Genomic DNA, 57,671 nt, shown 5'->3' with positions numbered 1-57,671 from the left:
AGCCGGCCTCCGTGCCGAAATCGACCTTGCCGCAAGTTCCCTTCCCGCCTGTGGCAGCGACCATTTCAACGGCGGGATCATCCGGTTTCGCATCAAAGCCCGGATAAGCATTGGTGTTCGTGATCACAATCGAACACTGGCCGAATTGCGAGCGATACTTCTCTTCAAGCTTGCCGGCCGCGGCTGCAATGCGTGCAAGGATATCCTCCGGCTTTTCACCGGCCAGATGCCGGATCTCGAATTCCATGACCGCCTTGTCGGGCACAATGTTGAGCGCCGTGCCGCCGGAAAACAGTCCGGCGTGCACCGTGGAAAAGGGAATACCATAGGCGGCGTCCTGCGCCCCGTGTTGCTCAAGATCGGCCTGAACCTGCTGCAGGATCGTCAGAAAATCGCCGGCCGGATGAAGCGCGTTGAGGAATTTCGGGGCCGAGGCGGAATGTCCGGCCATACCCTTGAATGTGACACGGTAGGAGGTCTTGCCCTTGTGGCCGATGACAGGCTGCATGCGGGTGGGCTCACCGACAATGCAGATCGCAGGTTTGCCGATGGTCGCATCGAGCTCATCGATCATATTGGCGATACCGATGCAACCAAGCTCCTCATCATAGGAAAAGGCGAGCTTCAGCGGTTGGTGCAAAATCATTCCTGAAGCCTTGTCGGCAGCCGCGAGCGCGGCGGCAGCAAAGCCTTTCATGTCGCAGCTTCCACGCCCGTAAAGCCGCCCGTCTCGCTCCGTCACCGCGAATGGGGCGAAGCGCCACGGCTGGCCGTCCACCGGTACCACGTCGAGATGCGCCGACAGCATCACACCGCCGGCGCTCTCCGGATGCGAGGTCGCGAAGACGCCCGCTCGTGTTCCAGACGGGTCTGACAGCCTGTGGCAGCAAAAGCCGATACCTGTCAGGTGATCGATGATGTAGTCTGCAATATCCGTGTAGTTTGCCGCGGTACAGACGGACGGAAACCCGATCAGTTTTTCGAGATGGTTGAGCGTGGTTGAGGTCATTTCTTTTCGCGTGCCGGAGCCGAAAACGGAATCGAGAACTGTTGCTTGCCGCTGAGAGTCACGACCGCACCTTCTTCGACAACGACGTTCGGCTCAGCGATGGTATGGCCAATGATGCAACCATCCATGATGATCGGCGCGCCCAGATAAAGCGCTGCACAATTCCATCGTCCCGACAGCAGATAGTGGGCATCCGTTTCGATGCACTGAACAACACAGTCGCCGTCGACAATGATGCGATGCTGATCGGAAGCGACCAGCGGCGTTCCGGCATTGACGGTTATGGCGCCTGTCGGCGTATTGAGCGGCGCTATGACATCAAGCGCAATGTCGGCGACCAGCGCTGCAAGGCTTTCATGCGGCGCAATGGCATTGTGCAGCACCTCGACGCAGGCCTCGCCGCGAACGCGTCGCGCGGAGCCCAGATCCGGCCTTTCGCTGACAAACGCGCTGTTGCGTGCAGCAAGGCCGCAGCCTGGCCCAAGCGCAATCATTCCGACATCACGGTCAGCGTTTTCATCAAGCACAGTTTTGAGCGCGTCGGCCGCTGTCGCGCCGGCGTTCATCTCGGCAAGAACGGCTTGATTGAGCGGCAGACCGGACACAGAAAAGGCGTTTGGCAGACGGTGGCCGGTGACAAGCCCAACCTTCGCATCCGCTGCCAGAAACTGTATAAGCGGCGCAGGACGGTCCGGACCGCTTGAGATGACGGCGGCGCATGGCGCGTCGGCGATTTCGGTCGACGGCAATGGGCCTGTCTTCTCGCCTTCGGTAAAAAGCGTCGACGTGCCGCCGCGCTGGGTTTCGGCCCGCAGCAACCGGCCGTCAGCAGTGATCGCGGCGAAGACCGCAAACCCGCCGATCGAACCGGTTCCGACCCGTTCAGCCGCCCGCAATGCCCGAAAGACCGCCAGCCCCGCTTGCGGGCCCATTGCGCCAATGCCGATAGTCATGCCGCACCGATCTTTCCGGCTTCGACACCCTCGCGCAAATGGCAGGCGACCTTCTGGCCGGTTGCAACGCGCTTCAACGGCGGGACCTTCTGGCGGCAAATATCCTCGGCAATGGGGCAGCGCGTATGGAAGTGACAGCCTGACGGTGGGTTCACCGGGCTTGGCACGTCGCCATTGAGCACGATCCGCTCGCGTTTTCGGGCGGAGGGATCGGCAACGGGTACGGCCGAGAGAAGCGCCTGCGTATAGGGATGTTGCGGGCTGGCGAACAAGGTCTTGCGTGGGCCGATTTCGACGATCCGCCCGAGATACATCACCGCAACCCGGTGGCTGATATGCTCGACCACGCTCATATCGTGCGAGATGAACAACAGCGACAGGCCCATTTCCTTCTGCAGCGAAATCAGAAGATTGATCACCGATGCCTGAATCGAGACATCAAGCGCGGAAACAGGTTCATCGGCAACAATCACTTCCGGTTCGACAATCAAGGCCCTGGCGATGGAAAGGCGCTGACGCTGGCCGCCGGAGAATTCGTGGGCGAACCGGGTCATCTGATCGGGGCGCAGCCCGACTTTCTCGAAAGTTTCGGCAACCTTCATGGTCAGCGCCCGGCCGGAAGCGAGCCCGTGGATTTTCAGCGGCTCGCCGACAATTGCCCCAGCCGTCATACGCGGGTTGAGCGACCCATAGGGATCCTGAAAGATCGTCTGGACCTGCCGGCGCACCGGCTTCATCAGCCTGCGCGAAAGACCGGCGATATTCTTGCCATGGACCATGATCGCGCCTTCGGAGGGCTCATGCAGCTTCATGATCATCTTGCCGACAGTGGATTTGCCGCAGCCGCTTTCGCCAACGAGACCAAGCGTTTCGCCCGGCGCGATATCGAAGGAAACGCCGTTGACCGCATTGACAAACCCCTTGCCGCGCACCGGAAAGCGTTTGGCCAGACTATCGACGGTGAGTACGGATTGCATGCTCATGGTTGGGTCTCCAGCGCATCTGAATGCCAGCAGGCGGCGAAATGATCCGGTGCCTTGGCTTCGAAGACCGGCATCTCGGCCCGGCATTTGGCAGTGGCGAAATGGCAGCGGTCGGAAAAGCGACAGCCAGGCGGCAGGTCTGTCAGTGGCGGCACCACGCCCGGTATTTCCTGCAACTCGGTATCCCCCACCTCGCCGGCCTCGCCAAGCTTTGGAAGTGCGCCCAAAAGGCCGATCGTATAGGGATGGCGCTGCCGACGGAAGAGGTCTTCGACGCGCGCCTCTTCGATCTTCTGACCGGCATACATGACGATTACCCGGTCCGCCATTTCCGCGACCACGCCCATATCATGGGTGATCAGCACGATAGCCGTGCCGGTATTGTCACGCAGTTCCTTCATCAGATCGAGAATCTGCGCCTGAATGGTGACGTCGAGCGCGGTCGTCGGTTCATCGGCGATCAGAACCTTCGGATTACAGGACATGGCAATGGCGATCATGATGCGCTGCAGCATGCCGCCGGAAAACTGGTGCGGAAATTCCTTCAACCTCTGTTCCGGCGCCGGGATACTGACGCGTTTCATCATACTGATGGCATGTTCGCGCGCTTGAGACGAATTCATGCCGAGATGCTGCTTGATGCCCTCCGTCATCTGACGGCCGATGCTGAGCACCGGATTGAGTGAGGTCATCGGCTCCTGAAAGATCATCGAGAGATCTGCACCGCGCAGATCCTGCAACTGCCTGTCGGATAACGTGGTGAGGTCCTTGCCGTCAAAGAGGACACGACCTCCGGCAATCCGGCCCGGCGGGCTCGGAATTAGCCCCATGATCGACAGCGATGTTACGCTCTTGCCCGACCCGCTTTCGCCGACGATGGCGAGTATTTCTCCGGCTTTCAGCTCGAATGAAACCCCATCGACCGCGCGCGCAGTGCCCGCCTTGGTCTTGAACTCGGTCTGCAGGTTTTCAACGGCGAGTACGGTTTCGATCTGACGTGCATGGGCCACTTTATCTTGCATAACTGCCATATCGCTCTCCCGCATCATTTCTGCCTCGGATCGAGCGCTTCGCGCACACCGTCGCCAAGCAGGTTGAAAGCCAGAACCACGACCATGATCGCAACACCGGGGAAGATCATGATCCACGGTGCCTGATTGAAATAATCACGCCCTGCCGAAAGCATCGCCCCCCATTCCGGCGATGGCGGCTGTGCGCCGAGGCCGAGAAAGCTCAAGCCCGCTGCCGCCAGCACAGCTGAGGAAACACCGAGCGTTGCCACCACGATCAACGGCGGAATGATGTTGGGCAGAAGATGGCGGAATATGAGCCGCAAATGTCCGGCGCCGGCCACATAGGCGGCATCGAAATAGGCGCGGTTACGCTCCACCAGTGTCACCGAATAGGCAACGCGGGCGTAAAACGGAATGGCCGCAATACCGACGGCGATCATGGCATTGGTGAGGCTCGGCCCCAATACGGCAACGGCGGCGAGTGCGATCAGCGTTTCGGTGAAGGAGAAGACGACATCGACGAGCCGCATCAGAACCCGTTCTGTCCAGCCGCCTGCATAGCCGGCGACAAGCCCTGTCAGCGTGCCGAGCGTCAGTGAAATGCCGACCGCGATCAGCCCGACCTGAATGGTCAGCCGTGCGCCATAGACAACCCGGCTGAACATGTCGCGGCCGAACTCGTCCGTGCCGAACCAGTAATCGGCATTGGGCGGCATCAGGCCCATGCCGGCGCCCATCTGGTCGGCCGGATAGGGCGCGATCCACGGGGCGAAGATTGCCACAAGGATAAGGGCGAGCACCAGAAACAGACCAACCTTTGCCCCTCTGTTGGCCGTTGCCGCCCTGAGGACGGCGAGAAGGTTGGAGAGGAAGAGCACGAGCGGGGACGGCGGATCGGGGATCGCAGTGCTATAGGCACCAGCTGCCGAGGCCACGGCGAGAGCTTTCTTCATGCGTTTGTTCATCGCGGTCTCCTTCAGTAGCGGATACGTGGATCGAGCCACGCATAAATCACATCCATGATCAGCGAGACCAGCACCACGACACAGGCAAACATCAGGATAAAACCCTGAATCAGTGGGTAGTCGCGCTGAAAGATGGCCTGAATGGCCATGCGGCCGACCCCGTTCCAGCCGAAGACATTTTCGACCACGATCGCCCCGCCCATCATGTAGGTAAACTGCAGGCCGATCATGGTCACGATCGGCACCAGCCCGGCCCGCAATGCATGGCCGTAGAGCACCATGGCCTTCGGCAGCCCCTTGGCGCGGGCGGTGCGGATGAACTCCTGATCAAAGACATCGATCATCGAGGAACGGGTCAAACGCGCAATGATGGCGGCGTTGGTGATGCCGAGCGTCAAAGCTGGAAGAATGAGGTTTTCAAAACCGTTTCCGGCAACCGGAAACCACTGAAGGCGCACGGCGAAGAAGAACAGCAGGATCAGGCCGAGCCAGAAATGCGGCATGGAAACGCCGAGAATGGCAGAGGTCATCAGCGTCGTATCGAGCCAGCTGCCGCGCTTGTAGGCGGCGATGAAGCCGAAGGTCAGGCCAATCGTGCAGGCAATCAGAAGGGCGGCGCCTGTCAGTGCCAGCGTGTTGGGCAGGCGTTCCAGCAGCAGTGGCAGAACGGGCTGTTCACCGCGGATCGTATAGCCGAGGTCACCATGAAAGACGCGCACCATGTAATGGAAATACTGAACGATCAGAGGATCGCTGAGGCCCAGGCGCTGGCGGACCGCTTCCAGCTGTTCGGGCGTGGTGCCCTGCGACTGCGCATACATGATCTGCACCGGATCCCCCGGCACCAGATGGATCAGCATCGAGACAGCGATGGTCGTGACCCAGATCGTCAGCAGCGCGGCGAGGCATCGCTGGAGCAGGTAGCGGCTCATGACGGTTCTCCGGTAATATGACAGGGTGCGGACGGGGTGGCCCCCGTCCGCGCTTCAATCAGGGCTGCATGGCGGCAAATTCAGCCCGGTTGAAAGGCCCGATCTTGAAGCCGGGGGTGCTGGCTGAAACAGCATAGAGCCATGACCAGCCCGGCGTGTAGATCGGCACCTGACCTGCCTGTTCCAGCAGGATCTTGAAGGCCTGATGGACAACATCGGCGCGGGCTTCGGGATCGACGGTCGAACGCATTTTCTCCAGAAGCGCATCAAGCTCGGGCGTGTGGAAGCCGTGATAGGCGCCCGGCGAATGCCACAGCAGGTAGAGAAGGTCCGGGTCAAACCAGGTCCAGCCCATCAGATCCATGTAACCGGGACCTTCGGTCTTTTCGTTCTCCTGCGTGTCGCGGGCATTGAGCGTGCCGATATCCATCACCTCGATATTGGCCTTGATATTGACCTGGGCGAGCTGGTTCTGCAGCATCTGCAACATGCGTTCGCGGCTGTCACCGGTCCATGTGGCAAGCGTTACCTCCATCGGATTGTCGGGGCCGTAGCCAAGCTCTGCCAGAAGTTCCTTGGCCTTGCCCGGATCGTAAGGCTGCTCATACTGCTTGCAGAATTCGGGATCATTGCCGAAGACACCGCGCGAGATCGGGCAATGCTGGCGTTCGACGAGATCGCCGTAAACGACCTGGATCGCCATGTCCTTGTTGATGGCGTAGGAGACGGCCTGACGGGCGCGCACATCATTGAAGGGCGGACGGTTGACCGCAAACTGGATGAACATGTTCTGGCCAGTACCGGTGGCGACATGCACATCGACCTCGTCATCATCCTGCAGCGCCTTCACCTCCTGGATCGGCGGCGCAATCACGTTCAGCTCGCCGGTGCGAAGGCCGGCAACGCGGGTCTGCGCTTCGGGAATGGTGCGGATCACCAGCCGGTCCGCGAGGGGAGCGCCGGGATTGTCGACCGGGCGGCCACGATTGATATAATCGGGGTTCTTGTCGAGAACGATCTCCGAACCCTTGGTCCAGCTTTCGAATTTCCATGGTCCTGTTCCGATTGCGGAGGAAACGCCGAAACCGTCGCTATCGGCATTGCTGTCACACAGCATCGAAGTGAACTGATCAGCCATGAAGGGGATGAAGGCGCCGAAGGGTTCGGAGAACTTGAAGCTCACTGTCAGGTCATCGATTTTATCGACAGAGGTGATCGGGCCCCAGCTGGCCTTGGTCAGGCTGGGGTTTTCATCGCCGAGTGCACGGTTGACCGTCCATAAGACGTCGTCAGCATTAAACGGCGTGCCATCATGACAGACGATGTTATCGGCCAGGTGGAAGGTGACATCCTTGCCGTCATCGGTCACATCCCAGCTGGTGGCAAGGTTGGGAACGGGCTCGCCCTTGTCGTTGAACTCAAGGAGCGAGTCGTAGATCTGATACCAGACCTGGCGGGAAAGGGTTGAAGTTGCGCGGTGCGGATCAAGGGAATCGATATCGCCATCACGCGCCCAGACAATATCCTTTGCGGCGGCGGGCGCTGCAATTCCGAGTAATAATATACCGGCCATGGCCAGTGTCTTGCTGCCAGACATCTTCTGTCTCCTGTTCGAGCTGTTCCACGTTTATTTTTGAATGCAAGCTTGATTGTGCGCCGCCACACTCGATAAGGCTGATACGTAAATTTTAGTTTGTCAACGCTTTAAAAAAAATGTTTTAATGCGGGCAGCAACCCAGAAGCATGAGCCAGATATGTCAGACAATGAAATGAACCCGCTCCACCCGCGCGCTTTTGAACGCAGGATCAAGGCCGCCTATGAAAGCATGCCGGGCAGCGAACGGGTGCTGGCAGACCGGGTGCTGGAATATCCGGGTGACGTGATTGTCTGTTCCGCGACCGAGCTTGCGGAGCTGGCGGGATCGTCGAAGGCGGCGGTGACGCGCTTCGTCAAACGTCTGGGCTACAATGATTTTCGCGACATGCAGAAGGAAATCCGCCACGCCCAGTCGACCGGCGACCCGATTTTCCTGACCTCGGGTCGAAAGAAGGACGAGGCTGAGAAGACCGGCCTGCTCGCGGCCCATTTCGAGCAGGATATCGACTGCATGCGCCAAACCCTTGCCAATATCGATGAGGAAACGGCGCTCGCCGTGGCTGAAAAAATCGTATCAGCCAAGCGGATCGTCTGCCTTGGTTTCCGCAACAGTCATTTTTTCGCCGCCTATGCCCGGCGCCTGATGATCAACACCCGGCCGCAGGTTTCCGTTCTTCCAAGCGCTGGCCAGATGCTCATGGAAGATATGTCGGATCTGGGAGAAGACGATCTTGTCTTTGCGATCGGCCTGCGCCGTCGCGCACGGGCGCTGGGAGAAACCATGGCGCTCTTGCAAAGGCAGAACGTGCCGATCGCCTACCTCACCGATCGACGCGCGGTATCAACCACCAAATATGCGACCTGGACATTGGCCTGTCATGTACGGGGCACCTCGCTTTTCGACAGCTACGCTTCGGTAATCAGCCTGATCAATTTCATCTGCACGCAGGCCAATGAAATTGGCGGCAAGCCGGCGCGGCAGCGCCTGGTTCGTATCGAGGAAATGATGGACCTGCTTGGCGAGCTCGACAGCAGCAACTGACACCGGACAAGAACAGAAACTGAATGCAGGAGGGTGTGTCATTGCGCATCGACAAAATAGACGTTTTTCATGTGGCCATGCCCTTGATCGCGCCGTGGAAAACATCGTTCAGCCAGGAAACGGCAATCGACAGTGTATTGGTGCGCATTCAAAGCGGCGATCTTGTCGGCTGGGGCGAAGCCGCCCCTTATGCCGCACCGGAATTCTGTGCTGAATGGGCAAGCGGGCTGTTTTATCTCATCTGCGACATCTTCAAGCCACTCCTCGAGGGTCAGGATATCGAGGATGCCGAAACGCTTCAACGCATGCTCTCGCGGTTCAAGGGTAACCAGTTTGCCAAGGCCGCAATCGACACTGCCTTCTGGGACCTTCTCGCCAAGAGCCGCAACATGCCGCTTTGGCAGATGATCGGCGGCAAGAGTGCAACGGTGAAAGTGGGCGCGGATATTCCCGTACAGGACAGCATGGAAAAGCTTCTGTCCGATGTGCAGAAATCGGTGGATGCCGGATTTTCCCGCATCAAGATGAAGTTCCGGCCGGATAGCGGCGCCGGAATGGTCCGTAGCGTGCGCGAGGCTTTTCCGGAGGCGGTGCTGCATATCGACTGCAACAGCGGTTTTTCCCGCGATGACCTGCCGCTTTTCCGCGAACTCGATACGCTTGACCTGGCGATGATCGAACAGCCGCTTTCGAGCGACGATCTTCTCGACCACGCATGGCTGCAGGCGCAACTTGAAACGCCGATCTGCCTTGATGAAAGCATCACTTCGCTCCACCGCGCCCGCCAGGCAATCGACTGCGGTGCGGCACGCTGGATCAACATCAAGCACGGTCGCGTGGGCGGTCTGACCAATGCTCTTGCAATTTACGCACTTTGTATTGGACGCGACGTCCCCTGTTGGATCGGCGGCATGCTGGAGTCCTGCGTCGGCCAGGGTGTCTCCATGGCACTGGCGACACTGCCGAGCCTAGCCTATGCCGCCGACATCTTTCCGGAAGGCCGGCTCTACGCAAAGGATATGGCCGAGCCCCCGATCCACTTGAGCGGCCCCGGAGAAGCAAAAGCACCGGACCGCCCCGGCCACGGTTTTGCGCCCAACCCGGAAAGGCTTGCGGCATGCCTGATCAAGGTCAGTGAAAGACCCTGACGACATCCGTTGAGGTCTGAACCGCTTTGGGTTTGGAAGAGTATCCTATACGTAAGAAGTCGGGTCTTTAACACGCAAGATGACGCCTGCAAAACTGTGCCTTGCTCAAGCTGCGATGGGTAAGCCGGAATCCAATGTGGCCGACTTTTGCTCTGCCCCGTGGCTGGTTTTCACGCCGTCGTTGACAGTACCGCCTCTCCTCATCACGCCGTATTGGCTTAAATCTGGCTCAGCAGTTGATGCAAGCTCTTCTGGTACCGGCTATCGCTTTGCGGACACTGGCGGTTCAGCCCATCGACACGTCTGGCAACCTGCTCCTTGATTTCAGTGGATGGTGGTTTGCGCAACAGCGCCTGGAGCAGAAGGAGTGAGTTTCGTTGCAAGTCTACGTCATTTGCTGAGGCTTGCGAGGCGCCAGGCTGATCCGGTTCAGTGCCAGACGTGTTGAATAGCTGGTCCAGCACCGCATCACACAATGGCTTGGCATCGTCCGGCGGGCAGGTCTTCGCGATGTAACGCAGCAGTTCGATGCTCAATTTGACGTCTGCCGTCGCGCAACGCGCCTGAAGCAAGGCCGGCAGAGCGGCCCTCGCCGTTCTGACCCGCTGCAATGCGATCTCGTGCGAGGCCGCTTCATTCCGCTCCGCTGCCGGATTGAGGATATTGTCGAAAATGCCCACGAGCCGGTATTGGTTCAAAAGTGCCGCAGCCGGATCGGGGCCCGGGTCGCGTTGCAGCAGATTGATGGCCGCGGCTTGCAGAGACACTGACGACTGGCCGCTCACTTGATGGGATCTGAGGCCTTCCGCGAAAGCGGTATAGAGCTGCTCTGCAAACTTTGCGGCAGCGGCTGGTGGGAACAGATCCAGCTTTGCCGACAGGCAGGACAAGAGCTCACTGGTACCAGGATTGGCATAACGATGCGTTTTGGCGACCGACTTGGCTGCCGTGATCATCATGCTGAAGATTTCTTTTCTTGCCTTGGGGGCAAACGCTTCAAGGTCAACGGCTTCCAGCACTCTGGCTAGCTGCATTTCATGCGGCCATGACCCTCGAGCCGCACCGATGTCCTGCCGTCCGAGCGCTGAAATTGTCTGCTTCAGCTGCCCAACCTCTTTGTCGCGGCAATATTGCTGAATATTCCGCATGTCTTCGTGCAGTTCCCGTACCCCGTCTTCACGAAGGAGGCTCCGCGCAACAACGGCGACAGGCCGGCTGGCGGGACGTCCTGCTGGTTCGCCGCCGCCCGTTACAGGCGTGTTTTCATGCGGGAAACCGGCCTCATCCCCCAGAAATGAGCGGATCTGCTCCAACACCTGCGCCCGCAGCGGGGCCGTGGGCGGCAGTGCCTCGTCAATTCGCCTCTGCAAAATCGTGACCGCCTGACGCCGGCTTTCCGGTCGATACTGATTTACAGCGTCGCACAGCGCGGCGAGACTGTCGCGCTGCATCCGGGTCAGCGAAGCCCCGCCGGCAGGCTGCGGAAAATGCACCTGAAGGAAGGCACCAGCCAGGTCTTCAAAGGTCTGTTGTTGTTCTCCCCCCGCAGGCAGACTGCCGATCGCCTCGGTAAAGCGCGTCAACGCCTGTATGCGGCTGGCTCGAATGGCATCAGGCAATTGCTCTATCATGATTTCGCGGACGAGATCCGCATTCTCCGGGCAGCGCCTGGTCGCAGGATTGCGGATGAGGAAGTTGAAATCACGGCGGGTTCCCTCCAGCCTGCCCGGCTCGGACAGGCTGTCCGTTTCCGCCTTTCGGAGCGCAGCAAACTGCTGCAAATCAAGGCTGTCCCGGCAGCCTGGATTACGCTCGATAAACTGCGCAACACTCTCGAGCAACGCGCGCCGCGCCGGCTGTGGCTGTTCTGAAATCGCCTGCAAGGTCCAGAATAGCAGGCCCTTTGTCCTCGGGTCAAAATTACCTAGGCTCGAGACATAGGGCAATTGACTGTCCCTTATCGTCGTTTGAAGAATATTGACCATCTGTCGCAGCAAATGAGTCCGGTGTTCGGCATTGGCCACATTGTCCAGCCGGATTCTGCCGAGCAACGCCACGCGCTCTGTGTCGGACATCGTGTCGGCGCCGCCGTCGGCATTGACGTTCTGACGTATCTGGTCAATCAGACGTTTCAGTTTTGCCGTATCGCCCTGGATCCCGGCATGATCGATCATCTGCCGCATTTCGGACAGAATATAATAATCATCGCGGTGATGCCCCATGGGGTTCACCTTATGGCCGATGCTATAACGCGGTTGTTTGGTGGCCGATGGCCCTTCGTGCTCACCCGAACCGGGCCGGTGCCCTGAGGCCCTTGCAGCCTGGCGGGCCGCCATTGACGTTCCGGCTACGCCTCCGTCTGCAAGAAGATTTGAAAGGGTCGGCGCCGCTGGCATTGTCTGCCTTCGCTGTGCGGTGGCGGCATTGCGCAGTGAAGGCGCCTCCTCAGGCCGGGTCGGGGCCGGCTGCCGGCCGGCGTGTGAAGTCTGCGGGGCGGGGCTATCCATTTGATTGACCATAAGGAGCTTCTCGTCACTTTCTCAGGAAGCTGTCATGACAACACGGCGAAAGATTATAGAGGAATCGCTTTCTCCTAAAGGGCTGCCTCGAAAATGCGATGTTGTTATCTATCGTTAGTGTTGCGCGCAGCAGCCGAGCGCGGCCAAATCATCAGAACCATTTCAGATCCGGCCACTTACGATCGCCTCAAGTTCAGCGATTTCGGCTTCAAAGCTGCTATCCTCGTCCGGCTCGACGATCGCCATTTCGAAGGTGCCGGTAGCGCCGGCAGCCGATGGGGCGGGCAGTTCCTGCCAGTCGGAGGGACTGCTCATTTTCATGCCGCAGACTTCCTGAAGCTCTATATGCAGATCGCTGTTTTCGCCGAATTTGAAGGAAAGCCTGTCGGTGATCCTGCCGTTTGCATTGATAAAGCCGTGCTGCTTCAGCTTGTCCTCGTTGCGCGGATCAAGGAGAATTGCAAGGCAGGTACCGGGCTCACGCGTCATTTTCAGCATATTCAAATCCTGGCTGCAGGTTCCATCGCCATGTTCGAAACCCCGTCGCCGCAAGGATCCGGAAAATCGCTCGCTCAGCACAAGATGCAGAAAGAGACTGGTGCGGGGCTTTCGATAGAACTTCGCCCGACATGTAGCGATACTGTCCTGCGTTCCGACCAGCCCCATGGCGCGCAGACGCTGTTCGTTCTTCGGATCCAGAAGCTGTTTCAGGATGACGCCGCTTCCCCTCTTTCCTGCGATCATAAGTCCTGCCTTGGTCAATCTGCGGTCCTGCAGAAAGCCAAGGGTTGTGAGGCGCTGAGTGTTGTCTTTGTCCATCAGCATGGTCAGAACCTGATTGGCACCCTCATTGTCGGCGATGCGGATGAGCGCCGGTACGGCCCTGCCATCCTCATCCAGCAGGCCAAGATCGGTGAGAGGCGGTCTGTTCCCCGGGTCCAGAAGTGTGGTCAAAGCCTGATTACCGCCGCCGGTGTTGGCGATGCGGATCAACGTCGGCACAGCCTTGCCATCCTCATCCAGCAGGCCAAGTGCTGCGAGACGCTCATCGTTTTCCGGGTCCAGAAGCGTGGTCAGAACCTGATTGACGCCACCGGCGCCGGCAATGCGGATAAATTCCGGTACAGCCTTGCCTCCTTTATCCAGCAGCCCAAGTGCTGTGAGACGTCTGCGATACCTTTCAGCCAGCAGCGTGGTCAGAACCTGATTGCCGCCGCCGGTGCTGGCGATGCGGATCAGCGCCGGCGCCACGCCGCCCTTCTGATCCAGCAGGCCAAGATCGGTGAGGATCTTGTCGTTCTTAGGCTCCAGAAGCGTCGCCAGAACCTGGTTTGCGCCTTGGTGTCTGGCGATGCGGGCCAACGCCGGCGCGGTATGCCCCTCCTGATCCAGCAGGCCACGCTCGGTGAGACGGTGCCCGTTTTCCGGGTCCAGAAGCGTCTTCAGAAGCTGATTGGCGCCATCAACGTTGGTGATACGGAGAAGTGCAGGCGTGGCACGGCCTTCCTGGTCCAGCAAGCCAAGATCGGTCAGGCGCTTATCGTTCTTGGGGTTCAGAAGCGTGGTCAGAACCTGATTGGCGCCAATATTGCTGGCGAGGCTGACCAGTGCCGGCACAGCCTTCCCGTCCTCATCCAGCAGGCCAAGTGCTTTGAGGCGAGGCACATTCTTCTGGCTCAGAAGTGTGGTCAAGACCCGATTGGCGCCATCGGTGCTGACGATGCGGATCAGGTTCGGCAGAGCCTTACCGTCCTTATCCAACAGGCCAAGTGCTTTGAGGCGGGCATCGTTCTTAGGCTCCAGAAGCGTCGTCAGAAGCTTTCTGGCGCCATGGACGCAGGCGATGCGGATCAGATCCGGCATGGCATGGCCGTCCTGACCGGTGAGGCCCAGGCGGACAAGCCGGGCATCCATCGCCGCGATCGCGTCTTCTTCCATTCCCTTGCCTGCAAGCATCTGCAGTGTCAGGCAGGCCCCTGATCTTTTGCAGATGGCGCTCATGGCCATGGTCAGGCCCAGTGAGCTATCCTCCTGCGGCCGCAACAGGCCAAGAGAGACGAGACGCGGCGTGCCAGCTCCGGGCTCCAGCGCCCCGGCAAGTCTCTTGAGCTGATTGCGGATGATCTCCCTGCTTTTTGCTGTCTGCCTGTCAAAAAAATCGGCAGGCACGCTAAAGGGCAGGTCCGCAAGGCGCTTCATCGCCAGCGCCGGATCATCTACCATCTGCCAGGCCGTCCGTGCCCGCTTGGCGGCCCGCGCGTCTCCGTCGCTGGAAGGCAGGCAGGCGCGGCGGCTGCCTGCCTGCGTGTCCGGCCCTGCGTCCGGCAGCGGCAACAGGCCAATGGCGCTGAAGCCGGCATCGTGATCCGCATTGCGTGACGGCCCCGCTTCAACGGTCACCCAGTCCGGATCGGTGGCGAACCCGTCACCATATCCGCCAGCCGCCGCCCAGACGCCATCGGGCTGATCCGGCGGCAGCCGCCAGTCGCCCCCCTCTGTCCCGTCGGGAAGCCCGGTGATGGCCCGGCCCAGCGCCTCGGCGAGATCACCGCTGCCATCCGGCGGGGTCGGCACATGCTGAACATCCATGGCCTCATCGCCGGTTTCGCCGCCGAAGCGCTGCCAGCCGGTATCAAAACCGTCTGCGGGCTGCGGTCCGGCAAGGGAGGGAGCCGGTCCGGCAAGCGCCTGCGGCCGGGCGGGCATTGGAAAAGCCATCTGCGGTGGACATGCCGGCGTCTGCGGCCGGGCGCGCTTTTGCGCCCCTGCAGGCGATGGCCCGGGGGCAAAGATCATCGCGGGCGGCGGCATGATCGCGGCCGTCTCGCGGGTGATAACCGGGGTATTCAGTGAGCGTGATGACGCCCGCGAGGCCATGCTTGCCCGGTCATCCTCATCATGTCCGGCAAACAGTGATGAGATGGAAACGGCGCCCGGAGACGCGGCTTTCGACACGACAGAGGCTGCCCGCGACGCTGATCGCGTCACCCGCCGTGAAACACCGTCCCGGCTGAGCGTATCAGAGGTTGGCGAGACCGCGTGACGGGCCGCGGATGACTGTGGCAGGCGTGGCATGGCAGGATCCCCCAATGGACGAAGTGATAGCCACTTGTTTCACTGCCATTCCTTATGAGCATATTACTTTTACAGATACCGCCTCCGCAGCTACCCTGTCACCTGAACCCCCTGATCTGGAACCTTTAAGTAAGCCTGAAAGCGCATTGCACATCCGAGGAGTGCAGGCTGCTGTAGAAGATTTCCTGCTACGTTATCGGTCAATTGATGTATTTTTTGGCTATTAAAATCAACGAACCAAGATTCGGGGGAAGCCGATGCTCCATTCTTGTGGAACCATAGGCCACTTGCCTCATTGCGCCGCAGGAAATGATAGCCGACGTTATTCGCTAGCAATGCGACAAGATATGTACCGTCAGTGAATCGTGGGGGCACAGGCATCGGGGATCCGCCAAAACGGACTATCTCGATATGTATATTCTGCGCTGCGCCGTCATTCACAACGCCCGCCGCAAAATTTCCTGTCGCAACAGGTTGTCCTGCAAATTTCCCCGGCCTGGCATTACAGCCATACCCGCGAGGAGATAGACATTTCATCGCATACGCATAGCAATTATGGTTGCTATTCCATAGTCCGTCCATATTTTCAACCGTGCCTTGCGATGTACCACTCTGAACGCCGATGGCAGCGTCGGAGGGTCTGCTCGGGCGCCGCCATAGAGTTTCGGTTTGCTCGCGTGTTTCGCCGGAAACGGTGCGGTTATCTCGCCACGGTGGATTGGCAGGGACGGGCATATCCGACCGGTTCGATCGTCCGGGGGTGGCCTGAGCATTGGCATGGTGCACGGATAGAAGAGAACTCAGAGTTTGGTTTCTCTCCGGCGTTCTGAAGCCAACGACCCGGGTAGGTTGCCGCGGAGAGGCGTTGCAGTGCGAAGGAGAAGCCGGGGGCGGAGTGCAGCCAAGTGGGCTCCGTCTGTCTGCTTCCGGAGGAAGCGATCTTGATGAATTCACCATATTGGTTGGCCCCGATGCAATCGACTGTCCATTGAGGGTGTGTATCACCCTAGCGCATTTTCTCAGCGCTTGGAATCGTTACGGATTCCCAAATCAGTTTGTTCCTGATTCAACATACAGGCTGGGACAGGAGGCCAGCCTGTACGGTCAGAGCGCTTTCCAAAGACCTTCGCGATCGACTGCTCAATGCGGTTGAGGATGGCATGACATGCCGTGCAGCGGCTACGCGGTTTGGCGTTGCGCCATCGACCGCGATTTGCGTTCTCATCACATCGAAGCTCACGACCTTTCCCTTCGTTGCCTGATCTCTGATCGAGGTCGTATGATTTGAGTGGAAGGGAGTTTCTCCGTGGAGAGTACAATGGAGGTTCTCACGATGCGCTGTGGACGGCCTAATGCCCATCGCCATTGGCCTGACGAGATCACGTCTGAGAGCTTGCGGCCGGGCGCGACAGTGAATGCGGTTGCTGAGCGTCATGGATTTCTAAGTCTGCGCGCTTTACGCAAGGGCCTGCAGCAATGTCTGATTGTCTGCTGCTGCCCCACAAGACAGGAATCCATCTAAAAAGGAGTTACCTTCGACACCAATCGCAGAAGTCAAGAAGCCATCTTTCTCGGTGTCTTTTGGCTGCGCTGAATTGTCCTAAATTTCGTAGATATTTGCTCAGCGAAAAAAGAAGGTGTTCACGCGCGTTTATTCTTGCCAAAGACAATGCCGACCCTGAAACCGCCTTCAGGTCGATTTCCAAGGTCGAGGTCGCCATGAAGGCGACCGACCGCCATGGCGACGATGGTGAGCCCAAGACCCGTTCCCGCTATGCTGTTGTTGCTTCCGCGAAAGAACCGGCGCGTGAGGAGCAGAAGCTCACTGTCAGCGACGCCACAGCCATCGTCCTCAATCGCAAAGCCGTCCTGCGTCTTCACCCAGCGGACCACGCGACCTGGCGGTGTGTGCTGGCAGGCGTTTTCCTGAAGATTTCTGAGGATCAACTCCAGCGTCGCCGGGTCGGCAGCCAGGACAAGCCCATCCAGTGCCGGATCGATGGTCGTCTCGGCGTTGCAGCGCATGGGCAGCTGCGTGAGCATCTCGCGAATGGCGCTGCCGACAGCGATTTTTGCCAGAGGTTCGGCGCCGCGCCCCGCTTCGAGGCGAGCAAGAGCGAGAAGCTGGCGTACGAGCCGGCTGGTCCGGTCGACCGAGAGCAGGATCTGGCCAAGCGCCCGGGCCCTGATGCTCTCATCTTCGGTGGCGAGCGCGATCTGGGCCTGGGTCCTGAGGCCCGCAAGCGGTGTCTTCAGCTCGTGCGCCGCAAAAGAAGTCAACTCTCTTTCGTGGCGGCGGGAGGCGTCCACCCGTCCGAAAAGGCTGTTGAGCGCGGCGATCAGCGGTCGGACCTCGCCGGGCGCATTATCGACGGACACGGAGCGCATGTCCTCTCCATCGCGCAACTCGATTTCGCGGGCAAGGATTCTGAGCGGGGCAAGACCCCGGCCGACGCCGAACCAGATCAGCGCGGCAAAGAGTGGCATGATCAGCGCCGCGGGAACGAGAAGGCCGGCGACGAGATCGCGGACCAGCCGGTTCCTGAGGCCGATCCGGTCGCCGACGACTACCCGGACACCTTTCTCCGCGTCGACGATGGTGTAGACCCGCCAGGCCTCGCCGTTGACCTGCCTTTCGCCATAGCCTTCGGTGTCAAGGGCGAGGCTCGCATCCGGTGCGCCGCTCGAGCGGGCGACCAGACGGCCGTCGAGCGACCAGATCTGACAGGAGAGCTGCTTTTCATAGTCGACCGTCTTGACCCCGGCAGCAGCGTCGGCTGCCGTGACATTGCCACCGGCGACCAGCGAATGCACCATGCGCGCCGCTTCCCTGAGCCGCGTATCGAGCACATGTTCAATTTCGGAGCGGCTCCAAAGCGAAATCCAGATGAAGGCGGTTAGCCAGATCACGCCTGTGGCGACGACAAGCAAAACGAAGAGACGGCGACGCAGTGAGCGCATCATGAAACCTTCATGCGATAGCCAAGGCCGCGGACAGTTTCGATCGTCTCGCGGCCGATCTTGGCGCGCAGGTTGTGGATGTGAACCTCGACGGCATTGCTTTCGACATCCTCCTGCCAGCCATAAAGCCGATCCTCAAGTTCGCCGCGCGAACGGATCACCCCCGGCCGTTCCATCAGCGCGAGCAACACGGCGAACTCGCGTCGCGAAAGCGGGAATTCCCCGGTCTCGGTGCTGGCGATCATCGTCGCGGGGTCAAGCCTGATGCCTGCGGCGGCGAGAAGCGTATCGCTGCGACCATTCCGCCGCCGCGTCACAGCGCGGATCCGGGCCGCCAGCTCATCAAGATCGAACGGCTTGCCGATATAGTCATCAGCGCCAATATCGAGGCCGCGGATCCGGTCGGCCGTCTCGTCCAGCGCGGTCAGCATCACCACCGGCGTCGCGTTGCCATGCCGGCGCAGTTCGGACAGCAGCGCGAGGCCGGAGCCGTCGGGCAACATCAGATCCAGTACGATGGCGTCGAAATCCGCTGCCCGGACCGCCAGACGCGCGTCGGCCAGGTTGGCAACGGCATCAACCGTGCTGCCGGAAAGGCCGAGGCCGATCTTGAGGCCATCGGCAAGAACCGGGTCATCTTCAATAACAAGCAGACGCATCTTTTCCTCGGGCTTCTGACGGATGTCCGGGTTGTTTTCCGCCGAGCTTAAGACTGCCTTAAGCTCGAGGAAGATTTTGCGGGCATCAAGACCGAATGAAGGTTTCACCGAACCATGTCCGCATTTTTCCGGTTCTCTTATATCTGGATACTGGTTTTTCTGACAGTTCCGGCGATTGCCGCACGGGCTGAAATGCCGCTGCCGGCTGATGATGTGTTCCATCTTTCCGCCGCGCGCGACGGAAAAGATGGGCTCGCGCTCGGCTGGACAATTGCGCCGGGGACTTATCTTTATCGCGACGCGATGACGGCGCGCCTTGACGGCAGTGCCATCGCCCTGGCACTGCCGCCCGGTAAGGAAAGGGACGATCCGAATTTCGGCCGGGTGGCGATCTATCAGAACCACGTTTCGGCCGTTGCAGCCGGTCTTCCCGCCGATGGCACGCTCTCCATTTCCTATCGGGGATGTGCCGAAAAAGGGATCTGCTATCCGCCCGTTGAAAAGACGGTCGATCTGGCGACGCTCGATGTTACCGGAACGTCTTCTGTTGGGACGTCATCGGACACCTTCACTGATTGGGCGCCGGAACCGGTAAAGGCCGTGCCCGGGGTCGCAACGGTGGCGGAAACCCAGGTGGATGGTTCTGCGGAGACCTATCTTGCCAGCCATATCGTGCTGATGCTGGCCGGTTTCCTTGGCTTCGGCCTGCTGATGGCCTTCACTCCGTGCATCTTTCCGATGTTACCGATCCTCTCTGCAATGCTTGCCGGCGCGCGCGGACCGCTTTCCACCGGTCGCAGTTTCGCGTTGTCGCTCTCCTATGGTCTCGCCATCGCGACCGCCTATGGTTTCATCGGCCTCGTCGCTGGCTGGTCCGGCTCCAACCTTCAGGCCGTGCTGCAGTCGCCGATGGCGCTCGGCATTTCTTCCCTGGTGTTCGTGGCTCTGGCCCTGTCGATGTTCGGGCTCTTCGAACTCAGGATGCCGGATGCGTTGTCACGCCGTTTCCATGGTCGGGGCAGGACGAGCGGATCGTTCACAGGCGCGGCCATTCTCGGTTTCGGCTCCGCGCTCATCGTCGGTCCCTGTGTCACGCCGCCGCTCGCAGCCGCTATGCTCTACGCGGTCAGCACCGGCGCGGCGGTGCGTGGCGGGGCAGCGCTCTTCGCCCTCGGGTTCGGGATGGCGCTGCCACTCATTGCATTCGGAACCTTCGGTGCTCGGGCGCTGCCGCGCTCGGGCCCCTGGCTCGAACGGGTGCGCCGCGGCTTTGGCGTCGTCTTCCTTGCCGTTGCCATTCTGCTGCTCGCACGTCTCGTTCCCGCGGCGACGGGCCTCGCGCTGTGGGGGCTCTTTGCCCTTGGTTTGTCCGTGTTTCTCGGTGGTTTCGATCGCCTCGATGGAGAGAGCGGTTTCGGAAAACGCGCCGGCAAAGCTGCTGGCCTCTTCTCGGCACTGGTGGCTGTGGTGATGATCGTCGGTGCCTCGGCCGGTGGCACAGATCCGCTGCGGCCGCTCGCACCTCTGGCGGGGCGCGTGGCCGTTGAAACACCCAGCGAGCGCGATGAGGTCCGGGTAAGCGACAGCGTTGCGTTCGACCACGCCCTGCGCGGGCTCGACGGCAAAATCGCGCTCGTCTCCTTTTCCGCCGACTGGTGCACGGTGTGCAAATCCAACGAACGGCTGATGGCTACACCCGAATATCAGGGGCGCCTTGCCCGCCTGCCGGTCATCGCCGTCGACGTGACGCGGCAGGATGCCGGCAGCCGCCAGCTGATGTCGCGCTTTGCCGTGATCGGCCCGCCGACACTGTTCCTGATCGATGCCGACGGGCAGGAAATCCCCGGCAGCCGCGTTACAGGCGCGCTGTCGGCAAACGCGTTTTCGCAGCGACTGGCCGAAGCCGGCGTCTGAACAATAACCGATAGGGAGATTGCAATGGATCGACGAGATTTTCTGGGCCTGACGTTGACTGCGGCGATGGCGCTGATCTCGACGGGTGTCGCCCAAGCGCAGAATGTCGACATAAAGGCCGTGCTGCATGATCCCGATGCGCCGGAAACCGGCAATCCCGATGGCGATGTCACCATCGTCGCCTTCCTCGATTACAATTGCCCCTATTGCAAGAAATCGGCGCCCGATCTTGCCCGCATCGTCAAAGATGATGGCCGGGTTCGCCTCGTCTTCAAGGACTGGCCAGTTTTAACCGACGCTTCGGTCTATGGCGCGCAACTGGCTCTTGGTGCCAAATATCAGGGCAAGTATCTAGATGCTCACAACGCGCTGATGGCGATCCCCGGTCATGGCGTCAGTGCGGATCAGATGCTGGCTGCGGTGCGTGCCACCGCGATCGATATGGACCGGCTCCAGGATGACATCAAGCAGCACAAGAGCGATATCGCAGCGCTACTTGGGCGCACGATGGGGCAAGCCGATGCCCTCGGCATCGTATCGACCCCGACCTATCTGATCGGCCCATTCAGAACTTCGACACTCGATTATCAGGGCTTCACAGCCGCGCTTGCCGAGGCACGCAAGCGTCAGGCTGCCGGCGACCGGGTGGAGTAATGTGATGGACCTTTACGCCTGTGTCTCCGACGGGATGAGAGTTGTGGTGCTGACCGCAAAGGATGTGCGCATGAAACCATAATCCAAACCTTCCGGACGGCTAAAAGTGTGTTCCGCTGATAATTGCCGGAAGGCAATTTTCCGCTTGCTTCATCGTGCTTTCGTGAAGTCAAATATTGGCAATAAAAATATTTTAAATCAGTAGGTTAATCTATTTCTTCTTGATGTGGGTCAACCAAAATTCCTTGCACTTTGTCTATTAAATATCCTGCGGCCGCCGCAGGAAGGTCTGCTCTGCTGCCGCGCTCCGCTTCCTCGCGAAAAAAGGACAACTCTTATGAAAGCTTCGACATCAACCGGAGACGGGCAAGCGGTCGCGCCGTCGGTTTGGCAGCTTCTCGGTGCTGCCATACTGGCAAACCGCCTTGTCATCGGATGGGTCTACTGGGGCGGTTTCTCGCGCCGGTTCATCTATGATCTGAAGAAGATCGACCCGGATTCTCCCGGCTATCTCGCCAACAAGCTCGTTCATGCCGCGCCCGGCGTGCCATTTGGCGTCGGTGATATTCTTCACTGGCTGCTCGATCATGGACTTTTGCTGCATATCTCGGTGATCGGCTTCAGTCTGGTGGAGTTGATGGTCGGTGTTGGGCTGATGCTGGGGCTTGCGACCCGTTTCGTCTCGCTTGTCGGCATGGGACTTTCGGTTGTGCTAATGATCATCTTCGGCTGGATGGGAACCACCTGCCTCGACGAGTGGACGATGGCGGCATGTTCCTTCGCCATGACCGCCGTCATACTGGTAACCGGGAGCGGACCTTATTCGCTCGACAATCTGATCGTGAAATCCGGCCGGACGGCACGAACGCCATGGCTGGCCTGGCTGACCAGCGGGCCGCTGCCGCTATCACGCAGCCGCGTGATCACCATCAGCAGTGTCCTGGGGCTCGTCGCTTTCGCTTTCACAGTCTTTTTTTACGGCTTCTTTTTTAATGCGATCTACAGCCCGCTCGGCAAGCGCTACAACAATCTCGTACCACATGTTTCGATGTCGCAGGGCCTGATCTCGGGCAACACGGTCTCGGCGCGGCTCTACACCGATGCGGGCCCGGATACGCAGGGCGCCTATATCGTTCGTGCCACGCTTTCGGCCAAGGATGGGGCGAGCGCACCGGTCTTTGACCTCGATGCTGCCGATCTCGACAACAAGAACATCGTCAGCATCTCCGACAACCGCTTCGCGCCCTGGTCCAGCTGCGCGCAGATCGCCTATGGCATCCGATGCCAGCTCGGCAGCCAGGCGACGCTCAGTTTTGCGCTGCCTGATGGGGCTACTGCAAGCGACAGCCTGATACTGACGCTGATCGATGTCGAGGGAAAGAAGTTTACCACAAACGTTGCAATGCAGTGAGTTCTTACGCGCTTACGAGGTCCGCCCGGCAACCGGCGGCCCTCAATTTCCTGTTTTCTGGTCTGTTTGCAGAAACCCACGGCGGGAAGGGGGACTCTTACCGAATTGGGCGACTCGAATTGTAAATGCCGAATAGTCGTGTGACCGATTAAAACGAACGCGCAATTTGATGGTATCAATCGGCGGGATTTGCTGAAGCACGACGAGCAAGCGAAATGGCCTTCATCGTAGGAAAGTGGTGAGATGACCAGATCGCGGGATATTGGATCTGGAATTCCTGAAATTGGCGTGACGTGTCGTTCCGCCCTCCGCTGCAAGCGGTTCCGTCTACCCACCGGCCAGGCGATAGCCAATGCCTGGCTCGGTGAAGATCCAGTGCGGGTCGGCGGCATCGTCACCCAGCTTGGCGCGTAGCTGCCGGATATAGACGCGCAGATATTGCGTATCATCCGTGTGAGCCACGCCCCAGATGGCTTTCAGGATCATATCCTGTGTGACGAGCCGGCCGCGATGGGTCGCAAGCAGCCAGAGCAGCTCGAACTCTTTACGTGTAAGATTGAGATCTTCATCCGCAAGTGTCGCCCGACGCTCGGCCCGATCGATTGAAAGTGCACCGAGTGTGATCGTCGCACTGGCCGCATCCTCGGCATGATCGCGCAACAATCCGCGCAGCCGGGCAAGGAGCTCGGCTGTCGAAAATGGTTTCGTTACATAGTCCTGCGCGCCGGCATCGAGCGCTGCGATCTTTCCGTCTTCGTCGGAACGGACCGAGAGAACGAGAACCGGCACCCGTGTCCATTCGCGTATCGTTTTCAGCACGGTGATGCCATCCGCGTCCGGCAGGCCCAGATCAAGAATGATGGCCGCCGGGTTTTCCCGGGCGGCGGCAGCCACTCCGTCATGAGCGGTTGCTGCGGTGAACACCAGGTGCCCTTCCGCCTCAAGGGCCACGCTCAGAAAACGGCGGATTGCAGCTTCGTCATCGATAATCAGAACGCGCGCGCTCATTCTGGGATCCCCGTTCTCGCAATTGGCAGCCTGAAGGAAATGCATGCCCCACCTTGCGGAACGGCACTGGCGCTGATCGTGCCGCCATGGGCTTCTACAATTCCACGGCAGATAGCAAGGCCCAGGCCCGCACCGGCAGGTTTCCCGTCGCCCTGCGTGGCGCGCCAGAACATGTCGAAAACCCGATTTTCCTCGCCAGCAGGAAAGCCCGCCCCCTTGTCCTGAATTGCGACCTCGATCATGCCATCAGTCAATTGTGCGGCCACTTCAATCGGAGCGCCAACGCCGGAATATTTGGCGGCATTGTCGAGAATATTCACGAAAACCTGCTCCATCAAAATAGGGTCGACATCGACGGGCGGAAAATCGTCAGGAATATCAATTTTGAGCGGATGATCCCGTAATGGCCCGCGAAGCCGCTGCCGGGCGGCCCCGACAAGTTCGCGCAGATCTGACGGGCTCGTGCGCGGCTTCAGTGCGCCATGCCCGAGGCGTGTCATGTCAAGGAGGTTTTGAATATAGCGATCGAGCCGCTCGCCCTCGTCACGGATCGTCGTGATCAGTATGGCGCGCAAATTATCCGTGAGGATCTGGTTCTCAAGGCTTTCCGCAGCGCCGAGAATTGATACGAGGGGTGTTCGAAGATCATGGCTTACCGAAGAGAGTAACGCTGTGCGTAGCCGCTCGGTCTCTGACGTGAGGCGGCTTTGGGCCAGATCATCCGAAAGACGGATCCGCTCAAGAGCGAGCGCCACCTGATCAGCAAGAGCGTCGGCGAGTTTGCGCTCTTCTGTTGCGATTGTTTCTCCGACGTTATTGCGGATGCCAAGCACGCCGATGCTTTTTCCGGATGCCCTGAGAGGCAGAAACAGCCAGTCCGTTGCTGGAAGCGTTGCTGACCCCCGTCCCGCAGCCTCGCTGTGATCGAAGGCAAAGCGCGCCGCAGTCAGCTCGCGGGCGGCAAGCGTCGGCCGCATCGGCTCGGCTCCGGCGATGTCCAGTGGCCCTGTGCGCCCATTTTCAGGAGGCACGAGCACCATTGCCTCTCCTCCGATCACTGTCGAGACGTGATGGACGGCGACTTCAATGACCTCGTCGAAGGAGGCGGCGGCTGTTGCCTGGCGTGAAAAGTCATAAAGTTTGGCCGTCCGTTCGGCTGCAGCCTTTTGGGCAATGACCCGTTCGCGCAATCTGGCCGCCAGATTGCCTGTGAGGATTGATGACACGAGCAAAAGCACCAGCGTCAGAAGCTGCGTCCGGTCGAAAATCCGGAAGGTGTAAAGCGGATCGGTGAAGAAGAAATTGAAACAGAGAAAGGAGAGACCGGCAGCAAGGATCGCCGGCTTTCGTCCCATGCGCGCAGCGATTGCGACCGTCGCCGTCATGAATAGCAGCGACAGGCTGCCTGTCGGGAAGAACGGCTGAAGACCGGCTGCCAGTCCGGTTGTCGTGACGACCGTTGCCAGCACAATTCCGGGCCGGAAAACGCTCAACGGCTCCCCAGGCGGCTTCACGCCAGATGCGTGCTGCACGGTTTCGTCGCCTTCAGACATCAGCGTCAGTTCAAAAGCATCTGCTTCGTTCAGTAACCCCTGATAAAGCCGTTCGTGCATTGTGGGCTGAAAACGGTGCCAAAACGGACGCTTTTCTGGCGGGCGCGGCAATAGAATGCGCCGAACGTTTTCACGTCGCGCCAGTGCAATCACCTCAGCGGCTGGATCTTGATCGACTTCGAGGAGCGAGACGCGGGCACCGAGTTGCTCAGCCAATCTGAGTGCATTGGCACCCGCGCCATGCCGGTGCGGTCCATCAAGAGAAGAAACCCCGATTGCCAGCCACTCCGCCCGGGCCCGATCGGCAGAGCGTTTGCCGGCGCGCACAGCATCTCGGCCTGCCATGTCTTCCGGCAGAACAACCAGGATGCGCTCCTGCGCTGGCCAGGGGCCATCGATGGCATGGCTCGCCATGTGATCCTGAAGCTGTCGATCGATGCGATCTGCAGCAGTGCGCAAAGCCAGTTCTCGAAGCGCCGTCAGATTGCCTTTGGCGAAGAAGTTCGCGACCGCACGGGCGGCCTGATCCTCGATATAGACCTTGCCTGCACGCAGGCGCGCGATCAGTTCATCCGGGGGCAGGTCAATCAAGGCGATCTCATCTGCCTCGGACAAAACTTTGTCTGGAACCGTTTCGCGCACTCTGACACCGGTTATGCGCGCCACCATGTCGTTTAGCGTCTCGACATGCTGAACATTGAGTGTCGTATAGACGTCGATCCCGGCATCGAGTATGTCCTCGACATCCTGCCAGCGCTTCTCATGCCGGCTTCCGGAAAGATTGGAATGGGCAAGTTCGTCGATCAGTGCCAGATCCGGCGCGTAGGCGATCACGCCATCGACGTCCAGCTCGTGCAGAATGCGGCCGTTATGGAAAAACGGTCGCCGCGGAAGCACATGCAGATCCCGCAGCATCATTTCCGTTTCAGTGCGGCCATGTGTCTCGACGAGGCCGACAACAACGCGAAGGTCAGATGCCGCCAATCGCGCCGCAGCGTCCAGCATCGCGTAAGTCTTGCCGACGCCAGGGGCCGCGCCGAGGAAGATCTTCAGTCGCCCGCGTCCTTCCCGGCGCGCGATGTTCAGCAGCGCTTCAGGGCTCGGCCGCCTTGCATCCACCATGCTTTGGTCCTCAGTTTTTTTGAACTGGCGCGTCCACAGCCACCTTGTCAAGCGCCAGATTGAGCGCAAGCACATTCACCCGTGCCGTGCCGTATAGACCGAAAAGCGGCCGTGCTATCGATCCGTCAATCAAGCTGTCGACCTCTGACTGCCGAAGTCCGCGGGCGGTGGCAACGCGTGCGGCCTGGTTCCGTGCATTTTCGACAGAAATGTCGGGATCAAGCCCTGAGGCGGATGAGGTGACGGCATCGATCGGGGCGTTAGCATTGTTGGCCTCACGGTATGCGGCGCGGCGCTTTGCCACCTCAGCAACGAGTGTTGCTGAACTTGGGCCGAGATTGGACGCGCCAGCCGCCGCCGCATCATAATCAACGGCGGATGGTCGTGGATGAAAATAGCGGGGGCCTGAAAAGGACTGGCCGATCAAAGCCGAGCCGACGACATGGCCGTCAGCGACCAGAAGGCTTCCCTGGGCGCCGTTTCTGTTGATGAAACCGGCAAGACCGGTCATCGCAAGTGGATAGCCAAGCCCTGTCAGAACCGTCATGATGAGGGTAAAGCCAAGGGCCGGGCGGATCAGAGTGAACATGTTGTTTTCCTTTCAGGCCAGGCCGAGCGCGCTCACAGCCAGATCAATGAGCTTGATGCCGACAAAGGGAGCAATGAGGCCGCCAAGACCGAAGATCATCAAATTTCTGCTCAGCAGGGCCGCAGCACTTTCCGGTCGATAGCGAACGCCACGAAGCGCAAGCGGGATGAGCGCAACGATGACCAAAGCATTGAAGATGACGGCTGATAAAATTGCACTCTCGGGACTTGAAAGATGCATGATGTTCAAGACCGCAAGCCCCGGAAATGCGGCTGCGAAAATGGCCGGCAGAATGGCAAAATACTTTGCCACATCGTTGGCGATTGAAAATGTCGTCAAAGCGCCACGAGAGATCAAAAGGCCCTTTCCGACCATTACGATTTCAATCAGTTTTGTCGGATCGCTGTCGAGATCAATCAGGTTGGCTGCCTCTTTGGCGGCAGACGTGCCGGAGTTCATCGCGACGCCGACATCAGCCTGAGCCAATGCAGGGGCGTCATTCGAGCCGTCACCGCACATCGCCACGAGGCGCCCGCCCGCCTGCTCCTTGCGGATGAAATCCAGCTTCATTTCGGGCGTCGCCTCAGCAAGAAAGTCATCGACACCTGCCTCAGCGGCAATTGCTGCCGCGGTCAGCGGGTTGTCACCCGTGATCATCACCGTGCGAATGCCAATACGGCGCAGCTCGGCAAAGCGTTCGCGAACGCCAGGCTTGATGATATCCTTCAGATGCACAGCACCCAGAATACGCCTGTCCTCGGCCACGATAAGAGGTGTACCGCCCGAGCGGGCAATGTCTTCAACAGCGGCTCTGAGCGTTTTATCCATTTCGATGCCGGTGAAGCGCTCCACCGCGTCGATCGCACCTTTGCGCAGCTGCCGTCCGTCGATGTCAACGCCGGAGAGCCGTGTGCTGGCAGAGAAGGCAACCGGAACACCGCCGGTGGCAGCCTCACGGTCCAGTCCGGGAATTTCCAGTTCTGCGAGGGTTATGATCGACTTTCCTTCCGGTGTGTCATCAGCAAGCGAGGATAGGAATGCGGATTCGATCAGCGTATGTTTCGAGACACCGGGGGAGGCGATGAATTCATCCGCCATCCGGTTGCCGAATGTGATCGTGCCGGTCTTGTCGAGCAGCAATGTGTCGACATCGCCGGCCGCTTCGACAGCGCGACCCGACTTTGCGATGACATTGGCGCGCACAAGACGATCCATGCCGGCGATGCCGATGGCGGACAGCAACCCGCCGATCGTGGTCGGGATCAGCGTCACGAACAAGGCGCCAAGGGTGATGACCGGAATGATCAGGCCATAATAGCGGGCGAATGGCTCAAGTGTGACCACAACCACGAGGAAAATCAGGGTCAAGCCGGCAAGCAGGATGTTGAGCGCGATCTCATTTGGCGTCTTTTGCCGCTCTGCACCCTCAACCATGGCAATCATCCGGTCGAGGAAACTCTTTCCCGGTTCAGCGATAATGCGGATGACCAGGCTATCGGAAATGATGCGGGTCCCGCCGGTCACGCCCGAGCGGTCACCACCTGATTCACGGATAACGGCTGCACTCTCGCCGGTGATTGCGCTTTCGTCGACCGAGGCTGTGCCGGCGATCACTTCCGCATCGGTTGGAATGATGTCGCCCGCTTCCACCAGAACCAGTTGGCCGGCTTTCAAGCCATCGGAAGCAACCAGACGCGGACTGGGGTCATCGATATCGGCCAAAAGTTTCACCATGGTCTTTGCTTTGGTGGCGCGCAGACTGTCGGCCCGTGCTTTGCCGCGACCTTCGGCCAGGGCTTCGGCAAAATTCGAGAACAATACGCAAACCCATAGCCAGAAGGTGATCTGAAGATTGATGCTGGCGCCGCTCGCTCCAGATAGGAGATCGCGCAGCGAAAGCAGCGTTGTCATGGCGGCGACAAGAGCGGTCACCAGGATGACCGGATTGCCAGCCAGAGCCCTGGGCGAGAGCTTCCGTATGGATGCAATTGCCGCTGATCGGTAGATCTCGGAGGACCCGGTTTCGAAAGAATTCATGATGTTTCCCCGCAATTTTTAAAAGGTCTGGCCAAGGGTGACAGACACCTGTTCGGCGATTGGGCCGAGTGACAGAACCGGGAAGAAGGTGAGCGCGCCGAGGATCAGGATGGTGCAGATGAGCAGAAGGATGAACAGCGGGCCATGGGTCGGGAAACTGGCGGCCGATGTCGGGATCCTGCGCTTGACGGCGAGCGACCCGGCTATCGCCAGCATCGGGACGATGATGGCGTAGCGGCCAACAAGCATCAATATGCCGAGGGCCGTTGTCTGCCATGTGGTTGCTGCCCCAAATCCGGCGAATGCCGAACCGTTGTTGCCGACGGCGGATGAATAGGCATAGAGGATTTCGGAAAGGCCATGCGGGCCCGGCGCGTGTACCGAAGCCAGTGCAGCCGGCACCACCGCTGAAACAGCGCCGCCGATGAGAATGCCCAGAGGCATTGACAGAAAGGCGATGATTGCGAGGGTTACTTCCTTTGCCTCGATCTTGCGCCCGAGATATTCAGGCGTCCGTCCGACCATGAGCCCGGCAAGAAAGACGGTGAGGACGACATAGAGAAGCATGCCGTAAAGCCCGGCCCCGACACCGCCGAAGATCACTTCACCGATCTGCATGTTGATGAGCATGACGAGGCCGGAAAGCGGCATGAAACTGTCATGCATCGCGTTGACCGAGCCATTCGACGCCGCCGTTGTCGCTTCAGCCCAGAGTGCGGAAAGTGCGGCGCCGAAGCGCATCTCTTTGCCTTCAAGGTTGGCCCCAGCGCCCAGCAGGGGATTGCCGGCAAGTTCGGAGAAATGGATGATCAAAAGCCCGGTCACCAACAGGATGCCCATGACGACGATGAGCGCGATGCCTTGACGCCGGTCGCCGACCATCCGGCCGAAGAGAAAGGTAAAGGCGGCCGGGATAAGGAGGATGGCGAACGTTTGCGCAAGGTCGGAGGCTACATTCGGGTTCTCAAAGGGATGCGCCGAGTTGACCCCGAAGAAGCCACCGCCGTTCGTCCCCAGCTGCTTGATTGCAATTTGGCTCGCTGCAGGCCCCCGAGCGATGACCTGTTCGGCGCCTTCAAGCGTATGGACATGAACAGCACCGAGAAGCGTTTGTGGCACGCCCTGAAGCACAAGAAACAGACCGAGCACGATCGAGAGTGGCAACAGAATGTAGAGGATCGAGCGGGTCATATCGACGAAGACATTGCCAAGTCCCCGGTCAATACCACCGGCAAAGCCCCGGATGACGGCAACACCGATTGCCATTCCCGTTGCAGCAGAGAGAAAGTTCGCAACCGTCATTCCTGCCATCTGCGACAGATAGGACAGCTGAACTTCACCGGAATAGGCCTGCCAGTTGGTATTGGTGACAAAACTCACGGCAGTGTTGAAGGCAAGCGCTGGCGCCATGGCGCCGATGCCGTCTGGATTGAGCGGCAGGAGATGCTGGAACCTGAGGATGGCGTAGAGTGCCAGAAAGCCCGTAAGATTGACTGCGAGCACGCTGAGGGCATAGCTACGCCAGCCTTGGCTGTTCTTGCGATCAACCCCGCAAAGACGATAGATTCGATTTTCAAGAGGGACGAGAACAAAAGAAAGCGCATTGTTCTCGCCGGAGAAGACTTTTTCCATATGCGCGGCAAGCGTCCATGCGGATACGGTCAGAACGACTGCAAAAAGGGCAAAGCCGACAAGGTCACCCATGCTGGCCTCCTCGGCTGTTTCCCTGATTGATGAGTGTCCAGATAAGAAAAATAAAGGTGATTGCTGTCACCGCTAGCCCAAGAAACAAATCGAACATGGCGGGCCTCAGAGGCTATCAATGAGGCTGATCGATAGCGCGAAGGCGGCAAAACCAGTTATACCAAGGACCAGATAGATGAGATCGGACATGGCTAAACTCCTGTCAGTAACTGACAAGGTGTTGCCTCCGTGAGCCGTAAAGTTGCCATACTGAAGATCGGGCAATGGCGTAAAATTCGCATAAAGGCGAGCGGCGAAGCTGAGCCGGTATTGGGCATTGCCAAGTTGATTTTAGGGCTTGTCGCAAACCTCTCAGAAGGTTGATAACACCCAGCACACGATGGCATTTTCACGCTTTGTTAACCTTTTGAAGTCCGAAGAGGCGCCCGAGCAGGTCATTCTGGTCGTTGACGGTCCACTCGCCGGAAAATCCGAGGCCTTTGCGCTGCCACAACATCGCTTCGAACCCGGCGATAGCAGCGGCTCATCCTTGAGCATCTTGCGGAAGACGCGTTTGGCAGCGTCGAGATCGCGCTTAGCCGTGAGCAAGAAGTTGATCGGGTTTCCGTGCTTGTCGATGGCGCGGTACAGGTACCGCCACTGGCCCCGGCTCTTGACGTAGGTCTCATCAATCCTGACTGAGCTACAATGCGGCCGGCGAAACTGGCGCAGCCGCTTTTCGATGACAGGCGCACAGGCTGGAACCCACCTATTGATGGTGCTGCGGTCGACCTCGAAGCCGCGCTCGTGGAACATTTCCTCGAGATCTCGATAGCTGAGCGGGTAACGCAGATACCAGGTCACCGCCGGCACAATCAGCCACGCTTCGAAATGCCGCCCCTTGAAATCATCCTTCGACTGGCGCTTCAACTTCTCGGCAATGGCAGTCACAATCATGGCTACGCTCCGCTACATCGGGAGCGAAATTCCCACCGTTGTGGTCGACAGCACGTTAACCACAAAAATTTGCGGCAGGCCCTCCGCCCCAATGCCAGCTCATATAGCTGTTATTCATGCGGCGAAGAGCGAGTTTGTTGACTCCTATTGAAAGAATATGACTACATGACTACTCATGTAGTCATATTGATGGAGTCTGAAATGCATTTGTCGATGTGGGCCTATCCCTGGGATATTCAGGATCAGGGGCTTGAGCGAACCTTTTCCGATCTGGCCGGACGGGCTGGGCTGAATACGATCTCTCTGGCGACGTCCTACCATGCAGGCCGCTTTCTGCAGCCACGCAGTCCACACCAGAAGGCCTGTTTCCCGCAGGATGGCACGGTCTATTTCCGCCCCGATGAAAGGCTCTGGCAGAATAAGACGATCCGCCCGCTGATGGCCGACAATGTCGCTGAGCGCGGCGATATGCTGGCGGCGTTGACAGCCGCGCGTGATGCAGGCGGCGGCATGAAGGTCTCCTGCTGGACGGTCTGCCTGCACAATACCCGGCTTGGCATGCTCCATCCCGAACATGTGACGCGTAATGCCTTTGGCAATCCCAACTATTATAATCTCTGCCCGTCGAGCCCGGCAGCGCGCGACTATGTCGTTACACTCGTGCGTGACGTGACGAGGCGCTACCGGCCCGATATGGTCGAGCTCGAAAGTCCGAATTTCATGGGCTTTGCCCACGAGTTTCACCATGAGAAGGATGGCGTCGGTCTCAATGGTGAAGATGATTTTCTGTTGTCACTGTGCTTTTGTGAGCATTGCATGTCCCGCGGCAGACTTGCCGGCGTTCCGATGGAGGAGGCGCGCGAAACGGTGCGCGGCTTTATTGCGGCGATGTGCGAGCGCGAAGTGCCCGAACGGCAGTTCCCGGACTTTCCGGCAAGGGGCAATGATGCCTTCAATGACTTTCCCGCACTCAGAGCCTTCCTTGAATGGCGGAGCGAGCCGGTCACCAGTCTGATCGGCGAGATCCGTGCGGAGGCGGATCCCGCGAGCAAGATCATGCTGATCGATCTGGCCGATGGATGGATGGGCGGTGTCGATCTGGAGGCTGTCGGCAAGGTCTGCGATGGCGCGATACTCTGCTGCTATTTCATGGAGCCCGAGCAGGTGGCGGCTTTGATGAAAGCCGGTCGCGCGGCACTCGGTTGCGAAAAATATCTCGGCGCGGGCTACCGGGTCTTTTTCCCGGAAGTGACATCAGCCGATGCCCTGGCTGCGCGTTCCAAGGCGGCGATCAAGGCCGGGGCGGACGGTATCAACTTCTACAATTACGGCCTGATCCCTGAAAAAAGACTGAACTGGGTGCGCCAGGCCGTCGACGCCCTGCCGAAATAACAGGCAGGGCGTCGCTTTGACATGAAAATGGACAGGGAACGCAGAATTCAACTTGACTACATGAGTGTACAAGATAACAATTAAGCCCAATAAGCGCGGCTTCTCGAAAAAAGGGGAAAACATGAAACTGAAGAAACTTCTACTCGTCGCCTCCGTTCTTGCGGGCATGGCGGCACCTGCAATGGCGCAGGACAAGTTCACAATCGGCTACGACAACTATTACAACGGCAATTCCTGGTCGGTTCAGCTGTCCAAGGAGTTCGAGGCCGAAGCCGAGCGCCACAAGGATACGGTCGATGTCGTCTACACCGAGTCCGAGATGAAGACCGACCGTCAGGTCTCCAATATTGAAGATATGATTACGCGTGGCGTCGATGCGATCATTCTTACGCCGATTTCGCCGACCGCCGTCATTCCGGTGCTGAAGAAGGCCGAAGCCAAGGGCATCAAGGTCGTACTGCTCGCGTCGACGATCCGCAGCGACGACTATGATGCGCTCGTTACCGTCGATGACGTCGATTTCGGCAAGGCAGGCGCTGAATGGCTTGCCAAGAAGCTTGACGGCAAGGGCAAGATCATTGCGCTGAACGGCATTTCCGGCATTTCCGCCAGCGATGATCGCTGGAAGGGCGCCAAGGCGGTTTTCGATCAATATCCTGATATCGATGTCGTCAGCGTTGTCGATGCCGGCTGGGATTACGCCAAGGCCAAGGTCGCCGTATCCAATCTTCTGGCCGCCAATCCGCAGATCGACGGCGTCTGGTCGCAGGGCGGCAGCATGACGCTCGGCGCAATTGACGCTTTTGAAGCGGCACAGCGGCCGCTGGTGCCGATGACCGGTGAAGACAATAATGGCTACCTGAAGCGCTGGGCTGCTCTTGAGCCGGATGGTTTCGAATCCGTGGCGCCGTCGAAGCCGACCTGGCTTGGTTCGGAAGCGCTTCTCGTTGCGCTCGATCTCTTGAATGGCAAGCCTGTCGAGAAGAACAAGGTCTACGCAGTGCCGATGATCACCTCGGAGAACCTTCACGAGTTCACCCGTGATGACCTATCCGATTCCTTCTGGGCCAATACGCGCCTCAGCGATGATCAGGTGCGGGCAATCTTCAAGGATTGACCGGGCGAACAGGCGAGAGAGAAATAGTGACAAACCAAACCTCAGCATATGTTCCCCCTCTGCTTGCGGTCTCGGGTCTGTCCAAGTCCTTTGGGCACAATACCGTTCTTCAGGATGTTTCTTTCTCGCTTGGACGGGGGGAAGTTCTGGCACTTGTCGGCGAAAATGGCGCCGGCAAGTCCACCCTGATGAATATCCTGTCCGGCAACCTTCGCTATGACAGCGGAGAAATTCGGCTGGCGGGCGAGGACTATCATCCGGCAAGTCCTGCCGAAGCGCAGAAGAAGGGCGTTACAATCGCCCATCAGGAAACGGCAATCATGCCGGACCTGACGGTTGCCGAGAATAGCTTCTTCCGCCGTGAGCCGCGCAATGCGCTTGGCATGATCAGGCAGAAGCAGCTGAATGCCGATTTTGCCGCACTTTCCTCTTCGCTCGGCTTCAGGCTCGACGGCAAGAGGCTGGGGCGACAGCTTAGCGCCGCCGAACGCCAGCTTGTCGAGATCGCTGGTGCCGTTTCTGCAAAGCCCGGCCTGCTGATTCTCGACGAGCCGACAGCCTCACTGTCATCCGAGGCGGCGAAGACCGTGCTTGGGCTGATGACGCAGCTGAAGGCGCAGGGGACGTCGGTCATCTTCATTTCCCATCGCATGGGCGAGATCATGGAGGCTGCCGATCGTGTCGTCGTGCTGAAGGATGGCGCGCTGACGCTTGCCGCCGCACGCGGCGAGTTTAACGAGAACGACCTTATCCAGGCGATGGTCGGCCGTACCCTTGAAAATATCTTCCCCGAGCGACCCGATGTCGGTGATGGGCCTGTCCGTTTCTCCGTGCGCGGCGGCACCAATGCAAACTTGCCCGAGATAGACTTTGATGTCCGGCGCGGCGAAGTGCTGGGCATTGCCGGTCTCGAAGGGCAGGGCCAGAAGCCCCTGGCCGACGCGCTTTGCGGCATTGCGCCATTCCGCTCCGGCACGGTTGAACTCGATGGCAAGGTGCTGAAGTTGAAGTCACCGGTCGCTGCCATCGGTTCCGGCATTGCCAGTATCTCCGATGACCGGAAGCATGAGGGGCTGTCACTGTCGCTGCCGATCCGCCTCAACATGAGTTTCTTTGCGATTACCGCGCGTTCACGCAGCGGTTTTCTGCCGCTCGGATACGAGCGTGAATTTGTCGAAGGCGCCCGCAAGCGGTTTTCGATCCGTTCGACCGATATGGAGCAGCCCGTCGGCGAGCTTTCCGGCGGCAACCAGCAGAAGGTCGTGTTCGCGCGCTGGCTGGCGCATGAGCCGAAGCTTCTCGTGCTCTACGAACCGACCAAGGGTGTCGATGTTCAGTCAAAGAGCGAAATCTACCACCTGGTCAATGAACTGTCGCGCAAGGGCGTGTCGGTGATCCTGATTTCCTCCGATCTGATGGAGCTGATCGGCCTCTCCGACCGCATTCTCGCGCTTTACGAAGGCCGCATCACCGGTGAAATCGCCCGCCCCGAATTTTCCGAGGAAAAGATCATGCGCTATGCGGCAGGCCTTCCATCCAAGGTGCCGAGCGCCGGAGATGTCGAAAACGAAGGGGAACCCCATGTTTGAAGGTTCTCTTCGCTCCAACCTGCTTTTGAGCCTTCCGGCCCTGGCGCTGTCGGTTCTGCTGATCGCCATAACCGGCTTGCTTTCGCCGAACTTCTTCAGCGATTCCAATCTGACCAACCTTTCTGTCCGGCTGCTGCCGCTCGGTCTGGTGGCGTTGGGTGAGGCACTGGTTCTGTTTGCCGGGCGTATCGATCTTTCCGTTGGTTCGATCATGAGTCTTGCGACCGCGATCATGGCGCTGACCTCCGATACGCTGGGCTGGCTTGCCGTTCCGCTCGCTCTTGGCGCTGGTCTCGTCTGTGGCATTTTCACCGCCAGCGGCGTCAATGTCCTGAAGATCAATCCGCTGGTCATGACGCTTGCGACGGCAGCGATCGTCAAGGGCATCACCATGCTGATCCTGCCATCGCCGGGCGGAGAGGTGGACTATGCCTTTTACGAAGCGCTGTTCGGTGCTGAGCGCCTGCTCTCCGCACCGCTATTGATTTCGCTTGCGGTCTTTATCGTCATCGTGATCGTGATGAACTGGTCCCGGCTCGGGCGGTCAATCTACGCCTTCGGCTCAGATCCGCGCGCAGCGTTTGCCAATGGCATTTCGGCACTGCGGATTGATCTCGTCGTCTTCGGACTGTCGGGCGTCCTGGCCGCCGCCGCCGGGATCGTTCTGTCGATCCGCATCCTTTCAGGTGATCCTCTGATCGGTGAGCCCTACACGCTTGATGCCGTTTCGGCGGCGATCCTCGGTGGCGTCGCGCTGCAGGGCGGTCGCGGCAATGCCGTCGGGGTTTTCTTCGCTGCGCTCGCACTCGTGCTGATCAACAACATGTTCAACCTGCTCGATATCGACACCAGTCTGCAGAACATCGCCAAGGGCCTGATCTTCATCGTGGCGCTGGTGTTCTTCATGCGCGGCAAGGCGGAGGAAAGCTGATATGGCTGTGCCTGCAATATTTTCCAACGCAAAGCCTGCCGGGGCGACCTGGCGCGCGCTGGCACTTCTCGTCATTCTGCTTGTTGTCCTGTTCGTCTTTTCCGGGCGCGTATCCTTGGTTCAGGTCATGGACAATGCCCGTCAGGCAGCGCCCCTCGGGCTGATCGCTCTTGGTCAGGCGCTGATCTTGATGATGGGGCGGCTTGACCTTTCGGTCGGTGCGACAGCGGGACTTGCCAATGTTGTTCTGGCGGCAAGCTTTGCCGGCAATCTGGACAATATGGCCGCAGCGCTGGCGATCACCATCTTCTTCGGCCTGCTGGTCGGTCTTGCCAATGGCGTGCTGGTCGTGGTGCTGCGCATTCCGGCCTTTCTGGCGACACTTGCGACCTCGCTGGTCCTGTCCGGTGCCATTCTCGTTTACACCGGCGGCAGCCCCAAAGGGTCCATTCCGGCTGGGTTCCGCGTGATCTCCGAAGGCTGGCTCTTCGGTATCCTGCCCTGGTCGGTGGTCATCTGGATCATCGCCAGCCTGATCTTGCTCGTCTTCGTGCATTTCTCGCTGGCGGGGCGGAAGATGCTGCTTTCCGGTGCCAATGCCCGTTCGGCAAAGCGTAACGGCATTGCCGCCGATCGCATGGTGATCTTCTCCTTTGTCCTGGCAAGCTTCATGGCGACACTGGGCGGCATCATGCTGTCGTCAATCACCGGCATGGCCTCCATCGGTATTGCCGACACCTACACGGTGGATTCAATTGCTGCTGCGGTTATCGGCGGGGCACTCTTCACCGGTGGCGTGTTTCTGCCGCTTGGCGCCGCGGCCGGCAGCCTCATCCTCTTCTTTCTCCAGAGCCTGCTCTACGTCCTGTCGCTGCCGACCGCGGCGCGCTTCGTCCTTCAGGGCTCGATCATCATTCTCGCGCTTGCGCTTTCAAACTTCAAAAAGGACCGCTGAATATGGAATTCATTCGGACACTCAATGGCGATATCGCACCGGAAGAACTCGGCGTCACCTACGCGCATGATCATCTCTTCTGCATTCCGCCGCTCTGGCAGGAGAAGAAGATCGACGACTTCATGATCGATGACGTGGAAGCCTCGATCAAGGATGTCGAGCTTTTCGTCGCCGAGGGCGGGCAGGCCGTCTACGATGCGACGGCGATCGATTATGGCCGCAAGCCGGCACAGCTGAAGGAAATTTCCGACCGCACGGGGATCAAGATCATCGCCACCGCCGGCTTCAACAAGGCCGTCATGTGGCCTGGCCAGATGGAAGGGACGGGCGGGACCTTCCAGCAGTGGATCGACAGCCATTCACGTGCCGAAATTCGCGATCATGTCGTTGCCGAACTGACTGTCGGCATGGATGGCACGGATCTCAAGGGTGGCGTCGCCAAGTTCGGGACCGGCTACAACACGATTTCAGCAGCCGAAGACAAGGTCACCCGCGCCGTTCTCGATGCCCACAAGGAAACCGGCTGCCCGCTGCATTCGCATACCGAACTCGGCACGCTGATCCTTGAACAGCTGGCCATCCTCAAGGAAGAAGGCGTTGATCCGACGCGGTTGACCATGGCCCATGTCGACCGCAACCCGGACCACTGGGTGCATCTGAAAGCGGCCGAAACCGGCCTGTTTATGTGCTTCGATGGTATCAGCCGGATCAAATATCACCCTGAAAGCATTCTCATCGACTGCATCCTCAACCTCGTGCGCCATGGCCATGAAGATCAGATCGTTGTCGGCGGTGATATCGCGCGTCGCACCATGTACCGCAATTACGGCGAGGGCGGTCTCGGCCTCGGCTACATTCTCGGCAGCTGGGCACCGCGCTTCATGGAGCAGGCAGGAGATGCAGGCTTCGATGGCAAGGCGCTGTTCGAGAAATTCTTCGTCAAAAACCCGCAGCGTGCCTTTGTTTTCAAGCAGTGAGTATATCCTTTGGACTATGATAAAACCGATATCTCGCGCCTGAACGACAGCGAAATGGAAGCAGCACTGGCAGAGACGCCAGTGCTCATCCTGCCGATCGGCGCGGTGGAAAGCCATGGCGATCACCTGCCTGCAGGCACCGACAACATTCTGGCGACAAGGCTTGCCGAGGCGCTTGCAAGGGTGATCGGCGGTGAAACGCCGGTTCTGCGGCTGCCGGTGCTGCCCTTCGGACAGGTCTGGTCGCTGGCTGAGGCGCCGTGCTCGTTCGGCATCAGCAACGAGACTGTCAGCAACACGATTGTCGAGATTGCCTTGAGCGCCGCGCAGAAGGGCATTCGCTCCATCGTCGTTGTCAATGCGCATCTCGGCAATGCGATTGCCATTCGTGATGCGCAAAGGCGGCTGCGGGACGAGGGGATCACGCTTGCCAACTTCTTCTATCCCGGTTCCGGCTCGGTGATTGAAGAGGTTCGCGAGAAGAAGGAAGCCCATCCCTCCTACATGCATGCCTGTGAAATCGAGACGTCTTACGTGCTGCATCTTGCACCGGAGGTCGTCGATATGGACAAGGCGATTGAAAACTATCCGGAATTTCCGGAGGACTTCTCAACGGTGGCCTATCGCTGGACCGATTTCTCGAAGAGCCCGGTTCTGGGTGATGCTCGCGCTGCAACAGCGGAAAAGGGAGAAAAAATTCTCAACGCTGTGCTGGCCAATATGGCAAAGCAGATAGCCGTCCTTTATGCTAGGCAGTTCAACAGCAATTCCTGAGGGGCGGGGACGCCGGTTTTCTCCGGAACTTGCGCTTAACGTAAAGAACGAATTGTTGTCAGGAGCGTCTCTTGCGCGCAGATGCCCCCGTGGCGAAAGATCATCGCCCGGTCTATATCCAGATTGCTGAAACACTGAGAGCCCGGATTGTCTCGGGCTTTTACGACGACAAGATCGATGGCGAACTGAAACTTGCCGCGCAATGGCAGGTCAGTCGCCGGACGATCCAGCAGGCCCTGGAAATCCTGGTGCGCGAGGGGCTGCTCGTGCGCCAGCATGGCATGGGAACCTTCATCAATCGCAAGGGTGTCGAAAAGCGCTATCACGCGATCGCATCGATCACAGAAAGCCTTGTCGGGCAGGGGCTGAGGCCTGACTATACGGTTCTCGCAAGCGGCGAGGTGCCGGCCGGTGAAGCCGAGCAGCGTTTCTTCGGTATTGCTGAAGGGACGATGATCTACTGCCACAAGCGACTGGCGGTGTCCGATGGCAAGCCGCTTGCCGTCGTCTCCACAAGCCTCAATCTCGCGGTTCTGGAAGGCCTTGAGCTGTCCGCGCTTTCAGGCTCGCTCTACAAGGTTCTGCGGGAAAGGTTCGGCCGCACCGTGGTCGTTGCCGATGACAAATACATGCCCGTTGCCGCCGATGCGGAGGTTGCCGCACTGCTGGAACTGGATGCGGGGGCCCCGGTTTTCCTGGCTATTCGGGAAGGGCGGGACCAAACGGGTGCTCCACTCGAAGTCTCGCGCATTGTCATGCTGCCCGTGCCGCTCGATATCTCCATCCGCAATGTCGGCTTTGCCGCGGCTGAACCGGATAACCGCAGCGCTGCGGCAAAGGAATGGACCTATATGGTCGGTTTCGGCGATTTCAGATCAGACGGAAAATAGCAATTTTCGCCCTGTTTCGCTGTTAGTCAGCCACAGCCCTCAATATGCCGAGGGCGGCTTTGCTGCCTGCCTTGAACCGGGCAAAGCCAGCATCATAGGCGGGCTTGGTCGCTGATGAGGGCTCAAACCGGGCTTTCAGCGTGAAGGTCGCTTCGCAGGCCTCATCCAGAGAGGCGTAATCACCGATGGCAACGGCGGCGCACAGTGCTGCGCCCTTGGCACCGAACTGCGTTCCCGCCGGCACTTCGACCGGCACGCCTGTGACATCGGCAATCATCTGCGACCAGAATGGGCTGCGCGCGCCGCCGCCGACAAGGCGAATGGAGGTCCTGGCGCCGCCGACGGCTTCAAAACAGTCGCGGATCGCATAGGCCAGCCCTTCATAGACGGCGCGGACCATATCGGCGCGCCGGTGATGGGGGGCAAGACCATGGAAACCCGCCCGGGCCTTCGGCTCGATGCGCGGCGCGATGACGCCGGAAGCCGAGAGATAGGGGGTGAACGAGACACCATTGGCGCCTGCGGGGCTTTGTTCTGCAAGTGCGCCAAGGGTTTCATAAGGGGAATGGCCAGCGGCGATGTCCGGGCAAAGCGTTTCAAGACACCAGTCGAGCACGGTCGTACCCGCGACATTGACCATCGACTTCATCCAGCGCTTTCCCGGCACGATGAACAGAAGGCCGAGGTCGCGCGGTTTATAAACGGCCCGGTCGAAAAGCACGCCGTTGAGACAGGTGGTGCCGAGCACGGAAACGGCCTGTCCCGGCCTGTGGGCTCCGGCCCCCAGAACGCAGGCGCTGGTATCGCCCGTGCCGATGGCAACAGGCGTGCCGGCGACAAGGCCGGTCTGACTGGCTGCAGACGCACTTACCGCGCCGGCAAGCGTCTCGCCGCGTGCCACGGGGGCAAGCAGGTGGACATGGTCCCCAATGCCGAGAAGTGCGGCCTGGTCAGGATGAAAATCCCGCGTAACGGCCGAGCCCGGCGCCATGGCCGCTTCGGATTCATCGGTGGCAATCGCGCCGGTCAGCCGGTAGCGGACAAAGTCCTTGGCCGTCAGGATATGGCGGGCCTTTGCGAGCACATCGGGCTCGTTTTCGGCAAGCCAGGCGATCACCGGCAAGGTGCAGCCAAGCTGCATCACCGAACCGGAATGGCTGAAGACGGAAGAAATCAGGTCCGGTCTGCGACTGACCATCGCATCGACCAAAGCCTGAGCGCGGGCGTCGTTCCACAGGATCGGCGGACGCAGCAGCCGGTCGGTTTCATCCAGCGCCCAGACACCGACCATGACGCCGGTAACGCCGATGCCCCTGATGGAGGCCGGTGCAATGGCCGCTTGCTGCAGCAGGCTGCGGATAACCCTGACGGTTGTCTCCCAGGTCGCCTCGCCGTCGAGTTCCGACCAGCCGAGTGGCGCTTGCAGCAGCGACATGCGCTCGCTCGCTTCAGCCTGCTGATGCCCCTGTGCGTCAAAGAGTGCCGCCTTGATGACGGATGTGCCGATGTCGATTCCAAGATACATGTCCGCCACTATGACTTGTCCATATATGTAGTCAAGTGTTGTCATCTCAGCATGGACCGAATTTTGCATTTGAACCGAAAGTGTTAGTTTTCATGCGGAAGTGAGTCGGTTAAAGCGCCGTGCATCCATTGGTATGCGCAAAGCACGATGCTGTAGGTCCTCCAAGACTGCGAATGCGCGTTGAGCAATGTGAAGCGTTGCTCATCGCGTTGAGTGACGGGGGCAGCTTCGGCCTCCGGAATGGCGGCCTGACGCTAGCACATCCCTTCTTTTGGTCTCCTGCAAGGAAGGATCACGGCATTCGAACAAAGGCCGTCAGGACCAAATGGTTTGAGCATCCTCAATGACGATTTCCTGCGCGTTCCAGCCTTCCGGCAAAACACTGGGACGCAGGAAGGAGACGTCCTCCAGGCTGAGGTCAGGAGCGCGCGAGACATAGAGCGCAGGCATGCCGCCGGGATAGGCCACGAGGCCAATCACATTGCCGGCTTCATCCTTGACATAGGCATTGGCCCTTCCGTCAGCCGTCGCCGCAGGGGCCAGATCAAACCGCGTCGGGCGCATGTCGTAACTGATCCCTTTGTATGTGCCCTGACGCTGTTCGATCCTGATGCGTGAGAGCCGCAGATTGTGAATGCCTGCCGCGCCATCGGCGACAATGTTGATGGCGCCTTCCATCGTGCCTTCGATATCTTCGAAAACGGCATTTTCGATCGCGCCAGCCGGTTCCGAAGCACGCCGGTCGACGACATTGACCGTGATCGCCTCGCCCGATCCCCAATAGCCGTCAGGGGTCTGTCGGGCATCAACGCGGATCCGCCGGGCGATGAAATTGCGCACCGCGCCGCCGTCGCGCGAAAAAATGCCGATCGCCCGGTTGGAATTTTCGATCACGCAATCGCTGAAAATGATGTTTTCAAAATCGCCACGGCTTTCCGTGCCGATCTTCAGCGCACAGCTGAAGCTTTCGACATGGCAGTTCTCGACAAGGATATCCCGGCAGATCCCGGCCGCCGAGCCATCGGCCAGACGGCTGGTCTTGAGTACGACCCCATCATCTGCCGTGGCGATGTGACAATTGACGACCCGGACATTCTGGCAGGCATCAATGACCACGCCGTCCGTATTCGGCATTTCCCGGTCGTTATCGACCGTCACGCCGTCAATCTTTACATTGCGGCTGGCGATCATGTGGAGCGTCCACATTGGCGAATTGTGAACCGTCAGCCCTTCAAGGGTAATATTCTCACAGTTTTGAATAACGAGCACACGTGGACGATATCTGGCCGGAATATGCGTTCCCATACCGTCCGCCCGACCGGCGATGAAGTTTTTTCCGGGCGCTTCGATCCGTCCCTGCCCGCCAATGCGGATATCTGACACATGCTGGGCCATCATCAACGAAACAAAGGAATCTTCCGCGATCACATCGGTGCGATTGCCGCTATAGGCATCGATATCCGGTGAAAACCGTAAAACAGCGCCCGCCGCAAGCTCAAGATCGAGCCCTGAGCGCAGCACCAATGCGCCGCAGTCGTGAACGCCTTCCGTCAGAACCAGCTGCGCGCCCTGTGCGGCCGCATGATCCAGTGCCTCTTGCAAGGATAAGGTGTCGCCGCCCGGCGCCCTGGTTATTTTCGTTTTTGTCATCCGTTGAATTCCATCTTCCGGCAACAGCCGGTTCTTGCCACGCATATCGCGTGGACATCAAAACATGAAAGCTCCGCCGTCAGGAGGTGCGCCAGCAGGCACAGTCCCAAGCCGCGATCTTCTGATCTCCGAGCAGCATCCGGCTCTGTTCCACCGGCGCATTCCATGGCTCCGGGCCATAATTGAAGGCAAAGACCAGATCGCCGCGCCGGCGGATGCGCACATGCTCCGGCAGGTCCATCGTCGCAATACCGGCCTTGCCGAAGCAATAGCGATAAAGACTTTCGAGGAGGCCGGCCTCCGGCCAGCAGGCGAGATAGTGGAGATGGCCTTCGGCCACCAGCGCTGCGGTTCCATCGGAAAACCTCGCCAGCGGCTCCAGCTTCGTCTCCAGCCATTCCCGCCAGTGACTGGCGGTACCGCGCACAGCGCCGTCAACGCTGGCTTCAAGGCCCGGTCTCATAGACGCAACCTCGCTCACCTTGACCGGCAAGACGGCCTGGATCAGTTCTCCCGGCGGAAGCCCGGAGGGGATGGCAAAGTCATCGGTCTTGGAACCGCTGCGCGGTCCGAGAATGACAAGGCCCGTGGCCTGCTGCAATGCCTCAGAAGTGGCCTCATCGATGATCGGCAGGCATGGGGCAAGCACGACAGAATAGCCGTCAAGCGCCGTTCCGGGGGCAATGATGTCGACATCGACGCCCAGCCGCCGCGCCGCCTCGTACCAGCGGAGCGTCAGCATCCGGTAATCAAAATCCTGCCCCTGAGGCTGAAACTGCGTCACCCAGGCAGCGCGATAATCGAAGATCATGGCGACCGGCGCCTGCCTTGTCGGCGGCAAGGGGCCAAGCGTCTTCAACTCGGCGGCGACACGGGCGGCCTCAAGGCCGCCAGCGGAGACCACGTCGTCCGGGCGCATCAGGCCGGCATGCATCTGCTCCTGAGCCTGCGGTAGCTGGCGCCAGCGGAAATAGACAACCGCCTCGGCACCATGTGCATAGGCCTCCAGCGTCCAGAGCCGTACCATGCCGCGCTCGGGAACGGAATTCCAGCGCGCCCAGTTTACCGGGCCTGGCTGCTGTTCCATGATCCAGAACCGGCCATTGCCGACGCTGCGGTACAGATCATGCTGCATGCCAGAAACATCCGGATGGCCGGTATTGGCCCAGCGCTGCTTTTCATCGTCGCCAAACGGCAGGCTGTCGACCCGCCCGAGAGGATAGGAATCCCAGCTCGCCAGATCCATGGCCTGCCCCATTTCGAAATGATCGAATGTATGGGAAAAGCCCATGAAATTATGGGTTACGAAATGACAGGGCGCAGCGGCGCGGATGATCTGCGCACAATCGCGGAAATAGGCATTGAAGAGGTCCGAGCGGCAGCGCATGAAGTCGATTTCAGCCGCTGGATTGATATCGCAGACGGTTCTGACCGGCAGTTCCACCTGATCGAAACCTTGCAGTCGCATCGACCAGAAATGATTGCCCCAGGCCGCATTCAGCGCCTCGATTTTGCCGTAGCGCTGTTGAAGCCAGCGCTGGAAGTCGGCGCGGTCAAGCGGTCCCCAGGAAAAGATCGTGTCGTCACAACCGAATTCATTATCGATCTGCCAGCCGATCACGCCCTCCGCCGCCCCGTAACGCTGCGCAAGCGCACGGGTAATACGCTCGCTTGCGGCAATGAAGGCGGGCGCTGCCAGGGTGTAGTGACGGCGCGAGCCGAAGCGGCGCGGATTGCCATCTCGGTCGATCGGCAGAATTTCCGGATGAAGATCGATCAGCCAGCGCGGCGGCGCAGCCGTCGGCGTTCCCAGCACGATCTTGAGCCCTTCGCTGCGAAGCGTGGCGATCGCGCGATCCAGCCATTCAAAGGCAAAGACGCCCGGCGCGGTTTCCAGGTCAGCCCAGGCGAACTCGGCAATCCGAACGACCTCGATCCCCATCTCACGCATTTTGCGGGCATCACCGGCCCACATGCTTTCAGGCCAGTGTTCGGGATAGTAGCAGGTTCCGAGCAAGGCAGGTTCCAATCTCAATCGCTTTGAATGGGATAATAGAGGCAGGCGATCCGGCGCGCGCAGCGGCCGGATCTTAAGCAGATTATTCCTTGGTTGCGCCGGCCAGGAGGCCGTTCATGAAGAAGCGCTGCGCACCGAGGAAGATCACCAGCGTCGGAATGGCCGAGAGAACCGACATGGCGAGAAGACGCGGCCAGTTGATATCCCACTGGCCCACATTGTTGGCGAGCGCCAGCTGCACCGTCCATTTTGACTGATCCGTGATGATCAGATAGGGCCAGAGATAGTCATTCCAGCGCCAGACGAAATTAAACGCCGCGAGTGCGGCCAATGCCGGAACCGACAGCGGCACGATGATCCGGAACAGAATCCGCCACTCCGAAGTACCGTCGATCCGCGCCGCTTCAAGCAGGCTGTCGGGGATCGAACGAATATACTGGCGCATGATGAACACACCACTCGGTGTTGCCGCGGGCGCAAGGATACAGCCCCAGAGCGTGTTCAGAAGATGCAGCTCCTTCAGGATGATGAAGATCGGGATCAGAATGATCTGCAGCGGGATCATCAGCGCCGACATGATCAGGAGAAACAGCACTGTTTCACCGCGAAAGCGGAACTTTGCCAGCGCATAGCCGGCCATGAGGCTGATGACCACCGAGATCGCCGCCGACACAGTCGCGACAAAAAACGAATTGCGGAAAAATATCCCGAAGCCTGCCTGATCAATAGCCTCCTGAAAGTTCACCAGCGTAGCCGGTGAAGGCAGGATCTGCGGTGGCCAGGCAAAGATATCGTAGGGATCCTTCAGGGCACTGGCCAAAAGCCACAGCGGCGGACCGATGAAGAGAATGAAAACCAGCGCCAGAACCGGCAGGCGGGCAATACGCCAGACTTTGGATTTTGCCGTTCTCATGTGCGCTCCTTGCTCAGTCTCAGCTGCGTACCAGTCAACACCAGAAGGATGACAAACAGGACAGCAGATTCCGCAGCGGCAATACCGGCCTGGTTTGCCTTGGTGAAGGCGGTTTCATAGATGGTCTGGATCAGATAGACGGTTGAACGCCCCGGTCCACCGCCCGTAAGCGAGACCACGAGTTCGTAAACCTTGAATGCCTCGACCGATGACAGAATAATCACCAGCGAAAGCGTCGGCTTCAGAAGCGGCAACGTAATGCGCCAGAACATGCGCCATTCCGACGTACCATCGACACGCGCGGCCTCATAGAGGTCTTCTGAAATCGTCGTCAGCCCGGTGATGAACAGCATCATATAGAAGCCGGCGCCGGCCCAGACCCAGACGATGACGACGGCGAACTGCGCCATCAAGCCATTGTTGAGCCATGGAACGGGTGCGATATTGATCAGAGAAAGCAGATAGTTCACCAGACCGGAATTCAGCCCGAACAGCCACTTCCAGACAACACCGATAATCAGAAGACTGATCATCGAGGGGAAGAAGGCAATTGCGCGCATTGCACTGGATCCGAGAAAACGCGGCTTCAGCAGCAATGCAAGTGCCAAAGAGCAGGCGGTAACCAGTGGCACGGCCACGACGACAAAGCCGACCGTCTTGGCCATGGTCGAATAAAACTCGGGATCCTGAAAAATGGTGGCGAAATTGTCGAGTCCGACGAATTTCGGCCAGGTCGCGGGGGAACGGTCCACCACGACAATACCGCGCTTGAACAGGGACATCCACAAGCCCTGAAGCAGCGGATAGACGCTGAAGATCAAGAGAAGAATCAACGTCGGCGCCAGAAGAAGATAGGGAAAGACCCGCTTCGTCAAAGGCGTGTTCCGGGTTGGTGTCGGGGAAATCCCCGGCACCATAAGACCTTCCTCGGTCTTTTCTGTTTCGATGACGCTCACTTTGCCTGTTCCGCTAGCGATTCATTGGCAGCCTTGATGATCTGATCGATCGCATCGCTGGGCGTAATCTCGCCCGTCGTTGCCTGCAGAAGAGCATTTTTCATCGGTCCCCAGACATATTGCATCGCAGGGTTGGCCTGATCGGTCGCGGCATAGGTCGGGCTTTCGGCCAGTTCGTGCTTGAAGCGATCCTGGGCGTCGGAAGCGGCCTTGTTGCCGTAGTCGACCGGCGGCACGTTGAGGTTGGCCGGGATCACCATCATTGCCTTGGCATATTTGGACTGAGCGTCAGGATCCGTGGTCATCCACTTGATGAAATCCGCCACTTCATCAGCATGCTTGGTCGTGTTGAAGCCAACAATATAGTCGCCACCGATCATGCTGGACTTGACCGTGCCGTAAGGCGTCGGACCGGCAATCCAGTCAACGCGGTCCTGCTGCGACAATGGCGCGACGTTCCAGTTGCCCGACATCCAGGCAACGGCCTGTCCCGACATGAAGATCTGTTTCGGGTTGTCAGAGCTTGACCCGGACCACAGACCCGGAGGCATGTCATTATTGGCCATGTCAATGAACTTCTGCAGCACATCCGTCGCCTTGTCGTGATCGAAGACAACCTTGTAGGGCGGCTGTTCCGAATAGATGTGATTGCCATATTCAAATTCGTAGGTCAGCCAGCGGCTCTGCGACACATCATAGACCAGCGGATAGCGAATATGGGCCTGCTTGGCGACTTCGTTGATTTTGGTCAGGAACTCATCCCAGGTCCAGCCTGTTGCCAGATCCGGAATTGCCACACCGGCCTTGTCGAAAGCGCCCTTGTTGATCAGCATGCCTGTTGCAGACACCGAAAGCGGCGCGGCAATGGCCTTGCCCTCAAACCGCGCGCCATCGGCCCATCCCTTGATGAAATTGTCGAGATAATCATCGCCATAGGCTGCCGACAGGTCCATCAGGTAGGGACGCAGGAACGGCCGCATTGATGAGGTTTTGGAAATGTCGGGAAGTTCACCCGCAGCGGCCAGCTGGGCAAAGCGGCTGTCAATATCGTCATAGGGGACGATCTGCAGGTTGAAAGTGGTGTCGGGATGCATCTTGGTATAATCAGCCAGCATCTCTTTAATGAGCGGCTCTTCATCCGTGGCACTCATATACCACATCAATTTGAGCTCGGACGCATGAGCAGCAGTTGCTGCCAGCATAGCGGCGGCCATCAAAGGGCCAAAATAGCGTTTTCTCATGAATTACTTTCCTTCTCTGGACCAGGTTTTGGTTATTATTGGGAGTGGCGCCACACCATGTGACGCATTTTCAGCCATCTCCGTCGCCGCAGGCGGACAAGCTGCGCGAACCGGCGCGTGAACGCGCTTGCGTGCAGGCCCGATCAACAAAGGCGCACGCATCATGCAGACATATCGGCAAAAAGCCTTCCACACGTACAGCCAGTTCATCCATTACATGCGACCTCGTCATCGGTCGGGTGCTCCGGTTAGAAGATTGCTCCATTTGTTCGGCAACCTGACGAAGTATGGTGCGACGTGGAAGATTTTGTCAAGCGGCGAAACAAAAATTCACGCTCTCTTGTCGATCAACTGTTGCAACAGCCCGGAAGCCATGCACCGCACCTCCATTGTCGCTCCTGTCAAAAATCTTCAATATTCGAATTAGTTCTATATATTTCATATATTTAGATGAGGTATATCAATACGCCTCGATCTCTCTACCATGAAGCTGGCTGACTGCGGATCGCTTGACAGGCCGAAATTGGCTGCATAATAATTCGTCAACATAACGAACAAAATAAGGGAATACCGCGTGTCTCTTGAAAGCCTCACCGACAACAGCCATTCAGCAGCAGACGTGGCAACCCAGCCAACAAAAGCTGCGCGCGGCCCTTTTGTCGCTGGCGTTGACCTGGGTGGAACCAAGCTCCTTGCGGGTATCGCCGACAGCACTGGCCGGTTGATGGTCCGTCGCTCGGAGCCGACCCTTCACGGAGGCAATGGCCGCGTTATCCAGCAGATAGCCACACTTGTCTGCCAGTTGATGTCGGAATGCGGCGTTGCCGATGATGCTCTTAGCCAACTTGTCATTGGCGTTCCGGGCGTTGTTTCGCCGCAAACGGGACTGGCTTCTCTCTCTCCCAACCTTGCCTTGCCCCAAGACCAGCCGCTCGCAACCCTTGTCCGTGCAGAGCTCAACGCCCCGGTTGCCGTTGAAAATGACGTCAACCTTTCTGCCTTTGGCGAAGCAAAGGCGGGTGTTGGAAAAGATCTGGAATCGCTAGCCTTTGTTTCCTTCGGAACCGGCGTCGGAATGGGGCTGGTCATTGACGGAAAGCTGATACGCGGCGCAGAAGGCCGCGCCGGTGAAATCGGCTATGTTCCGGTGGGGGCCGAACCGCATCGCGATGCCCCCCATTCAGAAAACGGTCTCTATGAAGATGCGGTCGGCACGGCCGGTATCAAACGGCGCTTCCTGAAGCCGGACGAAACGGTAGCTGACCTGTTTGCGCGGGCTGAGGCTGGCGACGCGCCAAGCCAAGCCGCGATCGCGGCCATTGCCGCTGATGCAGCGACAGGCATCGCATCCATACATGCGCTGGTCGATCCCGCGGTCACCGTCATTGGTGGGGGGATCGGCTCGCACCCGCGATTCATATCTTACCTCATCAAGAGTGTTGGCCCGCTGCTGCCTTTCCCCTGCCGGATTGAGCCCAGTCTCTTTGGTGCCGAGGCAGGCCTCATGGGAGCATTGATGTTTGCCGCCAAGCTGTCGAACGAAAATCAGAATTAAGGCCGGAAGGCAAAATTGCCGCGGAAGGAGTCTCATCATGCCCAATTCCACAAAGGCCATGGCCTGGCCGCTTAGTGACGGCCAGGTTGCCAGCAGCAAGGGCCTCCAGCTCGCCTTCATGGCGCCCCGCATTCAGGGTGATTTCTATCCCGAGGGCCGGCTTGAAATCTCGCTTTGGGGCTGCGGCCGGATCGCCAACCTGTTTACCAGCCCCCTTAAGGGCGAACTCACCTATGCCCCAAACCGGGTCACCGGCAAAGGCTGCGGCCTTTACATTGCCCAGAGCCAGCCAGCGCTGCTCTTGCGCGGTATTCAGCTCAAATCCATGCGACCGGCGAGACGATGCGCATGGTGGGGAAGCCTGACAGAGCCGGAAAAAATCGCCCGCGAAGGCAAAAGTCGCAAAATCGCCCGGACGCCCTGGGGACTTGTCATTGCCGAAACCCGTCCCAATGGCGATATCATCATTGCTGCAGGCGCAAGCCCGGCAGAGGCCGAACGCGGCCTTACACTTTCCGCTGCCGATATCATCAGCGAATGTGAAGCCCACATTGCGCGTTGCGACCTTCTTCCCGCAGCCCCCGCGCTGATGCGCTCAATGGCCATTCAAAGCGCCCACGCCTCACTGTCCTCAATCCGCAAGGCCGAGGATGGCAGCTTTCTGGGCCTGGCGGCAGGCCATGCCTACAGCGCACCGACACGCACCTATTACCGCGATGGCTACTGGACCCTTCAGGCTCTCCTCCATCTCGAACCCGATGCCGTTCGCGACGAAATAACGCTCATGGCAAAAGGCTTCCAGAGCGATGGCGAAGCACCGAGCGGTGTCATCCTTACCGGCCCCGAACAGGGAAAGGAATGGGAAAAGTTCCGCAGCAAGGATCCCGTTTACAGTGCAGAGCATTTGCGGCCGACAGACTGGTGGAGCGATCATTTTGACAGCCCGCTTTTCTTCATCCTGACGATTGGAGACTATGTGCGTGTGACGGGTGATGATGCCCCGCTGAAGCAGCACTGGCCGATGATCAAAACCATCTATGAGCGCTATTGCGGCTTCGATCTTAAGGGCAACGGTCTGCCGGTCAAACCGCACCATCATGACCGCGACTGGGCCGACAACGTCTATCGACACGGCTACGTGTCCTATGACATCGGGCTGTGGATCGGCGCACTCGACGTGATTGCCAGAACCGGCGACACCATCGATCCGGATCTGGCTTCAAGGGCAAAGAGAACGGCCGTAACGGCCCGGGCTGCCCTTGATGACGCACTGCTGCTGCCGTCCGGCTGGTATGCTGACTATGGCATGAAGGACGACTTCGTCGAAGATCATCTGACACTCGACAGCCTGACCTTGCTGCGGTTCGAAGCCATATCAAAAGAGCGGGCAAGAACGGTTCTCGCCAAGGTCGAGGAGCTTCTGGAAACCCGCAACAACGACGCCCAGCCTTATGGCGACTGGGGTGTGATGTGCGCATGGCCTCCCTTCAAGCGTCCCGCCGACACGCGATCAAAATCGGCATTTGCCTATCGCTATCACAACGGCTCCGACTGGCCTTATCTCTCGGGGCTCTACGCCGAACAGCGCTTGCAATACGGGCTGGACGGCTGGGATTACCCGATGTTGCGCTGGTGGCAAACCTCGCTCGAAGAGGGCTGGATCGGCTCGGTTGAATATTTCTCCCCTCCCTTTGGCCGCGGTTCGCTGCTCCAGGGCTGGACCGGCATGCATGCCGCCGCAATTCTTGAATATCGCGACCGGATCGAAGCAGCCCTTGCGAAGGGTAGGGTGGCCAGCTGATCGCTGGCCAGTCTTGCCGCAGACTGAAACGCCACCGGCTGTCTCCTGGCCGATGGCGTTTTATATTCTCCTGGAAATCGCTGGTTCAGTCCAACCCTCAGGCTGCCCTGTCATAATGGGCAGCCGCCGAATCGAGATACCAGATCGCATCTCCATGCTCATTGAGGGCGGACGCGGGACAGTCGATCGAAAATCCCGGCCTGAAAGCGCTGGAAACGGCATCCGCCTTGGCGGCACCTGTCGCCAGGACAACGATCTGCCGGGCACGCAGAATAGTGCCGATGCCCATCGTAATTGCCATTTCAGGAACGCGCGCGCCAGCAAAGAAGCCGCTATTGGCCGACAGTGTCGATTCATGCAACCTGACCGGACGCGTGAGGCTGTCGAGCGCCGAGCCCGGCTCGTTGAAACCGATATGGCCATTGCGGCCGATCCCGAGCAACTGAAGATCGATACCGCCTGCCGCACGCATGGCTTTCTCATAGGTTGCCGCCGCAGCGACTTCGTCATCCGCCATGCCATCCGGGACGTATGTATTGGCCTTGGCGATGTCGACATGATCGAACAGGAGCGCGTTCATGGTTGACCGATAGGAGCCGGGATGTTCGGGCGGCAAGCCGATATATTCATCGAGATTGAAGCTTTTCACCCGGGAAAAACTGACGGCGCCGTCGCGATAGGCCTTGATAAGCTCGGCATAAACCGGCTCCATCGTTGCGCCTGTCGCCAGACCGAGAACAGTATCGGGCTTGCGATTGACGCGTTCGATGATAGCACTGGCTGTCGCGACGGCTGCCGCCGCCGCCGTTTCAAGTGTTACCCGTCTCATTGTGCGGCGCCGCTATTGAAGAAATTCGGCTCCTTGTTCTTGCGGAAGGCCAGCTCTGTCTCGGCATCGAAGACATGCATGCGTTCGGGCTCAACACCGAAGGTCAGAACATCGCCTTCGCCTGCCGGAACGTGATCAGGCAAATGAAGGACGGTATCCGCCTCATTGCCCTGAATGCGGCCAAACAGATAGGTCTCCGTACCAACGCTTTCGGTGTAGGACACTTCGAAGGAAACAAGCTTGTGCCGGCTGGATGCGGGGTCGACGACATGGAAGTGATTGGGTCTGACGCCAAGCGTTGCCGTCTGGCCCGGTCTTGCAGAAGAACCCTCGACCGGCGCGCAGACCACGCCAAAGCCGGGAACGTCCAGGGTCACGCTTTGCGTCGTTGCCTCAAGGATCTTGCCGTCATAGAAATTCATCTTTGGCGAACCGATAAAGCCTGCCACAAACTTGTTGACCGGATGGTTGAACAATTCGAGCGGCGCTCCGAACTGTTCGAGCACCCCACCATGGAGAACCGCGATACGATCTGCCATGGTCATGGCTTCGATCTGATCATGGGTCACATAAATCATCGTCGCACCGAGGCGCTTGTGCAGCCGGCTGATTTCACCGCGGGTCTGGACCCTGAGCGCTGCGTCAAGGTTTGACAGCGGCTCGTCGAACAGGAAGACCTTGGGATCGCGCACGATCGCCCGACCAATGGCGACACGCTGGCGCTGACCGCCGGAAAGCGCTTTCGGACGACGCTCAAGCAGGTTCTCAATCTCCAGCATGCGGGCGGCATCGGCAACACGCGTAGCAATATCTCCCTTCGACATTGGACCGTTCTCAAGGCCAAAGGAGAGGTTCTGCCGAACCGTCATATGCGGATAAAGGGCATAGGACTGGAACACCATGGCAATGCCGCGCTCACCGGGCGGCAGAGCCGTAACATCCTGTCCGCCAATGTGGACGGCACCCGCGCTGGTCTCTTCAAGACCCGCGATGATCCGCAGCAGCGTCGACTTGCCGCAACCCGAAGGCCCTACCAGAACAACAAATTCGCCGTCTTTGACGTCCAGCTCGACGCCGTGGATGACGCGCGTGTGGCCATAATCCTTGACCACTTTGTTGAGGTTGAGCTCTGCCATTATTCGCCCTCTTCTGTTCCTGGCGAAAGGCCAGACCATGGTTATCATTAGCGAGCCCGCAATTTGCAAGCTTTCCTATAGTTCGTCAAGGTGCCGAACCTAAAAACCCGTTCCGGTTTGCAATTCATGCTCCGAAGCGGCGAGCGATCAGCCAAGATGCGCGCGTGCTTTACGCATTTCCACATGTCTCTTTCACGCCAGATAAGGTCTGACCATGCGTCGCATAGGCAAAACCGAGGTCTGAAATGGCGTGGTTCAGTCCATCTGGAATTCACGTCAAGGTACAAAAATGCAAGGAAAACCATCGTGATATGGCAGCAACAACCAGATCCTCCGACCGCGCAGGCCCTTTGATACAGCACTGCACTGACCGATCAAAGCTGAAAGGTCGATCAATTTTAGGGTATCTTATTAGTTCGTCAGGCAGTCGAACACTAGCCATCTGCCACAAACTGTGACAGAATTGCCCGCAAGATTATCTTGTGTCGCCCAAAGGCTGCACCGCCATCATCTAGAAAAGCCAGATCAGCAGAATGCAGACGCACGCTACGCCCCCGCCCGTTCTCCGTCAAATCTCCGTACGCGCGGCGATGGAGGTTCTCCTGAAAGAGGGCCCGACATCAAGAGCTGCACTGGCAAAGAAGACGGGTCTTTCCAAACAGACCATGTCAGAGGTTATCCGTGCGCTTGAGGAAAGTGGCTGGGTCCGGGTCAATGGCATGATCTCAGGCAAAGTCGGACGAAGTGCGGTCACTTATGAAGTCGCAGAAGATGGCGGCTATGCCATCGGCATCGATCTCGGAGCGACGACGCTGCGCATCGCCATTGTTTCCGTCACCGGCACAATCATTGAAGAGGGTGAGTTTGCCGTTGGCGGCAAGGCTGGTGCGGACCTCGTCAACCATCTGAATGCCTGTGTCTCGAAGGTGGTCTCGGCTTCAGCCGTCCCGCTCGAAAAGCTGTTTCTGGGCACCGTTGCCACCCCCGGCGTGATCGAGCCGGAAACCGGCGCGCTTTTGATGGCGCCGAACATGCCGGGCACTGACAGTATCAACCTGATTGAGGAGCTGTCCCAGGCGATCGGTTGCCCCGTCATCATCGAAAACGACGTCAATGCAGCCGTGCTGGGAGAGAGTTGGAAGGGTGTCAACGCCGGTATTTCCAACGCCGCCTTCATAATGCTGGGCACAGGTATCGGTCTTGGCATGCTGATTGACGGCAAGCTGATCAAGGGTGCACGCGGTGCTGCTGGCGAAATCTCCTATTTGCCCTTCGGGTCGGACCCCTACAGCAATGACAGCCTGGATCGCGGCGCTCTGGAAACGGCTATCAGTGCCGCCGGTCTGATGAGCCGCTATCGCGCTGCTGGCGGCCAGCAGCTTAATGTCCGGGATGTTTTTGCAGAAGCAGAAGCCGGCCACACGGCAGCACGTGACACCATTCGCCAAACTGCCCGCCTTGCAGCCTTGCTTATCCTTTCGGTCGACGCGATGATTGATCCGCAAACGATCTTTCTTGGCGGCAATGTCGGCCGGCACCCGCTGCTTTTCGGCATGATCGAAGAAGAGCTGCCCCGTTTGACGCGCCGCCGGATCAAGCTTGAAGTGAGCACGCTCGGCTCACGGGCGACCGTCGTCGGCGCCGTTGCGATCGCGCTCAACCAGATGCACAATTCGCTGTTTTCGCCAAAGGATTTTCCGACAAAGATGCAGTTGCCCTGAACGGCTTATCGCAGCCTCTCCGGCCTGACATCCAAAACGCCAGCTTCGTCTGTCCGTGCCCACGCCTCTCATCCCCTGCCTGGCGTGGCCGCTTCCGCCTCGACCATTATTTCAGAAAACGGAGTGCGCCATCATGCATTCTGCAAAACACGGCATGGCAGCAGGCCATGCGTCCCAAGACAATATCGTAATCAAAGGCATTCTTCTGGGGTTTGCAGCCTGTACCGCATTCTCCTTCAGCGATGCCAGCGTCAAGGCCCTGCATGGTGCGGTCGCTCCCTATGAAACTGCATTTTTCGGTGGGGTCTTTGCGCTTTTCGCTCTGCCTTTCCTGATGCAGAAAGGCGATCGCTGGGTCGATATTCTGCGCACTACGAACCGTCCGTTGTGGATGTTGCGGTTCAGCGCCTATCCACTCGGTGTGATCGGCAGCGTCACAGCCTTTACCCATCTTTCCATGGCTGAAGCCTTTGCGCTGATCTTCCTGCAACCGGCATTCGTCACCATCATGTCGATCCTGTTTCTGAAGGAAGCTGTTGGCATCCGCCGCTGGGCGGCTGTGATCATCGGCTTCATCGGCGTGCTGATTGTGCTGCGCCCCGGCTTCCGCGAATTATCGATCGGTCACTTCGGTGCGCTCTTTGCCGGCCTTGGCGGTGCAATTTCGGTGGTGACATATCGCGCCGCCGACGCCGCCGAAAAGAAGATTTCGCTCTTCGGCGCCGGCATTCTCGGTGCTGTCATCGTCTGCGGCACGCTGATGCTGTTCACATTTGAAATGCCGACGCGAACGGAGTGGCTCTGGCTGGCAGGCTATGGGTTGATGGCAGCGGCCGCCAATGTCCTGCTGATGCAGGCCGCCTTCTACGCGCCTGCGGCCTATATCGCTTCAACCCAATATAGCCAGATGCTCTGGGCCGTGCTGTTCGGCTACCTTTTCTTCGGCGACACAATGGACACTCCGATGCTGGTCGGTATCCTCCTGATCATCGCGGCAGGCCTCATGACGATTGCGCGCGAAGCCAGGCATGGCAGCCCCGCTTCCCCTTCATTGCCAGAAGGGCTCCGTTGCGAAAATTCGATTGATGGCCGAAAGACACGCGGAATGTGATGTTACATTCAGTGATGGCAGCTTGGCGGGGCACTGGGGACAGGGTGGCCGAGGAGAATGCCCCAACCGGCGATCAGTTACAAACGCCACATTTTCCCTCCCGAAGTCATCTGGGCCTGGGTGGTATGTTGCCTATGGGCCGGACATGCAATTCGATGTCACGGGGAACGCCGCCTTCGCCATTGATGATGATGAGATCCTTGGGGCAAGCGGAAACGGCGAAATAGCAGTCCATTTCGGCGCGGAGGCGAACATACTGGCCGGGTCCGGTCGTGCTCGGCATGTCTTTCATGTTGTTGCCATTTTCCCGGAAAACCTGCGTATCCGTTGCGATTGCGACCTTCCAGCTGTCGCGTTCATAGGTCTGGGAGAACTGAAATCCGGCCCGCATGGAGTGGCCCTGATGCGGCATCCGGTTGCGGGTCTTGGCCAGCCCACAGCCGCAGCATCGGCTCGTTCATCATGCCGGTCGCCTCGCCCAGCAGCCAGTGCCGCCACCAGCGCATGCATTCCTGCAGGAAGCCGATCTGCGGGCCGGGCCGGCCCCAGGTCGGATACATATGGGGCCACGGGCCGATCAGGCCCTAGCGGGGCACATCCAGGTTTTCCATCAGCCGCAGAATAAGATCGGAATAGCCGTCGACCCAGCCGCACCATGACTTCAAGCATTCCGGTTTCGCTTCTGAACGGGGGTTCAGGACTTGCAATGGGCCGGACCCCGCAGCGCAGCTGTTACCCCAGCCCAGCCGCCTTTCGCAAATCATCATTCAGCCGCGACTGCCAGCCCTTGCCCGTGGCTTTGTAGTG

The 57,671-nt window shown here is 59.0% G+C and carries 45 protein-coding genes and 1 pseudogene (1 of these 46 running past the window's edge); 19 read left to right on the top strand and 27 right to left on the bottom strand.

Annotated features, from left to right (window positions below; genetic code table 11):
- The 7 genes in view from argE to FJU08_RS20700 are tightly spaced (at most 58 nt apart) and all read right to left on the bottom strand, a layout consistent with a single transcriptional unit that may run on beyond the window.
- Positions 1–1,009, bottom strand: partial view of an acetylornithine deacetylase gene (gene argE / locus FJU08_RS20730; RefSeq protein WP_141150959.1) — the 5' portion only. 155 nt of this gene lie to the left of the window's left edge; the window shows 1,009 of its 1,164 coding nt (coding positions 1–1,009); it begins with the start codon at positions 1,007–1,009; its stop codon lies beyond the left edge, outside the window.
- Positions 1,006–1,962, bottom strand: coding sequence for a DUF6963 family protein (locus FJU08_RS20725; RefSeq protein ID WP_141150958.1), 957 nt, complete (start codon positions 1,960–1,962; stop codon positions 1,006–1,008). Before FJU08_RS20725 ends, argE begins: the two co-directional genes overlap by 4 nt.
- Entirely contained in the window at positions 1,959–2,945 is a 987-nt protein-coding gene (locus FJU08_RS20720) for an ABC transporter ATP-binding protein (RefSeq protein ID WP_141150957.1), read from the bottom strand. Before FJU08_RS20720 ends, FJU08_RS20725 begins: the two co-directional genes overlap by 4 nt.
- Positions 2,942–3,976, bottom strand: a complete 1,035-nt coding sequence (locus FJU08_RS20715) for an ABC transporter ATP-binding protein (RefSeq protein WP_235890890.1) — start codon at positions 3,974–3,976, stop codon at positions 2,942–2,944. The genes FJU08_RS20720 and FJU08_RS20715 overlap by 4 nt, the downstream gene beginning before the upstream one ends.
- A gap of 14 nt (positions 3,977–3,990) precedes the next feature.
- Positions 3,991–4,923, bottom strand: coding sequence for a nickel transporter permease (nikC, locus tag FJU08_RS20710; protein ID WP_235890889.1), 933 nt, complete (start codon positions 4,921–4,923; stop codon positions 3,991–3,993).
- Between the two features lie 11 nt (positions 4,924–4,934).
- Positions 4,935–5,855 carry an ABC transporter permease gene (locus FJU08_RS20705; RefSeq protein WP_141150956.1) on the bottom strand — a complete coding sequence of 307 codons (921 nt, stop codon included), beginning with the start codon at positions 5,853–5,855 and terminating at the stop codon, positions 4,935–4,937.
- Positions 5,856–5,913: 58 nt separating this feature from the next.
- Positions 5,914–7,452: an ABC transporter substrate-binding protein gene (locus tag FJU08_RS20700; RefSeq protein ID WP_210245285.1), complete on the bottom strand. Its 1,539-nt coding sequence runs from the start codon at positions 7,450–7,452 to the stop codon at positions 5,914–5,916.
- 157 nt (positions 7,453–7,609) lie between these two features.
- Between FJU08_RS20700 and FJU08_RS20695 the strand changes: the two genes are divergently transcribed.
- Positions 7,610–8,494: a MurR/RpiR family transcriptional regulator gene (locus tag FJU08_RS20695; protein ID WP_181409965.1), complete on the top strand. Its 885-nt coding sequence runs from the start codon at positions 7,610–7,612 to the stop codon at positions 8,492–8,494.
- A gap of 41 nt (positions 8,495–8,535) precedes the next feature.
- Complete coding sequence (gene menC, locus FJU08_RS20690; protein WP_181409964.1) at positions 8,536–9,642, top strand: o-succinylbenzoate synthase; 1,107 nt, start codon at positions 8,536–8,538, stop codon at positions 9,640–9,642.
- A gap of 218 nt (positions 9,643–9,860) precedes the next feature.
- Here the strand turns inward: menC and FJU08_RS20680 are convergent, their stop codons facing one another.
- Both FJU08_RS20680 and FJU08_RS20675 read right to left on the bottom strand, forming a co-directional pair.
- Positions 9,861–11,864, bottom strand: coding sequence for a hypothetical protein (locus tag FJU08_RS20680; protein ID WP_181409963.1), 2,004 nt, complete (start codon positions 11,862–11,864; stop codon positions 9,861–9,863).
- A 459-nt stretch (positions 11,865–12,323) separates the two neighbouring features.
- Entirely contained in the window at positions 12,324–15,236 is a 2,913-nt protein-coding gene (locus tag FJU08_RS20675) for a hypothetical protein (RefSeq protein WP_141150951.1), read from the bottom strand.
- 14 nt (positions 15,237–15,250) lie between these two features.
- Here FJU08_RS20675 and FJU08_RS20670 point away from each other — a divergent pair, with 14 nt between their 5' ends.
- The gene (locus tag FJU08_RS20670) at positions 15,251–15,463 is read left to right on the top strand and encodes a hypothetical protein (RefSeq protein ID WP_141150950.1); all 213 of its coding nucleotides are present in this window, start codon (positions 15,251–15,253) and stop codon (positions 15,461–15,463) included.
- Between the two features lie 1,414 nt (positions 15,464–16,877).
- Here FJU08_RS20670 and FJU08_RS20660 read toward each other — a convergent pair.
- Positions 16,878–18,200, bottom strand: coding sequence for an ATP-binding protein (locus FJU08_RS20660; protein WP_235890884.1), 1,323 nt, complete (start codon positions 18,198–18,200; stop codon positions 16,878–16,880).
- Positions 18,197–18,856 (bottom strand): response regulator, encoded by a 660-nt coding sequence (locus FJU08_RS20655; RefSeq protein WP_141150980.1) that lies wholly within the window; start codon positions 18,854–18,856, stop codon positions 18,197–18,199. The genes FJU08_RS20660 and FJU08_RS20655 overlap by 4 nt, the downstream gene beginning before the upstream one ends.
- 114 nt (positions 18,857–18,970) lie before the next feature.
- Here FJU08_RS20655 and dsbD point away from each other — a divergent pair, with 114 nt between their 5' ends.
- The 3 genes from dsbD to FJU08_RS20640 all read left to right on the top strand — a co-directional run bounded on the left by dsbD (position 18,971) and on the right by FJU08_RS20640 (position 22,835).
- Positions 18,971–20,770, top strand: coding sequence for a protein-disulfide reductase DsbD (gene dsbD, locus FJU08_RS20650; RefSeq protein ID WP_141150948.1), 1,800 nt, complete (start codon positions 18,971–18,973; stop codon positions 20,768–20,770).
- Between the two features lie 24 nt (positions 20,771–20,794).
- Positions 20,795–21,424, top strand: a complete 630-nt coding sequence (locus FJU08_RS20645; RefSeq protein WP_141150947.1) for a DsbA family protein — start codon at positions 20,795–20,797, stop codon at positions 21,422–21,424.
- A gap of 337 nt (positions 21,425–21,761) precedes the next feature.
- Positions 21,762–22,835 carry a TQO small subunit DoxD gene (locus tag FJU08_RS20640; protein ID WP_141150946.1) on the top strand — a complete coding sequence of 358 codons (1,074 nt, stop codon included), beginning with the start codon at positions 21,762–21,764 and terminating at the stop codon, positions 22,833–22,835.
- A 327-nt stretch (positions 22,836–23,162) separates the two neighbouring features.
- On the opposite strand, the gene FJU08_RS20635 is transcribed toward FJU08_RS20640, so the two are convergent.
- From FJU08_RS20635 to kdpA, 5 genes are read right to left on the bottom strand one after another with little or no spacing between them, the layout of a single operon-like run.
- Positions 23,163–23,843 carry a response regulator gene (locus tag FJU08_RS20635; protein ID WP_141150945.1) on the bottom strand — a complete coding sequence of 227 codons (681 nt, stop codon included), beginning with the start codon at positions 23,841–23,843 and terminating at the stop codon, positions 23,163–23,165.
- Positions 23,840–26,518, bottom strand: coding sequence for a sensor histidine kinase (locus tag FJU08_RS20630; protein WP_141150944.1), 2,679 nt, complete (start codon positions 26,516–26,518; stop codon positions 23,840–23,842). Before FJU08_RS20630 ends, FJU08_RS20635 begins: the two co-directional genes overlap by 4 nt.
- A gap of 10 nt (positions 26,519–26,528) precedes the next feature.
- Positions 26,529–27,107, bottom strand: a complete 579-nt coding sequence (kdpC, locus tag FJU08_RS20625; protein ID WP_141150943.1) for a potassium-transporting ATPase subunit KdpC — start codon at positions 27,105–27,107, stop codon at positions 26,529–26,531.
- Between the two features lie 12 nt (positions 27,108–27,119).
- Positions 27,120–29,144 carry a potassium-transporting ATPase subunit KdpB gene (kdpB, locus tag FJU08_RS20620; RefSeq protein ID WP_141150942.1) on the bottom strand — a complete coding sequence of 675 codons (2,025 nt, stop codon included), beginning with the start codon at positions 29,142–29,144 and terminating at the stop codon, positions 27,120–27,122.
- A gap of 18 nt (positions 29,145–29,162) precedes the next feature.
- On the bottom strand, positions 29,163–30,848 hold the full coding sequence (gene kdpA, locus FJU08_RS20615) for a potassium-transporting ATPase subunit KdpA (RefSeq protein WP_141150941.1): 1,686 nt from the start codon (positions 30,846–30,848) through the stop codon (positions 29,163–29,165).
- A gap of 228 nt (positions 30,849–31,076) precedes the next feature.
- Between kdpA and FJU08_RS23240 the strand changes: the two genes are divergently transcribed.
- Positions 31,077–31,211, top strand: coding sequence for a hypothetical protein (locus FJU08_RS23240; protein ID WP_268932147.1), 135 nt, complete (start codon positions 31,077–31,079; stop codon positions 31,209–31,211).
- A gap of 25 nt (positions 31,212–31,236) precedes the next feature.
- On the opposite strand, the pseudogene FJU08_RS20610 reads toward FJU08_RS23240, so the two are convergent.
- A pseudogene (locus tag FJU08_RS20610) lies at positions 31,237–31,784 on the bottom strand (IS6 family transposase).
- Positions 31,785–31,985: 201 nt separating this feature from the next.
- On the opposite strand from FJU08_RS20610, the gene FJU08_RS20605 reads away from it, so the two are divergent.
- From FJU08_RS20605 to FJU08_RS20570, 8 genes are all read left to right on the top strand, one after another.
- Positions 31,986–33,176, top strand: a complete 1,191-nt coding sequence (locus FJU08_RS20605; RefSeq protein ID WP_141150940.1) for a glycoside hydrolase family protein — start codon at positions 31,986–31,988, stop codon at positions 33,174–33,176.
- Positions 33,177–33,297: 121 nt separating this feature from the next.
- On the top strand, positions 33,298–34,293 hold the full coding sequence (locus FJU08_RS20600) for an ABC transporter substrate-binding protein (RefSeq protein ID WP_141150939.1): 996 nt from the start codon (positions 33,298–33,300) through the stop codon (positions 34,291–34,293).
- A 26-nt stretch (positions 34,294–34,319) separates the two neighbouring features.
- Positions 34,320–35,882, top strand: a complete 1,563-nt coding sequence (locus FJU08_RS20595) for a sugar ABC transporter ATP-binding protein (protein WP_181409962.1) — start codon at positions 34,320–34,322, stop codon at positions 35,880–35,882.
- A complete protein-coding gene (locus FJU08_RS20590) occupies positions 35,875–36,813 on the top strand; it encodes an ABC transporter permease (protein ID WP_181409961.1) in 939 nt (312 codons plus the stop codon). The genes FJU08_RS20595 and FJU08_RS20590 overlap by 8 nt, the downstream gene beginning before the upstream one ends.
- Before the next feature lies 1 nt (position 36,814).
- A complete protein-coding gene (locus tag FJU08_RS20585; protein ID WP_141150936.1) occupies positions 36,815–37,768 on the top strand; it encodes an ABC transporter permease in 954 nt (317 codons plus the stop codon).
- A gap of 2 nt (positions 37,769–37,770) precedes the next feature.
- Complete coding sequence (locus FJU08_RS20580) at positions 37,771–38,745, top strand: phosphotriesterase family protein (RefSeq protein ID WP_141150935.1); 975 nt, start codon at positions 37,771–37,773, stop codon at positions 38,743–38,745.
- A 9-nt stretch (positions 38,746–38,754) separates the two neighbouring features.
- The gene (locus FJU08_RS20575; RefSeq protein WP_210245284.1) at positions 38,755–39,519 is read left to right on the top strand and encodes a creatininase family protein; all 765 of its coding nucleotides are present in this window, start codon (positions 38,755–38,757) and stop codon (positions 39,517–39,519) included.
- 71 nt (positions 39,520–39,590) lie between these two features.
- On the top strand, positions 39,591–40,409 hold the full coding sequence (locus FJU08_RS20570) for a GntR family transcriptional regulator (RefSeq protein ID WP_141150934.1): 819 nt from the start codon (positions 39,591–39,593) through the stop codon (positions 40,407–40,409).
- Positions 40,410–40,431: 22 nt separating this feature from the next.
- Here FJU08_RS20570 and FJU08_RS20565 read toward each other — a convergent pair whose 3' ends face one another.
- The 6 genes from FJU08_RS20565 to FJU08_RS20540 all read right to left on the bottom strand — a co-directional run bounded on the left by FJU08_RS20565 (position 40,432) and on the right by FJU08_RS20540 (position 48,711).
- Positions 40,432–41,934, bottom strand: coding sequence for an FGGY-family carbohydrate kinase (locus tag FJU08_RS20565; protein WP_181409960.1), 1,503 nt, complete (start codon positions 41,932–41,934; stop codon positions 40,432–40,434).
- 315 nt (positions 41,935–42,249) lie between these two features.
- Positions 42,250–43,584 carry a polygalacturonase PglB gene (pglB, locus tag FJU08_RS20560; RefSeq protein WP_141150932.1) on the bottom strand — a complete coding sequence of 445 codons (1,335 nt, stop codon included), beginning with the start codon at positions 43,582–43,584 and terminating at the stop codon, positions 42,250–42,252.
- 79 nt (positions 43,585–43,663) lie between these two features.
- A complete protein-coding gene (locus tag FJU08_RS20555; RefSeq protein ID WP_141150978.1) occupies positions 43,664–45,601 on the bottom strand; it encodes a beta-galactosidase in 1,938 nt (645 codons plus the stop codon).
- An 82-nt stretch (positions 45,602–45,683) separates the two neighbouring features.
- The gene (locus FJU08_RS20550; RefSeq protein WP_141150931.1) at positions 45,684–46,514 is read right to left on the bottom strand and encodes a carbohydrate ABC transporter permease; all 831 of its coding nucleotides are present in this window, start codon (positions 46,512–46,514) and stop codon (positions 45,684–45,686) included.
- Positions 46,511–47,470, bottom strand: a complete 960-nt coding sequence (locus FJU08_RS20545) for a carbohydrate ABC transporter permease (RefSeq protein WP_235890882.1) — start codon at positions 47,468–47,470, stop codon at positions 46,511–46,513. The genes FJU08_RS20550 and FJU08_RS20545 overlap by 4 nt, the downstream gene beginning before the upstream one ends.
- Positions 47,467–48,711: an extracellular solute-binding protein gene (locus FJU08_RS20540; RefSeq protein WP_141150930.1), complete on the bottom strand. Its 1,245-nt coding sequence runs from the start codon at positions 48,709–48,711 to the stop codon at positions 47,467–47,469. Before FJU08_RS20540 ends, FJU08_RS20545 begins: the two co-directional genes overlap by 4 nt.
- A gap of 574 nt (positions 48,712–49,285) precedes the next feature.
- On the opposite strand from FJU08_RS20540, the gene FJU08_RS20535 reads away from it, so the two are divergent.
- Both FJU08_RS20535 and FJU08_RS20530 read left to right on the top strand, forming a co-directional pair.
- Positions 49,286–50,266, top strand: coding sequence for an ROK family protein (locus FJU08_RS20535; protein WP_235890880.1), 981 nt, complete (start codon positions 49,286–49,288; stop codon positions 50,264–50,266).
- A 37-nt stretch (positions 50,267–50,303) separates the two neighbouring features.
- Complete coding sequence (locus FJU08_RS20530) at positions 50,304–52,067, top strand: amylo-alpha-1,6-glucosidase (RefSeq protein WP_407943731.1); 1,764 nt, start codon at positions 50,304–50,306, stop codon at positions 52,065–52,067.
- A gap of 97 nt (positions 52,068–52,164) precedes the next feature.
- Here the strand turns inward: FJU08_RS20530 and nagB are convergent, their stop codons facing one another.
- A complete protein-coding gene (gene nagB, locus FJU08_RS20525) occupies positions 52,165–52,896 on the bottom strand; it encodes a glucosamine-6-phosphate deaminase (protein ID WP_141150929.1) in 732 nt (243 codons plus the stop codon).
- Positions 52,893–54,032: an ABC transporter ATP-binding protein gene (locus FJU08_RS20520; protein WP_141150928.1), complete on the bottom strand. Its 1,140-nt coding sequence runs from the start codon at positions 54,030–54,032 to the stop codon at positions 52,893–52,895. Before FJU08_RS20520 ends, nagB begins: the two co-directional genes overlap by 4 nt.
- A gap of 533 nt (positions 54,033–54,565) precedes the next feature.
- Here FJU08_RS20520 and FJU08_RS20515 point away from each other — a divergent pair.
- Both FJU08_RS20515 and FJU08_RS20510 read left to right on the top strand, forming a co-directional pair.
- Positions 54,566–55,753: an ROK family transcriptional regulator gene (locus FJU08_RS20515; protein ID WP_141150927.1), complete on the top strand. Its 1,188-nt coding sequence runs from the start codon at positions 54,566–54,568 to the stop codon at positions 55,751–55,753.
- A 133-nt stretch (positions 55,754–55,886) separates the two neighbouring features.
- A complete protein-coding gene (locus FJU08_RS20510) occupies positions 55,887–56,864 on the top strand; it encodes a DMT family transporter (RefSeq protein ID WP_235890878.1) in 978 nt (325 codons plus the stop codon).
- Positions 56,865–56,970: 106 nt separating this feature from the next.
- Here the strand turns inward: FJU08_RS20510 and FJU08_RS20505 are convergent, their stop codons facing one another.
- A complete protein-coding gene (locus FJU08_RS20505) occupies positions 56,971–57,255 on the bottom strand; it encodes a hypothetical protein (protein ID WP_141150926.1) in 285 nt (94 codons plus the stop codon).
- A gap of 341 nt (positions 57,256–57,596) precedes the next feature.
- On the bottom strand, positions 57,597–57,671 hold a 75-nt coding region (locus FJU08_RS20495), incomplete at its 5' end, for a BrnA antitoxin family protein (protein ID WP_141150973.1).

Source organism: Martelella alba, assembly GCF_006516955.1.
In the GTDB taxonomy this organism is placed as follows: Bacteria; Pseudomonadota; Alphaproteobacteria; order Rhizobiales; family Rhizobiaceae; genus Martelella; species Martelella alba.
This window is presented reverse-complemented; position numbering and strand designations above follow the sequence as displayed.

Bases quoted from the DNA above. Each gene is read 5' to 3' on its own strand.
- FJU08_RS20725 (WP_141150958.1), bottom strand. From the start codon at position 1,962: ATGACTATCGGCATTGGCGCAATGGGCCCGCAAGCGGGGCTGGCGGTC.
- FJU08_RS20720 (WP_141150957.1), bottom strand. From the start codon at position 2,945: ATGAGCATGCAATCCGTACTCACCGTCGATAGTCTGGCCAAACGCTTT.
- FJU08_RS20715 (WP_235890890.1), bottom strand. From the start codon at position 3,976: ATGGCAGTTATGCAAGATAAAGTGGCCCATGCACGTCAGATCGAAACC.
- nikC (WP_235890889.1), bottom strand. From the start codon at position 4,923: ATGAACAAACGCATGAAGAAAGCTCTCGCCGTGGCCTCGGCAGCTGGT.
- FJU08_RS20705 (WP_141150956.1), bottom strand. From the start codon at position 5,855: ATGAGCCGCTACCTGCTCCAGCGATGCCTCGCCGCGCTGCTGACGATC.
- FJU08_RS20700 (WP_210245285.1), bottom strand. From the start codon at position 7,452: ATGTCTGGCAGCAAGACACTGGCCATGGCCGGTATATTATTACTCGGA.
- FJU08_RS20695 (WP_181409965.1), top strand. From the start codon at position 7,610: ATGTCAGACAATGAAATGAACCCGCTCCACCCGCGCGCTTTTGAACGC.
- FJU08_RS20680 (WP_181409963.1), bottom strand. From the start codon at position 11,864: ATGGGGCATCACCGCGATGATTATTATATTCTGTCCGAAATGCGGCAG.
- FJU08_RS20675 (WP_141150951.1), bottom strand. From the start codon at position 15,236: ATGCCACGCCTGCCACAGTCATCCGCGGCCCGTCACGCGGTCTCGCCA.
- FJU08_RS20670 (WP_141150950.1), top strand. From the start codon at position 15,251: ATGGACGAAGTGATAGCCACTTGTTTCACTGCCATTCCTTATGAGCAT.
- FJU08_RS20660 (WP_235890884.1), bottom strand. From the start codon at position 18,200: ATGATGCGCTCACTGCGTCGCCGTCTCTTCGTTTTGCTTGTCGTCGCC.
- FJU08_RS20655 (WP_141150980.1), bottom strand. From the start codon at position 18,856: ATGCGTCTGCTTGTTATTGAAGATGACCCGGTTCTTGCCGATGGCCTC.
- dsbD (WP_141150948.1), top strand. From the start codon at position 18,971: ATGTCCGCATTTTTCCGGTTCTCTTATATCTGGATACTGGTTTTTCTG.
- FJU08_RS20645 (WP_141150947.1), top strand. From the start codon at position 20,795: ATGGATCGACGAGATTTTCTGGGCCTGACGTTGACTGCGGCGATGGCG.
- FJU08_RS20640 (WP_141150946.1), top strand. From the start codon at position 21,762: ATGAAAGCTTCGACATCAACCGGAGACGGGCAAGCGGTCGCGCCGTCG.
- FJU08_RS20635 (WP_141150945.1), bottom strand. From the start codon at position 23,843: ATGAGCGCGCGCGTTCTGATTATCGATGACGAAGCTGCAATCCGCCGT.
- FJU08_RS20630 (WP_141150944.1), bottom strand. From the start codon at position 26,518: ATGGTGGATGCAAGGCGGCCGAGCCCTGAAGCGCTGCTGAACATCGCG.
- kdpC (WP_141150943.1), bottom strand. From the start codon at position 27,107: ATGTTCACTCTGATCCGCCCGGCCCTTGGCTTTACCCTCATCATGACG.
- kdpB (WP_141150942.1), bottom strand. From the start codon at position 29,144: ATGAATTCTTTCGAAACCGGGTCCTCCGAGATCTACCGATCAGCGGCA.
- kdpA (WP_141150941.1), bottom strand. From the start codon at position 30,848: ATGGGTGACCTTGTCGGCTTTGCCCTTTTTGCAGTCGTTCTGACCGTA.
- FJU08_RS20605 (WP_141150940.1), top strand. From the start codon at position 31,986: ATGCATTTGTCGATGTGGGCCTATCCCTGGGATATTCAGGATCAGGGG.
- FJU08_RS20600 (WP_141150939.1), top strand. From the start codon at position 33,298: ATGAAACTGAAGAAACTTCTACTCGTCGCCTCCGTTCTTGCGGGCATG.
- FJU08_RS20590 (WP_181409961.1), top strand. From the start codon at position 35,875: ATGTTTGAAGGTTCTCTTCGCTCCAACCTGCTTTTGAGCCTTCCGGCC.
- FJU08_RS20585 (WP_141150936.1), top strand. From the start codon at position 36,815: ATGGCTGTGCCTGCAATATTTTCCAACGCAAAGCCTGCCGGGGCGACC.
- FJU08_RS20580 (WP_141150935.1), top strand. From the start codon at position 37,771: ATGGAATTCATTCGGACACTCAATGGCGATATCGCACCGGAAGAACTC.
- FJU08_RS20565 (WP_181409960.1), bottom strand. From the start codon at position 41,934: ATGTATCTTGGAATCGACATCGGCACATCCGTCATCAAGGCGGCACTC.
- pglB (WP_141150932.1), bottom strand. From the start codon at position 43,584: ATGACAAAAACGAAAATAACCAGGGCGCCGGGCGGCGACACCTTATCC.
- FJU08_RS20550 (WP_141150931.1), bottom strand. From the start codon at position 46,514: ATGAGAACGGCAAAATCCAAAGTCTGGCGTATTGCCCGCCTGCCGGTT.
- FJU08_RS20540 (WP_141150930.1), bottom strand. From the start codon at position 48,711: ATGAGAAAACGCTATTTTGGCCCTTTGATGGCCGCCGCTATGCTGGCA.
- FJU08_RS20530 (WP_407943731.1), top strand. From the start codon at position 50,304: ATGCCCAATTCCACAAAGGCCATGGCCTGGCCGCTTAGTGACGGCCAG.
- nagB (WP_141150929.1), bottom strand. From the start codon at position 52,896: ATGAGACGGGTAACACTTGAAACGGCGGCGGCGGCAGCCGTCGCGACA.
- FJU08_RS20520 (WP_141150928.1), bottom strand. From the start codon at position 54,032: ATGGCAGAGCTCAACCTCAACAAAGTGGTCAAGGATTATGGCCACACG.
- FJU08_RS20515 (WP_141150927.1), top strand. From the start codon at position 54,566: ATGCAGACGCACGCTACGCCCCCGCCCGTTCTCCGTCAAATCTCCGTA.
- FJU08_RS20510 (WP_235890878.1), top strand. From the start codon at position 55,887: ATGCATTCTGCAAAACACGGCATGGCAGCAGGCCATGCGTCCCAAGAC.
- FJU08_RS20505 (WP_141150926.1), bottom strand. From the start codon at position 57,255: ATGCGGGCCGGATTTCAGTTCTCCCAGACCTATGAACGCGACAGCTGG.